The organism is Roseovarius roseus (assembly GCF_043355935.2).
GTDB lineage: Bacteria > Pseudomonadota > Alphaproteobacteria > Rhodobacterales > Rhodobacteraceae > Roseovarius > Roseovarius roseus.
The window spans coordinates 617,611-675,281 of record NZ_JBHFPE020000001.1 but is presented as its reverse complement, the minus strand read 5'-3'; the positions used below and the strand labels follow the sequence as shown (position 1 = coordinate 675,281).

The following is a 57,671-nucleotide window of genomic DNA, read 5'->3' as shown; positions in this document are numbered from 1 at the left end:
CCGCGCCCGCCGATATTGCGGCGACGGAGGCCGCCATCGCCCGCATGGGGCTGGAGCCCTTGCGCCACCGCGCCGCCACGCGCCTTTCGGGCGGCGAAACGGCGCGCGTTCTGATCGCGCGCGCGCTGGCGCAGGATACGCCCCTTCTGATGGCGGACGAGCCGACGGCAGGCCTTGATCCCGCGCACCAGATATCGACGATGGAAACCTTTGCCGCGCTGGCCGCGCAGGGCAAATCCTGCCTCGTATCGCTGCATGATCTGGGCCTTGCCGTGCGCCATTGCACGCGCCTGATCCTCTTGGCGCCCGGCGAGGGTCTGGTCGCCGATGGCGCGCCCGAGGCGGTGCTTACCCCCGAGCGGCTGGACGATGTCTTCGGCATCGAGGCGGCGTTTCGCCGGGGCGAGGGTGGCCCGCTTTTTCAGCCATTGCGCGTGACGCGATGACCGTGCTGACGCTGGAGGCCCCGTGGCTCGAGCTTGATCTGGGCGCCGAGACGCGTGTGCTGAGCTGGGCGGTCCATCGCCCCGGTTTCGTGCTGGCGCGGCGTATCCTCTGGCGCGAGGTGCGCAACGCCGACCTGCCTGCCGATCTGGATGTCGAGGATTGGCTGCAGAGCGCGCTGGCCGCGCGGAGTGCCCTGGACGCGGTCACCTTTCTGACCTCGCGCGACATCACTTGCAATCACGTTACCACGGCCGAGGTCGAAGGCGCCAAGGCCACCGCCGTCGCAACCGTGGGCCTGTCGAACGCCGAGCGGATTGGCCAGCGCGTCGACCGCAGGGGCCATGACTGGGGCACCATCAACATCGCGCTGCGCCTTGACACAGGGCAGGGCGCTGGCCTGACCGATGCGGCGCTGGTGGAGGCGCTCAGTATCGCCGCCTCGGCCCGCACGGCCGCCGTCATGGAGGTGGGGTTGGAGCTGCCCAGCGGACTTGCCACGGGCACCGGCACGGACTGTATTGCCGTGGCCGCCGCACCGGGGACCACGGCCTATGCCGGGATGCATACCGATGTCGGCGTCGCGGCGGGCAGGGCGGTTTTCGACGCGGTCCACCGGGGCGCGGTCGAATGGATGGAAACCGTGCGCCGCCGCCCCTGACCTCAGATACGCGGCAAAGCGAAATTAGCTGAAACTGCCGCTTGACGCATCCGACCGCGCCGACTAAAGACGTCCCATCGCGAACGGGGCATCAGCCCGGTGCGCGCTTGCAGTGGGCGGTTGTAGCTCAGTTGGTTAGAGTACCGGCCTGTCACGCCGGGGGTCGCGGGTTCGAGCCCCGTCAACCGCGCCACCGCTGCATTTTCCGATATTCCAAAGAGTTATGTGGTCGCCGCCAGCCTTCTGGCACGCGTGATCCGGGCCTTGCGCCATCGGATTCCGGGCGGTGCAGAAAAACCGCTTCTTGCGGTAAAAAGGCATCTTTTCAGCATTGACGGGTCGGGCTGGCTGAATTACTCCAAGCCTCACGCGCGGTTGTAGCTCAGTTGGTTAGAGTACCGGCCTGTCACGCCGGGGGTCGCGGGTTCGAGCCCCGTCAACCGCGCCACTTTCCCCCTTTGATCTTTGCTCGATCCCCATCCGGGGGTTGATCACGGCCGATAGCCGCGCTGCATCGTCTTTTCCGGCGTCAGCGCCTCGGGCCAGCCATAGACCCGCTCGACAGCGTAGAGAGCGACGCAAACCGCGATGATCGCCAGGACGAATTTCACATGTCCCGCGCTGGGTGGATTTTGTGCCCACCGCGTCATCCGTAGAAGCCACCTGCTGTTCATGCGCCTGCGTCTCTGCCTTCGTCTTCGGCGCCGTGGCGCCGCCACCTCTCGGACCGCTATATTCGCCATGCCGCGCCGATGGGCCGACCGCCGGCCCTTGTCATTTGCGCCCCAGTCTATGACATAAGGGCCCACTGTCACGCGAAAACCCCGGAGGCGGCCTTGCCCACCCATTCCGAAACCCGACATCTTCCTTACACCGCCCAGCAGATGTACGATCTGGTGGCCGATGTGGGGAATTACCCTGAATTCCTGCCGTGGACCGCAGCCGCCCGCGTGCGCAGCCGGACCGAGCAGCCGGACGGGTCCGAGGTGATGGAGGCCGATCTGGTCATCAGCTTCAAGGTTTTTCGCGAGAAATTCGCAAGCCGCGTCGTGCTTTATCCTGAGGCAAAGAAGATCGACACGGAATATCTGGATGGTCCGTTCAAACACATGATTTCGAACTGGAAATTCACCGATGCCGAGGACGGCTGCACGGTGGATTTCCACGTCGATTTCGAGTTTCGCAACCGCATTCTGCAATCAGCGGCCGGGCTCTTCTTCTACGAGGCGATGCAGCGCATCGTGCGCGCATTCGAGCGGCGTGCGCGCGAGCTTTACGGCTGATCCAGCGCGTCAGCCAGCAGCGTCAGCGCATGGTCGCGCGCGGCGCGGCGCACGGTATCCCGACCAAGCGCGCCGAAGTCCTGCAGTTCGGTCTTCACGTCGCGCCCCTTTCGGGCGATCCCGAACCAGACGCGCCCCTCGGGCTTGTAATCTGATCCGCCCGGGCCGGCGATGCCGGTGATCGATACGGCCAGATGCGCGCGGGACGCGGCCAGCGCGCCCGCAGCCATCTCGGCGGCGACCTCGGCACTCACGGCCCCATGTGCGGCGAGTGATCTGGACGAGACGCCCAGCATCTCGATTTTCGCTTCATTCGAATAGGTTACGAAGCCACGTTCAACCACGTCCGAACTGCCCGGTACGTCCGTCAGCGCGGCCATGACCATGCCCCCGGTGCAGCTTTCGGCGGCCGCGATCATCACGCCCTGCGCGCGCGCCTTCGCCAGCAGATCCGCAGGTGTCACGTCATCACCCCATGCGCCACTGCCGCCAGCACGATGACGCAGAGTGCCGCCAGGAGGCCCGCGATCAGATCGTCCAGCATGACCCCCAGCGGGGTGTGCCGGCGATCCGCCCAGCCGACCGGACCGGGCTTGAGAATGTCGAAGAGGCGAAAGAGCACGAAGGCGGCAATCCAGCCCGGCCAGAGCGCGAAGATGGACGCGCCTACATGCCACGCGCCAAAGGAGATCGGCAGCAGCGCGACCCACTGGCCGACCACCTCGTCAATCACCACATGCGACGGATCGTGATCATCCTCCCAGCGCGTCACCTGCGTCGTGGCCCATAGCCCTTCGAAGAATGCCGCAATCGATGCGATGACCAACAACCACGGCCCACCGATCAGGTGCAAGAGCGCCGCCATGGGCAGCGCGGCAAGCGATCCCCAAGTGCCTGGGGCAGGGCGCAGGTGGCCGACACCGCCCACCGTCGCAACAAGGCGCGCCACCTTCACGGCGCCACCAGAAGGACGCTGGCCAGCGCGGCGATCCCTTCCTCGCGGCCGGTAAAGCCAAGGCGCTCGGAGGTCGTTGCCTTGACCGAGATCCGGTCCGGCGCGAGGCCCGTGAGCGTGCTCAGCGCGGCCTGCATCGCCGCTGCATGCGGCCCGATCTTGGGCTGCTCGCAGACAAGAGTGACGTCCATATTGCTGATATCATAGCCTTTCTGCGCAGTGAGGCCGACGGCATGGCGCAGGAAGATATGGCTTTCGGCACCCTTCCATTCCGCCTCGCTGGGCGGGAAATGGCGTCCGATATCGCCCTCGGCCAGCGCGCCGTAGATCGCATCGCAAATCGCGTGTAGCCCCACATCCGCATCCGAATGCCCCTGAAGGCCGCGCCCATGCGGCACGGGAACGCCGCAGAGCATGACGTGATCGCCGAGGCCGAACCGATGCACATCATAGCCGTTGCCAATGCGAATATCCATTCTGCCTCTCAAAAGGGCCTCGGCCCGCGCGAAATCAGGGGGGTAGGTGATCTTGAGGTTTTCCTCATCGCCCGGCACGATCACGACGTCAAGCCCGGCGGCACGCGCCACGGCCACGTCATCGGCGGCCTCGCCCTCATGGTGGCGATGGGCGGCGAGGATGGCATCATAGTCAAACCCCTGCGGCGTTTGCGCGCGGAACAGGCCCGCGCGGTCCCGCGTGCCCGTCACGCGCCCCTCCGCCCCCGTCCAAAGCGCGTCGGTCACCGGCAGGGCAGGCGCGGCGGCCACGGCGCCGCCCTCAAGAGCGGCCAGAACCCGCCGGATCAGGGCAGGCGCGGCGCAAGGCCGTGCCACGTCATGGATCAGAACATGGGCACATCCCGTGCCGCTCAGCGCCTCCAGCCCCGCGCGCACGGATGCGGCGCGGGTGCTGCCGCCCGGCGTGACGCGCACGCCTTCGGGGGCGGAATAGGACGCGATATCATCGGGATGGAGGGCGATCATGATCTCATCCACCTCCGCCACCGCCTGAAATGCGCGCAAGGTCCAGTCGATCACGCGCGCGCCGGCCAGCGGCTGCCATTGCTTGGGCAGATCGCCTCCCGCGCGGGTTCCGCGCCCGGCAGCGACTATTAAAACAGCACATGTCATGAAAAGCAGCGTATCGTGCTGCAGTGCGGCGCGCAATTCATTGCAAAAGGCCCCCCGCGCCGGATAGACATAAGCGCGCGATACCGGGACCCTTGCACATGCCGCTCGACCACAATCTGACCCTTGGCGATATCGAGCTGGCCTCGCCCGTTCTGCTGGCGCCGCTGGCGGGGATCACGGACCTGCCATTTCGCACCTTGGTGGCGCGGTTCGGCGCGGGGCTGGTGGTCAGCGAGATGATCGCAAGCCAGGAAATGGTGCAATCCAAACCCTCCGCCCGCGACAAGGCCGAGTTGGGGCTGGGCGATGTGGCAACAGCGGTTCAGCTGGCCGGCTGCGAGGCGGTCTGGATGGCCGAGGCCGCGCGGATGGCCGAGGCCGAGGGCGCCCGCATCATAGATATCAACATGGGCTGCCCCGCAAAGAAAGTGACGCGCGCGCAAGGGTCCGGCGCCGCCGGATCGGCGCTGATGCGCGACCCGGATCATGCGCGCAGCCTGATCGAGGCAGTGGTCCGCGCCGTCCGCGTGCCGGTGACGTTGAAAATGCGGCTTGGCTGGGACGACGATCAGCGAAACGCCCCGCTTCTGGCCCGCATGGCCGAAGAGGCGGGCGCCGCGATGGTCACGGTGCATGGCCGCACGCGCTGCGAGTTCTACAAGGGTCGCGCCGATTGGGCCGCGATCCGCGCGGTGCGCGACGCGGTGCGCATTCCCGTGATTGCCAATGGCGACATCGTCGATGCGGCCTCGGCGCGGCAGGCGCTGGCCGCATCGGGGGCGGATGGCGTGATGGTCGGGCGCGGCGCGCAGGGCCGTCCCTGGGCGTTGGCCGAGGTCGCGCACCGCCTTGCGGGCGCGCCTGCGCCGCGTATCCCTCAGGGTGCGGCACTGGCCGACATGATCTGCGCGCATTACGAGGCGATGCTGGATTTCTACGGTACCGCTCTTGGCGGGCGCGTCGCGCGCAAGCATCTGGGCTGGTATCTGGAGAAAGCCGATCCGGCGCTGCGCCGACAGATCCTGACCTCGGACACACCCGCGGATGTGCTGCGCAGGATCCCCGAGGCCGTCTCGGGCCGCCTGCAGGCGGCGGCATGAGCGGGCAAGGCGATACGCTATGGGCGGCGCTTCCTCTGCCTGCGCTGCTACTGGACCATGAGGACCGCGCGCTGCGCGCCAACCCCTCGGCCGAGGCCTTTCTGAACGCCTCGGCACGGGTTATAGAGGGCCAGCCGATCTGGTCGCTGATGCAGCTCGACACGCCGATCGAGGCGGCGCTTACACGCGCACGCGACGATGGCGCGCCGCTATTCGTATCGGACGTGGGGATCGCAGCGGGCGCGCATGCCCCGATCCAGTGCAGCCTGCAGGTTGCGCCCTATACGGGCCTCAGTGACGATGGTAAGCCTCTGGGCGAGGGAACGATGCTGGTGCTCATCACCCCGCGCGAGCTCTCGGGCCACATGGTGCTGGACCCTGCCACGCGTCCGGCGGCCCGTTCGGCCATCGGTATGGCCGAAATGCTGGCCCATGAGATCAAGAACCCGCTGGCCGGAATCACCGGCGCCGCACAGCTTCTGTCGATGAACCTCGGCCCCGAGGACCAAGAGCTGACGGACCTCATCGTCAGCGAGAGCCGCCGGATCGTCGCGCTGCTGGGGCAGGTCGAAAGCTATGGCAATATCGCGCCGCCGCGTCTGAGGCGGGTCAATGTGCATGACGTGTTACGTCGCGCGCGGCGCAGCGCGCTGCTTGGCTTTGCGTCGGAGATGCGCATCGACGAGGTTTATGATCCCTCACTGCCCGATGCTTGGGCAGATCCTGACATGCTGCTACAGGTGCTGCAGAACCTGCTAAAGAACGCGGCCGAGGCTGCCGGACCCGAGGGCGGCACGATCACGCTGCGCAGCTATTTCGAGCAGGGCGCGCGCCGCCGCGGCCAGGACGGCGCGGGCGAGCCGTTGCCCCTGCAGATCGAGGTCATCGATGACGGCCCCGGCGTGCCGCCCGAGCTGACGGCCAGCCTGTTCGAGCCCTTCGTATCAAGCCGCGAGAATGGCACCGGACTGGGCCTGGCCCTCGCCGCGCGGATCATCGAGGGTCATGGCGGCTGGATCGCCGCCACATCGCGGCCCGGCCGCACGGTATTTCGTTTATCCTTGCCGCTTGCGGCGCGCAGCATGGAGGCAACCTGATGGATGGCACGGTCCTGATCGCAGATGATGACCGTACAATACGCACGGTCCTGTCGCAGGCCCTGACGCGGGCGGGCTGCAAGGTGCATGCGACCTCCAGCCTGACCACGCTGATGCGCTGGATCGGCGAGGGGATGGGCGATGCGGTAATCTCGGACGTGATCATGCCCGATGGTAACGGCCTAGAAATGCTGCCCAAGATCGCGGCCGAGCGTCCGGGCCTGCCCGTGATCATCATCTCGGCGCAGAACACCGTGATGACCGCCATCCGCGCCGCCGAGGCCGAGGCATGGGATTACCTGCCCAAGCCCTTCGATCTGCCAGACCTCATGACGCGCACAGCCCGCGCGCTGGACAGCCGCCGCGCGGCACGCGCCCCCGCGCCCGACCGTCCGCCCGAAGAGCTGCCGATCGTCGGGCAAAGCGCGCCGATGCAGGCGCTCTTCCGCGTCCTGGCGCGGGTGATCAATACCGATCTTCCGGTCTGGATCTCGGGCGAATCGGGCACCGGAAAATCCCTGATCGCACGGGTGATCCATGACGTCTCGGACCGGCGTGCGCAGCCTTTCGTGACGGTCGGCCCGGCGGATCTGGGCGACGATGCCGCGCCCGCGCGCCTGTTGTCGCGGGCCGGGGGCGGGACCATCGTGCTGGATGGCCTCCACGATTTCGGCGAGGCGGCGCAGCTGCGCGCGCTTTTGCTGATCGACGCGGCCGGGCGGGCGCCCTCCGGCGCGCAGCCGCGCCTGATCGGGACCGCGCAGAGCACCACGGGCCTGCGCGAGGACCTTTATTACCGCCTTGCGGGCGCTGAGATCGACGTGCCGCCCCTGCGCGCGCGCCGAGACGATATCGCGCTGCTGGCGACGCATTTTCTCTATCTGGCCGAGACACAGGGCGCCGAGACACGCCGCCTTGCGCCCGACGCGCTCGAGGCGCTGCGCGCCCATGACTGGCCCGGAAACCTGCGCGAGCTGGAGCATGCCGCGCATCGCCTTGCGCTCTCGGGGCGCGCGCCGGAGATTCCGCGCGCCGAGGTGGATGCGCTGCTGGCCGCGCGCGCCTCATCCCCCGCCGCACCAAGCGCCGCCGCGCTGGCCGAGACGCTGCCCGAGGCGGTCGCCGCCCATGTGCAGCGCTATTTCGACCTCCACGGAGAAGAGCTTCCGCCCGCTGGCCTTTATTCGCGCGTTCTGCGCGAGATAGAGGCGCCGCTCTTGCGGATTGCGCTGGATGCGGTGGGCGGAAATCAGGCCAAATGCGCCGACCTGCTGGGCATCAACCGCAATACGCTACGCAAAAAAATGACCGAGCTAGATATTGAGGTGACACGCCGCCGCAAGTTGATGTAAAAGCGCAACATGACTGTGGCGCAAATGGGGTTTCCCCCGGGCGCGCCACCACATGTTGTAGGAGCGCCATAGGGCGCGACGATGCGCTGGGGGGTGCGAGTGGCCGCAAGGACACGCAGAATAGGCTGGGAGCGGATTTCGCGTCTGCGCCGTGCCAAGCGTTTCCAGACGGCGGCGACTTTCGGACTGGTGGTGTTGGGGCCAATCCTGGCCCTTGTCACCTTCCTTGTCATGGGGCCGCTGGACCAGGGCGCGCAGTCCAACGTGTTGCGCATCGTGCTGCTGGCCGATCTGATCTATGTCATCGCCGTTGCCGCCCTGGTGCTGCAGCGTGTGGTCCAGATGGTCTCGGCCCGGCGCTCACAATCTGCGGGCTCGCGGCTGCACCTGCGGCTGACCGGCGTCTTTGCAATCATGGCGCTTTTGCCGACGATCACTGTGGCGGTCTTTGCCACCCTGTCGGTCAACATGGGCCTTGAGGCGTGGTTTTCGGACCGGGTCGGGCGGGTGGTCAGCAATTCCGTCGCCGCCGCAGAGGCCTATGAGGACGAGCACCGCCGCGATCTGATCATCGACGCGCAGGCACTTGCCCAATACCTCGAAGAAATCAAGCAGCGCAGCGTGTTCATGGATGATGGCGACATTCGGCAGATCCTGTCCGAGGGCCAGCGCGAGATCCAGCGCGGCCTGCGCGAGGCCTTCGTCATCGACGGCACCGGCGAGATCCGCGCGCGGGGCGAAAGCTCGTATCTCTTCGACTATGAAGAGCCGAGCGCCGAGCGGCTGGCCGAGGCGCGCCGCGACGGGCTGCTGATCATTCAGGATTGGGACAATAACGAGTTTCGCGCGCTGATCCCGCTGGACGGGTTCGCCGACCGCTTCCTTTATGTCAGCCGCAATGTCGATGGCGATATTCTGAACCTCTTGGACGAGACCAAGGAGACCGCGAATTTTTACCAGCAGCGCGAAAGCGAGCGGGGCAGGGTGCTCTTCGAGTTCGGCCTGCTCTACCTCGGCTTTGCAGTGATCCTCATCCTTGCCGCGGTCTGGCTGGGCCTGTGGTTCGCCGAGCGTCTGGCCCGCCCCGTGGGCCGCCTGACCAGCGCGGCGCAGCGCATCGGGGCAGGCGACCTAGACGTGCAGGTGCGCGAGGAGGAGGGCGATGACGAGATCGCGCAGCTGAGCACCTTCTTCAACCAGATGACCCGCCAGCTGAAGGGCCAGCGCGCCGCGCTTTTGTCCAATACCGAGCAGATCGAGCGGCGCCGGCGCCTCTTTGATTCGGTGCTGGGGTCTGTCTCGTCGGGCGTGGTTGGCCTCGATGCCAAGGGGCGCATCACCTTCGTAAACCGCGCGGCGGAAAAGCTGCTGGACTGGCAGGAGGACCGGCAGTCGGTCGATCTGTCGGTCGCGGTGCCCGAATTCGCCGAGCTTTTCAAACGCCTGCGCAAAAGTGCCAGCGGCTTTGTCCAGGACGAGATCCGCGTCACCCGCGGCGGCGAGCAGGAGAGCCTGCTGGTGCGCATGTCCACCCGCCGCACCGATAGCGGCAAGCGAGAGGGCTATGTCGTCGCCTTTGATGACGTGACCGATCTGGTCAGCGCACAGCGCATGGCCGCTTGGGGCGATGTCGCCCGCCGCATCGCGCATGAGATCAAGAACCCGCTGACGCCCATCAAGCTGAGCGCGGAGCGCACGCAGCGCAAGTTCTCCAAGCTGCTGGGCGAAGAGGATGCCGAGTCGCTGGCGCAGCTGACGGGCGTGATCGTCCGCCAGACCGATGATCTGCGCCGCATCGTCGACGAGTTCAGCAAATTCGCCCGCATGCCCGAGCCGCAGCGCAAGCCCGAGAGCCTGACGCGCCTCCTGCGCGAGGCGGTTCTCTTGCAGGAGGCCGGCCAGCCCGATGTACGGATAGAGACGGATCTGGACGACGCGCCCCTTTGGGCTGACGTGGACGCCACGATGATTAGCCAGGCGCTAACGAACCTGATCAAGAACGCCGGTGAAGCCACGGAAACCTATATCGAAAAAGGCCTTGCGCCCGAGGGATACCAGCCCACCATCCGGGTGCGCAGCACTCATTCCGGGGGCCGCGCCGAGCTGAGCATTTCGGACAACGGCACCGGCTTGCCTGAGGACCGCTCGCGCCTGTTCGAGCCGTATGTGACGACGCGTGACAAGGGCACCGGGCTGGGCCTGCCGATCGTCAAGAAGATCATCGAGGAGCATGGCGGCACGCTGACCTTGATGGATGCCGATCCCTTTTCCGAGGGGGCGCATCCGGGGGCAATGGCCGTGATCAAGCTGGATTTGACCGTAATGGACATTGACCGGACGAGTAACGACGAGGCCGTGGGAGCATAGAGCATGAGCGATATTCTGATTGTGGACGACGAGCGGGACATCCGCGAACTGATTTCCGACATTCTCGAGGACGAGGGATACACCACCCGGCTGGCGGGCAACTCGGACGCAGCGATGGCCGCCATCGCCGCCGAACAGCCCGGCCTTCTGGTGCTGGATATCTGGCTGAAGGACAGCAACATGGATGGCATCGACATCCTGAAGGCCGTCAAGCGCGACTATCCCGAGGTGCCCGTCGTCATCATCTCGGGGCATGGCAATATCGAGATCGCGGTCGCTGCGATCAAGCAGGGCGCTTATGACTTCATCGAAAAGCCGTTCAATATCGACCAGTTGATGGTGGTCATCCGCCGCGGCATGGAAACCAGCCGCCTCCGCCGCGAGAATTCCACCCTCAAGCGGCGCGAGACGACGCCCGCCGATATGCTGGGCGACAGCGCGACGTTCCGTGCGCTGGTGGGTCAGCTCGACAAGGTCACGCGGTCGAACGGGCGGGTGATGCTCTCGGGGCCGGCCGGGTCGGGCAAGGAGCTGGCCGCGCGCTATATCCACGTCAATTCCAATCGCGCCGGCGCGCCCTTTGTCAGCGTCGGCTGCGCCTCGATCGAGGCGGAGCGCATGGAAGAGGTGCTGTTCGGCCGCGAAAGTGAGGAGAAGGGGATCGAGCCGGGCCTGCTGGAAGAGGCAAATGGCGGCGTCATTTATTTCGACGAGGTCGCCGACATGCCGCAGGGCACTCAGTCGAAGATCCTGCGGGTGCTGGTCGATCAGCAATTCCTGCGCGTCGGAGGCTCGGACAAGGTGCAGGTGGATCTGCGCGTCATTTCCTCGACCTCCCGCGATCTGGAGGAAGAAATTGCCGAGGGCCGTTTCCGCCGCGAGCTGTTCCACCGGCTGAACGTGGTGCCAATCGCAGTGCCGTCCCTGGAGGAGCGCCGCGACGATATTCCCCTTCTGGCCGAATATTTCATCGAGATGCTGAACAAGACCCAAGGTCTGCCCCTGCGCAAACTTGGCGGCGAGGCGCGCGCGCAGCTTCAGACGATGGGCTGGCCGGGCAATGTGCGCCAGCTGCGCAACGTGATCGAGAGAGTTCTGATCCTCGGCGACGGCTCGGGCGAGGTCGAGGCGCATGAGCTGCCCGGTGAGACCGAGGCCGCCCCCAGCGACGGGCGCGTGGTGCTGTCCGGATCGCTCTCGACCATGCCGCTGCGCGAGGCCCGTGAGGCGTTCGAGCGTGAGTACCTGCTGACCCAGATCAACCGCTATGGCGGCAATATCAGCCGCACCGCCGAATTCGTCGGGATGGAGCGCAGTGCGCTGCACCGCAAGCTGAAATCGCTGGGCGTCGTGACCTCGTCCAAACCGGGCGCGCGGGCGGGGTGAAACGCTTCGCCAGGCCTAGAACATTTGACCGCCCCGCGTTTGTCTGACACATCGGGCAATGCGGCTTTGAAAGGCATGACATGAAGGTCATCATTTGCGGCGCGGGACAGGTCGGCTGGCAGATCGCGCGCCATCTCTCGGGCGAAAAGAACGACGTGACGGTCGTGGACAGCAATCCCGACCTTGTGCGCCGGGCCACCGATACGCTGGACGTGCAGGGCCTGGCCGGTTTCGCCAGCTACCCCGATATCCTCGAGAGGGCAGGCGCGCGGGATGCGGATATGATCATCGCCGCCACCCATTCGGACGAGGTCAACATGGTGACCTGCCAGGTCGCCCACTCTGTCTTTGCCATCAGCCGCAAGATCGCGCGCCTGCGCAGTCAGTCCTATCTCGATGCGATCTATTCCGATCTCTACCGGCGCGATCACATGCCCATCGACGTCGTGATCAGCCCCGAAAAGGAGGTGGCCGAGGCCGCGCTGCAACGTCTTGCCGCGCCCGCCGCCTTCGACACCGAGAAATTCATGGGCGGCAAGGCGCAGCTCATGGGCTTGCGGCTGGATGACGATTGCCCGGTCGTCAACACGCCTCTGCGCCAGCTGTCGGATCTTTTCTCGACGCTGCGTGTCGTGGTTCTGGCCGTGCGGCGTGACGGGCGGCTCTTCGCGCCCGAGGCGGCGGATCAGCTGTTTGTCGGGGACGAATGCTATGTCTTTGCTCCGAACGAGGATATTCCGCGCACGCTCGAAGTTTTTGGCAAGAAGGCGCACAAGCAGGAGCGGGTGGTGATCCTGGGCGGCGGCAATGTGGGCCTCGCGGTCGCCAAGGCGCTGGAGGCGCGCGGGCGCGGTATCCGCGCCAAGGTGGTCGAGCGTGACCGCCGCATCGCCGAGCGTGCCGCCGACGCGCTGGAGCGGACCATCGTGCTGAACGGCGATGCGCTCGACCGTGCGATCCTGACCGAGGCAGGGATCGGCAAGGCTGACGCGGTGCTGGCGGTGACGGACGATGACAAGACAAACCTCCTGGCGGCCGTGCGCGCCAAGTCCGAGGGCTGCCCCTTTGCCATCGCTCTCATCAACGATCCCACGCTGATCCCGCTGCTGGAGCCGATCGGCGTCGACGCCTATATCAATCCGCGCGCCACCACGGTCAGCAGCATCCTGCGCCACATCCGCCACGGGCGCGTGCGCGGCGTCTATTCCATCGGCGATGCCGAGGCCGAGGTGATCGAGGCGCAGGTCATGTCGACCTCATCGATCGCGGGCACGATGATCCGCGATATCGATTTTCCCGAAGGCGTGCTGGTCGGCGCGGTGCAGAAGGGTGACAAGATCCTCAAGCCGACCGGCACCATGAGGATCGACGAGGGCGACGTGATTGTCATCTTCGCGATGGCTTCGGATGTCGAGCGGGTGGAGCAGTTGCTTCAGGTCTCGATCGACTTTTTCTAGGCCATGCGCGCGCCTCCCCGCCCTCTGCACCAATCCTCGCTGGCCCGCCTGCCGCTGATCCTGATTCTGGCGGCCATCGCCTCGGCGGCGATGTTCGTGCCGGCGCTCCATGCGCTGGTGCAGGGCGATCACACGGTATCTCGCTCCTTCGGGTATTCCGGCGCTCTGGGGCTGGTCCTGATCGGGCTGATCGCGCTGGCGATGGGTGGCAACAAGCGGCGCGAGGCCAGCGATCTCGACAATCTGATGTCCCTTTCGCTCGCCTTCATCGCGCTGCCCGTCTTTCTCGCCATCCCGTTCTACGAGGCGCTGCGCACGACCACCTTCCTCAATGCCTATTTCGAGATGGTCTCCTCGGTCACCACCACCGGGGCGACTATGTTCGACAAGCCGGGGCGCCTCACCGGCAGTCTGCATCTGTGGCGCGGGATGGTTGGCTGGATGGGCGGCCTTCTGATGTGGATCGCTGCCTCGGCGATCCTTGCGCCCCTCAACCTCGGCGGGTTCGAGGTGACGGCCACGGCCGAGCCGGGGCAGGGCGACGACCAGCAGGGCCGCTTTCAGCGCGCGGGCTCGGGTCGGCGCGTCTGGCAGGTCACATCGGCCTTGGCGCCTCTCTATATCGGCCTGACCGGGGCGCTGTGGCTTTTCCTTGCCATCGGGGGCGACCGGCCGCTGGTGGCGCTGATCCACGCGATGTCCACCATGGCCACCAGCGGTATTTCGCCCATCGGCGGGGTCGAACATGCAGGCTCCGGTATCGGCGGCGAGGTCGTCATTTTCTTTTTCCTGATGTTCGGATTGTCCCGGCTGACCTTTTCATCCGACACAGTTACGTCCGTGCGGCCCGGCCTGCACAACGATCCCGAATTCCGCCTCGGCATGCTGATCGTGCTGGCCGTTCCGATTTTACTCTTTTCGCGCCACTGGATCGCGGCGGCGGGCGCTGATCAGGTCGAGGATATCCCCTCGGCGCTCAGCGCGCTCTGGGGCGGGCTTTTCAGTATCGCGTCGTTCCTGTCGACCACCGGGTTCGAGAGCGCGCATTGGGACGTGGCGCGCGACTGGTCAGGTCTTGGCACGCCCGGCCTGCTGCTCATGGGTGCCGCGATGGTGGGCGGCGGCGTGGCCACCACGGCGGGCGGTGTCAAGCTTTTGCGCGTCTATGCTCTCTACCTCAACGGCCAGCGCGAGATGGAGCGGCTGGTCCATCCCAATTCGGTGGGCCGCGCCGGGGCGCGCAGCCGCCGTATGCGGCGGCAAGGTGCCTTCGTGGCCTGGATCTTCTTTATGCTTTTCGCGATGACGCTGGCGCTGATCACGGTGGTTCTGGCCGCTTTTGGCGTCGAATTCGAGCAAGCGATCATCCTTGCCATTGCGTCCCTGTCAACCACCGGCCCGCTGACCCAGATCGCCGGCGAGGTGCCCATCGCACTCAACCTGATGGCCCCCGCGGCCAAGCTGGTGGTCTGCGCCGCGATGGTGCTGGGGCGGTTGGAAATGCTGGCGGTCATCGCGCTGATCAGCCCCAGCCTCTGGCGCGACTGACGCGCGGCCCTGCCGCACCCCGCGGGCGGGGATTCGCCGCATCGGGCAACCTGCGGCAGTCATTTGATTTTAGGGCTGGAAACTCGATTGCTGGCGCTCCATATTGGGGGTTACCTATGACAAACACCCGAATGCCGATCCGCGGCATATTGCAAGAAAAATGGATTTGGGGACCAATATGGCATCTGACCGTCAAAACCTGCAGGACGCATTTCTCAATCAGGTGCGCAAGACCAAGACACCCGTGACGGTCTTCCTGATCAACGGGGTGAAATTGCAGGGCGTCATCACGTGGTTTGACAATTTCTGCATCCTTCTGCGCCGCGATGGCCAGTCGCAACTGGTCTACAAGCATGCGGTTTCGACCATCATGCCCTCGCAGCCGATCAGCCTCTATGACGGTGACGATGCGGCCTGATCGGCCCATCCGGAAAGTTCTTCCATGATCGACGACGACGAGTTCGAGCTGCGCCCAGATGCGGATGGCAGCTATGATACCCGCACGCGTGACACGCGCGCCTGGGTGGTGCATCCCGATATCTGGAAATCCGGCGGTCACGCGCGCAAGCCCGAACTGGCGCTGGAAGAGGCGGTGGCCCTCGGCCATGCCCTGCCGGGCCTTGAGGTGCTGGGTGGCACCGTTGTGCGGCTGCCCAAGGTGCATCCGGGCAAGCTTTTTGGCAAAGGCAAGATCGCCGAGCTGAAGGCGGAATTCGCCGCCAATGATATTGAACTGGTGCTGATCGACGGGCCGGTCAGCCCCGTCCAGCAGCGCAATCTGGAAAAGGAATGGGGCGTCAAGATCCTTGATCGCACCGGCCTGATCCTCGAGATTTTCAGCGACCGCGCGGCGACGCGCGAGGGCGTGTTGCAGGTGGAAATGGCGGCACTCAGCTACCAGCGCACGCGCCTTGTCCGCGCCTGGACCCACCTTGAGCGGCAGCGCGGCGGGCTCGGGTTCGTCGGCGGCCCCGGCGAGACGCAGATCGAGGCGGACCGCCGCGCAATTGACACGCAGCTGGTGCGCCTGCGCCGGCAGCTCGACAAGGTGGCCAAGACTCGCACGCTGCACCGCGCGGCGCGCGCCAAGGTGCCGTTTCCGATCGTCGCGCTGGTCGGCTATACGAACGCCGGGAAATCCACGCTTTTCAATCGCCTGACAGGTGCCGAGGTGATGGCCAAGGACATGCTCTTTGCCACGCTGGACCCGACGATGCGGCGTATCGCGCTGCCCGGCGGCGGGCCTGAGGTCATCCTGAGCGACACGGTGGGCTTCATCTCGGACCTGCCGACCGAGCTGGTCGCCGCCTTCCGCGCCACGCTGGAGGAAGTGCTGAGCGCCGATCTGATCTGCCATGTGCGCGACATCTCGCATCCTGAGACCGAGGCGCAGAAGGCCGATGTCGAGGTGATCCTGGAGAGCCTCAAGGTCAGCGCCGATGTGCCCCGGATCGAGATCTGGAACAAGATCGACCTGATGCCCGAAGAGGAGCGCACCGCCCTCGTCACCCGCGCCGAACGGACCGACGATGTGCAGGCTGTCTCGGCGGTCACGGGCGAGGGGATGGAGGCGCTTGTCACGCGGATCGGCACCATGCTGACCGGCGATACGCGGGTCGAGCAGATCGATCTGCCCTATGCCGAGGGGCGCAAGCGCGCCTGGCTGCATGAGCAAGGCGTGATCGAGGACGAGGCGCAGGGCGACGACGGTTACCGCCTCACGGTCCGCTGGACCGCCCGTCAGCGCGCCGAGTTCGACGCGCTGAAATAAATCACTCTGCCTCGGGCGTCAGCACCGTGACGCCCACCGCGCCCGCGCGCGCCAGTTCGGGGTCCAGCGACATCGGGATATACTCGCCGCGCCGCCAGAGCTGTGCCAGATCATCGTAATGGCGGCTGAGGAAATGGCCCGACTGCCCGGTCGCGATGACAAAGACGCTGCTGCCGGGATCGGCGAAATCATAGACCCCGCGATACCCCGCCGCATGCACATTGGTATAGGGCGCGTCTCCGGTGCCAGAGGTGCGCCCGCGTTGCAGCGTGTTGTCGCCGCCGCCAGTGGATTGGCGGATGTTCACGAAATAGCGCAGGACCGGAACGGTGCCCAGAACCGGGTGGTCATGCGCCGCCTGATGCGCGTCGCCCCAGCGCAGCGATTCCAGCGCGGTGCCGTAACGGTCCGAAATCCAGATCAGCGCATCATCGAGCGCGAGGCGCGCGATATCGGTGCAGGTCTCGACCGGGCTCGACTGCTTGACATCGCACCAGGCCGAGGCGCCGTCGACGTCACGGAACACGCGCTCAACAAAGACGGGGTCGGTGTGGGTGAACTCATCGGCCAGCGGCCCCAGCTCGTCCTGCGCGAGGCGCTGGCCAAGCGCGCGCAGCCATGCGGCATAGATCAGCGGCTCGGGGCGGTGCTCGTTCATCTCGCCATTCCACTCGGCCAAGAGCTCCAGCGCGCGCTGGCGCAGGCGCAGGGGCGTGCCCTCGGGCGCGCTCTCGCCGGTGAACCACAGATCGGCGCCGATCAGCGGCAGAAGCGAGCGGGCGGTGAAGCTGACCGTGTCGAGCTGCGCCTCGACAAAGCTGTCGCGCGTGTGCACCTCGCGGCCCTGCATCAGGCGCTGCCAGCGATGGATGCGTTGCGTGTCGCCCCAGAGATAGCTCACATGCGACGGAAACGGGCGGTCCACGATTTTGTTGTTGGTATTGCCCAGAATGCCGCCGGGCGGGTCGATGAATTCGGGATTGGCCGAATAGGGGTAGCGCCCTTGCCAGCGGTTCTGGGGAAGCCAGCCGCGGCTGGGCAGGCGCCCCTCGGTATCATGCCCGGCGCTGCGGCGGGGCATCGCGCCGACCAGTTTCATCGCGATGCCCCGCTCATCCGCGACAGTCAGGATCTGTGCGGGTGCGACGAACTCCTCACCCGCCGCCAGCGCTTCGTCGATGGTTGCGGCGCGCATCAGGGCGATGCCCGCGCTCATCGTGGTGTCGCGCGGGCTGAGAGCGGTCCAGGAGACGCTGGCGACATGGCCGGGCGGCGTGATCGCGCCCAGCCCATATTGCGAGCCGGGCAGCACGGGGCCGTTCTCGGTATGGCGCAGGGTTAGTGTGACGGGCTCTTCGCCGTTGATCCTGATGATCGAGCGGCGCGTGACGAACTCGGCAAAGCCGTCCGGCGTGCGGTACTGATCGGGGTTGTCGGGGTTGATCTCCTCGATATGCACGTCGAGATCATCGAGATAGGCCGAGGTGATGCCCCATCCCAGACGGTCGCTGCGCCCCGAAAGGACCAGTGGCACGCCGGGGATGGTGGCACCGATGACCCCGCCCGAGGCCAGCTCGAGCCGGGCGAGATACCAGATGGACGGTGCGGTGAGGCCCAGATGCGGATCATTGGCCAGCAGAGTGCCGCCCGAGGCCGAGCGCGCGGGCGCGGCGGCAAAGGCGTTGGAGGCGCCGGCCAGTTCCATAGGCGCAAAAGGCGAGAGCGGCCCTTGCGGTGCGGGCGTCACCTCGGCGAAGCGCGGCAGCGCGCCGGGCGCGAAATACGAGGCGTATTTCGGCAGCGCCGCGATGCCGCTGCCGGGCGCGTCGGGCATGATATCCTCAAGCCGCGCGGGATCGTCCAGCGCCAGAGATGTGCGGGCGCGCAAAACTTCGTTTTGCAGATGCGGCGACATCTGGACGGCCATCAGCTTGATGATGGCGATGGAATCGGCGGGCACCCAAGGCGCGATGGGCGCGTTGAAGAGAAACATTTCGGGCGCGCCTCGCCCGAGGGCGCTTTCGTTGATCTCGGTCAGGCGGGCGTTGACGCCGCGCGCATAGGCGCTGAGTGCCGCGCGGGTCGCCGGATCCTGCCACTCGAGCGATTTGCGCGCCGCACCGTAGATATCGAAGCGGCGCAAGAGCTGGTCGATGGCCAGGCTCCGCTTGCCGAACACCTCCGACAGGCGGCCCTGCGCGCTGCGGCGCAGGATGGTCATCTGCCACAGGCGGTCTTGCGCGTGGGCATATCCCAGCGCCTCGAACACATCTTCTTCGGACTGGCCGAAGATATGCGGCACATTGGCATTGTCGCGCACGATCTCGACGGGCGCAGACAGGCTCGAGACGGTCAAAGTCTTGTCATAATCGGGCAGGGAGCGCGACAGCAGGAAATAAAGCCCGACAGCCGCCAGCACCGCCAGCGCGATGAGCGCGCCCGCGATCCGCATCAGCCATTTGAACACCTGTGCCATGACGCCCCGCCTTGTCATCTGCGCAGGGGATAGTCACAAAGGAGGTCAAGGACAATGGCCGTGCGCGGCAATGTGAACGGGAGAGAGACAAATGGCAAAGCTGGCATTTCTGGGCCTGGGCGTGATGGGATACCCGATGGCGGGACATCTGGCCAAGGCGGGTCACGAGGTACGCGTCTACAATCGCACCACCTCCAAGGCCGAGGCATGGGCCGCCGAGCATGGCGGGAGTTTTGCGGCGACGCCGCGCGAGGCAGTGGAGGGGGCGGATTTCGTGATGGCCTGCGTTGGCAATGACGATGACCTGCGCAGCGTCTGCCTGGGCGATGACGGTGCCTTTTCCGGCATGAAAAGCGGCGCGGTCTTTGTCGATCACACCACAGTCTCGGCTGCCGTCACCTCCGAGCTTTATGATGCGGCGGGCGAAGCGCGGTTCAAATTCGTCGATGCGCCCGTCTCGGGCGGGCAGGCGGGGGCCGAGAACGGCCAGCTGTCGATCATGTGCGGCGGTGACGAGGATGCCTATGCCGCCGCCGAGCCGATCATGGAGGTCTATGCCAAGCTTTGCCGCCGCATCGGTGGGTCGGGTGCGGGCCAGATGACCAAGATGTGCAACCAGATCGCGATTGCAGGGCTTGTTCAGGGCCTCAGCGAGGCGCTGCATTTCGCCGAGAAGGCCGGGCTGGACGGCGCCTCGGTGGTCGAGGTGATCAGCCAGGGCGCGGCCGGCAGTTGGCAGATGGCCAACCGCTGGGAGACGATGTTGGACGGCAAGTTCGAACATGGCTTTGCAGTGGACTGGATGCGCAAGGATCTGGGGATCTGCCTCAAGACCGCGGATGAGAATGGCGCCGCCCTGCCGGTGACGGCGCTGGTCGATCAGTTCTACAAGGATGTGCAGAATATGGGCGGCGGACGCTGGGACACCTCCAGCCTTTTCAAGCGCTTGCGCAAGATCGGCTGAGGCAAGCGCCCCGTGGCGGGCGCTGTAATGGAGTGTTTTTGGAACGATGAAAGAGGGGCGCGCTGCGTAAGGCGGCGCGCCCTTTCTTTTTGGCCTATTCCGTGAGGTACGGAATCGGATCGAGGCTGTCGAAGCCGTTGCGAACCTCGAAATGGACCGCTGCGGGGCCGGAGGACGGGATCTTGGCCAGCGTTTGCCCGCGGCTGACGCTGTCGCCGGTCTTGACCGCGACGCTGTCGACGTTGGAATAGACCGTCAGCAGGTTGCTGGCGTGTTTCACGACGATGATCGGCGTGCCCTTGGTATCCTTGGTGATGGCAGCGACCGTGCCACCATCAGCGGCCTTGACGGCGGTGCCGGGGCTGGCGGCGATGTCGATGCCGTCATTCTTGCCCTTGGAATAGGGGCGCACGATGTCGCCGCGCACCGGATAGCTCATCCGCGCCTTGGGGGCGGAGGCCGTAGTCTGCTCCTTGCCCAGATCGGGCGCGTCCTTGGGGGCGGCCTGCGCCTCTGCGGCGGTCACGGTATCCTCGGCGGGCAGCGGCTTGGCCGCGCTCGGGGGTTCGGGTGTGGGCGATCCGGCGCCCGGAGGCTCGGTCGCGGCGGGGACGTCATTGGCGTCGAAGGTAGCCGTCTTCTGGCCCGGCAGAGCGACGGGGATGATCAGATATTGCCCCTCGCGCACGGCAAAGTCCGAACCGAGGCCGTTCCATTCCGCAAGGCTGCGGATCGACACGTTATAGAGGCGCGCGATGGTGTAGGCCGTCTCGCCGCGGGTCACCTTGTGGCGCACTGGCTCGACCCCGGTCTGGCTGGGGGCGGCGGGCGAGAGGCTGCTCGTCTCGATCTGGCTGGGGGCGGCGTTGTCGATAGCCGCGCCCGCGATCTGGGTGATGTCCGCGCCGCCGGGGCGGATCGGGCCGCCCGCGGGTTCGGCCACGCGGCCGGGCAGGGCGATGACCTCGCCCGCGCGCAGCGGATCACTGGTCTGGATGCCGTTATAGCGGGCCAGCGCATTCGCATCGGTGCCGACGCGTTGCGCAAGACTGGCTAGCGTGTCGCCGCGCTGAGCCACCGCGACCTGATAACCGGGATAGGAGATGATGCCGCGCGCGTCAGGCTCGGGCCTGTCAGCCGTGGCGGCGCGCGCCGCCTGCTCGGTATCGAGCCCGCCGATGGGGCCGCGCAGGTCGAAATCCACCGTATCGCCGCAGGCCGCCACTGCCAGCAGGCAGGTGCCGGCCAGAAGGGCATTCAGGCGGGACTGCCGCAAGAGAGGCGTCTGGGGGCGCGAATGGCTGCTCATGTCGTTCTCGTCCTCATGTTTGGCCCCGTTTGCGTCGGGACATATCCTGTTTTTCATCTGGCGTCAGGCCGTATCGCGCCCCAGCCCCTCGATCAGCGGCACGAAGCGCACGGGCCGCAATTCATCATAGTCAAATCCGCCCTCGTGGCGGGTCACGCGGATCAGGCGCTGCACCGTGTCGGACTGGCCGACCGGAACAACCATGATACCGCCGATCTTGAGCTGGGCCAAGAGAGGTCCGGGCGGATCCTCGGCGGCGGCGGTCACAAGGATGCGGTCGAACGGCGCCTGATCGGGCAGGCCGAAACTGCCATCGGCAGTGAGCGCGGTGATATTGGTCAGATCGAGCGCGCGAAAGATCTCGCTGGCCTCCTGCACAAGGCGGCGATGCCGGTCGACGGTATAGACGCGCCGCGCCAGAAGGCTGAGAATGGCCGCCTGATAGCCCGAGCCGGTGCCGACCTCGAGCACCTTGTCGCGCCCGCTGAGCTTGAGCGCCTGTGTCATCAGCCCCACGACCGACGGCTGGCTGATTGTCTGGCCGCAGGCGATGGGCAGGGGCATGTCCTCATACGCGCGGTCGGCGAAATAGCCACGGATGAACGGGCCGCGGTCGATCCGCTCCATCGCCGTCAGCACGCGCGTATCCGTGATCCCCTTCGAGCGGAGCGCGAAGAGGAACTGCATCTTGCGTTCGGCGGGATCGTCTTGCGCGTCTGTCATTCGATGGCTTTCAGCGGCTCCAGCATGTCATGCGCCGTCAGGTCCGCGCGCATGGGGGTGGCCGAGATATAGCCGTCCAGATTGACCGCCGCATCCGAGCCGGGCGAGGTGGGCTGCTGCTGCGGCGCGCCCGTGACCCAGAGGAACCGGCGGCCCGAGGGCGACAGGTGCGGCTGCACGCCGAAGCCCATGTCGCGCCGAAACCCCTGCCGCGCGGCGCGCAGGCCCTTGACGTCGCTGGCGGGGATGGGCGGGAAGTTGACGTTGTAGAAGATGCCGTAATCGTCGCGCGTCCAGACGCCCTTGTCCAGAAGGCGCCGGACGGTGTCCAGCCCATGCACGCGCGAAGCCTCGAACGTGTCGTCAAGATCCTTGTTCGCAGGCCCGTAGAACTGGCTGAGCGCGATGGCGCGGATGCCGTTCAGCGCGGCCTCCATCGCGGCGCCCAGCGTACCGGAATAGACCGCGTTCTCGGCCGCGTTGTTGCCCCGGTTGACGCCCGACAGGACGAGGTCGGGGGGCGAGCCCTTGAGGATGTCATGCAGGCCCGCCAGCACGCAATCGGCCGGGCTGCCCTGCACGGCATAGCGGCGCGGAGACATCTCGCTGACCATCATCGGCTGCGTGTAGGAAATGGCGTGCCCGACGCCCGATTGCTCGAACGCGGGCGCCACGCACCACACCTCGCCCTCGGGGCCGGCCAGTGCCTCCGCGATTTCGGTCAGCACTTGGAGCCCCGGCGCGTTGATGCCGTCGTCATTGGTGATGAGTATGCGCAAAAATCCGCCCTCCGGCCCGCGTTTCGTCCCTTCTCTATCGGGCGCGGCGCGGACGGGCAAGCCTGCCCGAGGCCTTCAGCCCATCAGTGAGAGCAGGCGGCGGGCCTCGCTCCCGGCATCGGCCAGCGCCTCGCGGTCCTCGCCGGGGTAGAAACGCGCGCGCGTCGCCGTGGCCATCGGGCCGGGGCTGACGATATGCACCTTGGGACCGTGCTTGGCGCTTTCGGCCTGCCACGAGCGGGCTAGGGCGATCTGGGCGGCCTTGGTCGACCCATAGGCGCCGGCGAACTTCTCGCCCGCCTTGAAATCCTCAAAGAACATCGCCTGCCCATCCTCGCCCAGGAGGGGCGCGATGAAGGGGATGAGATAGCCGGTTGCAGTGACGTTCGTTGCAACGGATTTGTCCCAGTCGCGGGCGTCCAGATGCGCGGCAGGCGTCAGCGGCGCGGCATGCACGGCGCTATGCGCCCAGAAATGGATGCGGCCCCAGCGGTCATGGATGCTGCGGCACAGCTGCCGCATTGCATCGCCATTTGTGATGTCCATTGGCGCCAGCGTGGCCGAATGGCCCGCTGCCTGAATGCGGTCGTCCAGCTCTTCGAGCGCGCCGGTGGTGCGGGCCACGGCGACGACATGATGCGAGGCGGACAGCTCGAGAGCGAGGGCCGCGCCAAGGCCGCGCGAGGCGCCGGTGATGAGGGCTACTTGTGTCATGTGCGCGGTTTGCACCCCATGCGCGGCGGCGTCAAGCGCCGCGCATGCGTCATTATGCGGCGCGCGCCACGCGCGGCGGTGCACAGCTTGTGGATCTGACGAGGCGGGCTATAGTTTCTCGGGACTCATCAGATCCTGGAGGAGGCACAAATGCCGGACGGAGCGAATGTAGGCAAAGCGCAACGCAGCGTTGTCGTCAACGATTTCACCAATAGCGTTCTCGACCCGAACCAGCCCATGCTTGGGCCGGTCGAGAATGGCGGCACGATCATCGCGAATACTGCGCCGGGATGCTGGGGTCCGATGATCACGCCCAGCCTGCGGGGCGGGCACGAGGTCACGCAGCCCATTTACGTCGAGGGTGCCGAGGTGGGCGACGGCGTCGCCATCCGGATCCGGGACATCACGGTGACATCCATCGCCACCGCGTCGGGGCATGACAGCTCGCCCGAGGGGTTCTGCCTGGGTGATCCTTACGTGGCTGCGCGGTGCCCGGTCTGCGATAAAGTCTGGCCCGAAACCCATATCGAGGGCGTGGGGCAGGATTCGGTCAAATGCGACAGCTGCGGCAACGCGGTAAAACCCTTCGAGATCGTGCATGGCTACACCGTCACCTTTGACGATACGCGCGCCGTGGGTTTGACTGTGCCCAAGGAGGCGGCGGAAAAGATGGCGGGCGAGGCCGATCACTACTCGGCGCTGCCCGACCACAGCCGCCAGCATTCGATCCTGCACTATGCACCCTCCGACATGCCCGGCACCCTTGTGCGCATGCGCCCCTTCATGGGCCAGCTTGGCACATGCCCGTCCATGCCCATGCCCGACAGCCACAATGCCGGCGATTTCGGTGCGTTCCTGGTAGGAGCGCCGCATGAATATGGCATCACGCCCGAGCAGCTGGCCGAGCACAAGACAGACGGCCATCTGGACATCGATGCGGTGCGTACCGGCGCGATCTTGGTTGCGCCGGTCAAGGTGCCGGGCGCAGGCGTCTATATGGGTGACATGCATGCCGGGCAGGGCGATGGCGAGATCGCGGGGCATACGATGGATGTCTCGGGCAGCGTCACGCTGCAGGTTGAGGTGGTGAAAGGCTATCCGCTGGACGGGCCGGTGCTGTTCCCGCTGGAAGAAGACCTGCCGCCCATGGCCAAGCCCTTTACCGAGAGCGAAAAGGCCAAGGGGCAGCGTTTGGCGGCCAAATGGGGCGTCTCCGAGATCGAGGCGCTGGCTCCGATTTCGGTCATCGGCACGGCGGCCAACCTGAACGATGCGATCGAGAACGGGCTGGCCCGCGCGGCCAAGCTGCTGGACGTCAGCGTTGCCGAGATCCGCAATCGCGCGACGATCAACGGCGCGATCGAGATCGGCCGCGCGCCGGGCGTCATTCAGGTGACCTTCCTTGCGCCGCTGGCCAAGCTCGACGCGGTCGGACTGGGAGATTACGCGCGCGAGCAATACGGCCTCTGAGGCACCGAACAACAAAAACCCGCGCGCCATACCCTCTGGCGCGCGGGTTCATGTCAGGCAGCTTCGAGAAGCTACGGGCAGATTATTCTGCCGCCTTCAGCTCGAAACCCTGTTCAATCTGATCCGATGGCCGCACCGGGTATTCGCCCGAGAAACAGGCATCGCAATATTGCGGGCTGGATTGATCGCGACCGCTCGCTTCGCCGACCGCGCGGTAAAGCCCATTGAGCGAGATGAACTTGAGGCTGTCCACCGCCAGATGCTGGCGCATTTCCTCCTCAGACATCGTCGCGGCCAGCAGCTTGTCGCGCTGGGGCGTGTCGACACCGTAAAAGCAGGGCCATGCGGTGGGGGGCGACGCGATGCGGAAATGCACCTCGGCGGCGCCGGCATCCAGGATCATCTCGCGGATCTTGCGGCTGGTGGTGCCGCGCACGACGCTGTCATCGACGAGGATCACGCGCTTGCCCTCAATCAGGGCGCGGTTGACGTTGAGCTTGAGACGGACACCCATGTTGCGGATCTGCTCGGTCGGCTCGATGAAGGTGCGGCCCATATACTGGTTGCGGATGATGCCCATCGCATAGGGAATGCCCGATTCCTGGCTGAAGCCGATAGCGGCGGGCACGCCCGAATCCGGCACCGGGCAGACGAGGTCCGCCTCGACCGGGCTTTCCTTGGCCAGCTCGACACCGATCTGGCGGCGCGTCTCATAGACGCTGCGATCGCCGATGATGCTGTCGGGGCGGCTGAAATAGACATGCTCAAAGATGCAGAAGCGGGGCTTTTGCTTGCGGAAGGGAAAATGGCTCTCCACGCCGCTCTTGGTGATGACCACCAGCTCGCCGGGGGCGACCTCGCGGATATACTTGGCGCCGATGATGTCGAGCGCGCAGGTCTCGCTGCTCAGCACCCAGCCATCGGCCACCTGTCCCAGAACCAGCGGGCGCACTCCCAAGGGATCGCGCACGCCGATCAGCTTTGTCCGGGTCATGGCGACGACGGAGAACGCGCCCTCAACCCGGCGCAGCGCATCTTCCATCCGCTCGGGGATGGTGCGTTGCAGGCTGCGGGCCATAAGGTGGATGATGCATTCTGAGTCTGAATTGGACTGAAAGATACTGCCGCGCTCGATCAGTTCCTTGCGCAGCGCCATGGCATTGGTGATGTTGCCGTTATGCGCGATGGCCGCACCGCCCATGGCAAACTCGCCAAAAAATGGCTGCACGTCGCGGATCACCGGCATCTTGCCGCCCGAGGTCGAGTAGCGCACATGGCCGATGGCCAGCTCGCCGGGCAGCGTCTCCATCAGGCTCTGCTTGGTGAAATTGTCGCGCACATAGCCAAAGCGGCGGGCGCTGTTGAACCCTTCACTGGCGCAGTAGCTGACGATGCCGCCAGCCTCTTGCCCGCGATGCTGCAAGGCGTGCAGGCCAAGCGCGGTGAAGTTCGCCGCATCGGGAACACCAATGACGCCAAAGACGCCGCATTCCTCCTTCAGCTTGTCGCCGTCGCCCGCATCGCGCAGGTAGGACGTGTCAAAGGGATGGGCGGGAGGCATGAGTTTGGCCAAGGGGCACTCCGAATCTGGATTTCACAGATGTGTCACACATAAGGACTGATGGCGCCCGTGTCACGGCATGATCTCGGCGAAGTGATCCCGGGTGCTGCGTCACCAGCGTGACAGGATCATCCCGCCCGCCACCAGCGCGGCCGAGAGGACGCGCGTCGAGCTGATCGTATGCTGAGCGACGCCGAACGCGCCGAAATGATCCAAGAGGAGCGCCGCGCCCATCTGTCCGAAGATCATCAGTGAGGCTGTGGTGACGACGCCCAGCAGGGGCACGCTCCAGAGCGCGGCAAAGACAAAGACGGCCCCCATCGCGCCGCCCAGCAGCATCCAGGGGCGCACCGCGCCCACGCGTAGCAGGCTCTCCCCGTCGCCGACGGTGAAGGTGGCAATCAGAAGAACCGCAAAACCGACCGCGAAGGAGACGGTGGCGGCCCCGATTGGGCTGCCGATGCTACGCCCGAGGGCGGCGTTGATGGGCGCCTGGCTTGCGATCATCGCCCCAGCGACCGCCATGAGAACGGTCGCGATGAGGATCTGATTGGTCACCTGGGCCTCACTCCGCCGGTTCAGCCGGGGTGATGGTGCCCTCTGCCGGTGCGTCGATTGCAGGCGCTTCGGGCGCGTCGCAGGCCCCGACAAGCGCCTCATACTGCGCGGTGATCCATCCCAGCGCCTGCTCGGGATTACCGTCCTCGATCTTGCCCGTCATCTGGCTGAACACGCGGGCCGACCGGCTGTCGTCGATCATCTGGATATCCTGCCCGGTGACGACGGTGTCATAGACGAAATAGGCAATCGCCACGAGCAAGACGCCCCGCGCGACGCCAAAGACAAAGCCGATCCCCTGATCGAGGCCGCCAAGCGCCGAGCGCTGCACCAGCGAGGAAAATAGCGGCGTGATGAAGGACGCGACGATCAGCGCGACGGCAAAGACCAGCGCAAAGGCGCCGATCATGCTCAGCTCGCAGCTATCGGCGATGAAATCGCCGACCATCGGGATTTCCTTGACCAGCGGCTCGACCTGCGGCGCAAAGATGAAGGCGAGGATGCCCGCCACGATCCATCCCGCAATGGCCAGCGCCTCGCGCACAAAACCGCGGCTATAGGCCAGCAATGCTGACAGAACGATAACCAGCGCCACCACGCCGTCGATAATGGTAAATCCGTCCATGTCGCCCCGATCCTGATGCGCGTCTATCCCGCGCCGAAAATGTCACCTACGAAACCGGTCAAGTCCGCCGCACGCGTCAGTCTCAGACCACTCTTCCCGCCGGACTTGCCACCCTTGGGAAGGATTGCCGCCGTGAAACCAAGTTTTTCCGCTTCTTTCAACCTGTTTTCGGTCTGACCCACCGGACGAAGCGCGCCTGAGAGGCTGATTTCCCCGAAAACCACCGTATCTGCGGGCAAGGCGGCGTCTTCCCGCGCAGACATCAGTGCGGCGGCGACGGCCAGATCGGCGGCAGGCTCGGTGATCTTCATGCCGCCCGCGACGTTCAGATAAACATCCAGCCCCGCGAAAGGGATGCCGACACGCGATTCGAGCACGGCCAAAATCATCGACAGGCGCGCGCCATCCCAGCCGACGACGGCGCGGCGCGGCTGGCTATGCGGCGAGGGCGCGACCAGCGCCTGGAGCTCGCACAGAACGGGGCGCGTGCCTTCGATTCCGGCAAAGACGACTGATCCGGGCGAGGGCGTGCCGCGCTCACTGAGAAAGAGCGCGGAAGGGTTGGTAACCTGTGCCAGCCCTGCACCGGTCATCTCGAACACGCCGATCTCGTCGGCGGGCCCAAAGCGATTTTTGACCGCGCGCAGGATGCGGAACTGATGGCCACGCTCGCCTTCGAAATAGAGAACCGTGTCGACCATATGCTCGACGACGCGGGGCCCGGCGATCTGGCCGTCCTTGGTGACATGGCCGACGAGGACCACGCTGACACCCTTGCGCTTGGCAAAACTTGTCAGCTCATGCGCGGCGGCGCGCACCTGAGAAACGCTGCCCGGCGCGCTGCCGATGGTATCGAGCCACATCGTCTGGATCGAATCGATGATGACCAGTTGCGGCTTTTCCGCCTCGATGGTCGTCAGGATGTCGCGCAAATTCGTTTCGGCGGCCAGCTGCACGTTCGCGCCCGAGAGGCCCAGACGCTCGGCCCGCATGCGCACCTGCGCGCTGGCTTCCTCGCCCGAGACGTAGATCGTCTTGAGGCCCTGTCCCGCGAAGCTGGCGGCCGCCTGAAGCAGAAGCGTCGATTTTCCGATGCCCGGATCGCCCCCCACAAGAATCGCCGAGGCAGGCACAAGGCCGCCGCCCAGCACGCGGTCCAACTCATTCAGGCCCGAGCCGGTGCGCGGCGGCGGCGCTTCCTTGGCCGACAGGTCGGTCAGGGTCATGCCCTTGCCGCGGCTCGTGCCGAGCGAATTCGCGGCGGGACCGGCGCTGAGGCCCTCATCCTCCTGGATGGTGTTCCACGCGCCACACGCGTCGCAGCGGCCGGACCATTTGCTATGGACCGCACCGCAAGCCGTGCAGGTGAATGTCGGTTGGTTCTTCGCCATGCGCCGCTCATGCCCCAAGCGGGCTGGCCCGTCAACGCCGCTTAGCGGACCGCCTCGATCGGGCCCGTCGCGCGGCCATGGATGAACTGGTCGAGATAGGGATCGCCGGACTCGTCCATCTCGGCCACGGGGCCCGTCCACTGGATTACCCCGTCGTGCAGCATGGCGATATTGTCGGCGATGGCGCGCACCGAGGTCATGTCATGGGTGATGGTCATCGCGGTCGCGCCCATCTCGGTCACGATCTCGCGGATGAGGTCATTGATGACCCCGGCCATGATCGGATCAAGGCCGGTCGTCGGCTCGTCGAAGAAGATGATCTCGGGCTCGGCGGCGATGGCGCGGGCAAGGCCGACGCGCTTTTGCATGCCGCCCGACAGCTCGGCCGGGAATTTGTCGGCCTGCTCGGGGGTCAGGCCAACGCGGCGCAATTTCTCGATGGCGATCTCGCGCGCCTCATGCGGGGGCCGCTTGAGCGAGCCGCGCAAGAGGCGGAAGGCGACATTCTGCCAGACGGGGAGCGAATCGAAGAGGGCACCGCCCTGAAACAGCATCCCGAAGCGCGCAAGGAACGCATCGCGGTCGCCACGGGCGACGTCCTTGCCATCCAGCAGGATTGTGCCGCTATCGGGCGGCACGAGGCCGAGAATGGATTTCAGCAGGACCGACTTGCCGGTGCCGGACCCGCCGATGATGACCATCGACGTGCCGCTGTCTATCGTCAGGTCCACGCCGCGCAGGACGTGGTTGGTGCCAAAGGCCTTGCGGACGTTTTCGAGGGTGATCATGCCGAGAAAAACACCTCTGTCAGGACGTAGTTGCTGGCCAGGATCAGGACCGAGGCGGTAACGACGGCGGATTTGGTCGCGCGGCCCACACCCTGCGCCCCCCGGCCCGAATTCATCCCGTAATAGCAGCCCATCAGCGCCACGATAAAGCCGAAGACCGCGCCCTTGATCATGCCGCTGATGACGTCCCAGGATTCCAGAAAATCCAGCGTGTTATGCATGTAGGTGGCCGCGTTGAAATCCAGCCGTGCGACTCCCACCAGGAAGCCGCCCATGATGCCGATCACATCGCCCACGCCCACCAGCAGGGGCACGGCCAGCGTCGCGGCCAGAACGCGCGGCAGGGTGAGATATTTCATCGGATTGGTCGACAGCGTGGTCAGCGCGTCGATCTGCTCGGTCACCTTCATCGTGCCGATCTCGGCAGCGATGGAGGACGCCACGCGCGCGGCCACCATGAGGCCGCCCAGAACGGGCCCAAGCTCGCGCGTCAGCCCGATGGCCACGATGGAGGGCACGACCGTTTCGGCATTGAAACGCGCGCCGCCCGCATAGATTTGCAGCGCCAGCGCGCCGCCGGTGAAAAGCGCCGTGAGGCCAACGACCGGCAGCGAGAGCCAACCGATCTGGATCAGCGCATGATAGAATTCGCGCCCATAAAACGGCGGGCGCGCCAGATGCGATACCGTTCCGCTGGCGAAAAGCGACACGCGCCCAACGCCTGCAAGGGCGGCAAGGACATGACGCCCCAGCGCCGCCAAGAACCGAAAGATCACGCTCATGCGCCCAGATACCGCCGTGTATAGCGCGCGCCAAGCGCGGTGAGGATTTCGTAGCCGATGGTGCCGGCCGCATCGGCAATGTCGTCGATACCCTGATCCGGCCCCATTAACGAAACCGATTTGGGATCGCCCGGTGCATCGGTGATATCGACGCCGATCAGGTCCATCGAAACGCGTCCGACCAGCGGGCAGGGCAGGTCGTCCACCCAGACCGATGCGCGCCCCGCAAGCGTGCGAAACAGCCCGTCGGCATAGCCCGCGCCGATGGTCGCGATGCGGCTGGGCCGCTCTGCGCGCCAAGTGCCGTTGTAGCCGACGGTCTCGCCCGCGGCGACATCGCGGCACTGGATCACCGGGATATCCAGCGACACAACCGGGCGCGCATCCGCAAAGGGCCGCCCGCCGTAAATGCCGATGCCGGGCCGCGTGACGTCGAAATGATAGGCCTTGTTCAGCAAAACACCGCCCGTATTGGCCAGGCTCAGCGGGCAGTCGAGGCCCGCCGTCATCTCGCGAAAAGTCTGGAGTTGATGGCGGTTCATATCGTCGCCCGGATCCTCGGAGGCAGCCAGATGGCTGAGGATCAGCTGCGGGCCTTGTGCGATAGCGATATCGCGCACGGCAGACCATTCGCTGGCCTCCATGCCAAGACGGTTCATGCCGGTATCGAGTTGCAGCGCAAAGGGATGGCCCGGCAGCGCCTCAAGATGGCGGATCATCTGGTCGAGCGAATTGAGCACGGGCGTGAGATCCATGTCGCCCAGCATGTCCGCATCCCCGGCCATATGGCCCGAGAACACGTAAATCATCGGGCCGGGACCAAGGGACGTGCGCAGGGCCGCGCCTTCCTCGGCCACGGCAACGAAGAAGGTGCGCGCGCCTGCACGCGCCAGCGCGCGGCCCACACGCCCTGCGCCAAGGCCGTAGGCATCGGCCTTGATCACGGCGGCGGTTTCGGCGCGGCTCATCGCGGCCAGGACCTGCCAGTTGGCGGTCAGCGCATTCAGATCGACGGTAAGGGTGGCTGTGCTCATGGGCGGTCTTGTGACACGGGCGCGCGCAGGGTCAAGACCAAAGCGCAGGGCAGGGGCGACGCATCAGAATTCCTGCTCGCCGCCACCGCCGCCATTCTGCCAGGGCTGCACGAGGTTGCCAAAGCGGGTAAAGCGGCCCTCGAAGCTGAGCTCGACCGTGCCGATGGGGCCGTGGCGCTGCTTGCCGATGATGACCTCGGCCTTGCCATGCAGGCGCTCCATGCGCTCCTGCCAAGCGGCCATTTCCTCCAGCTTGTCATCCGAGGGCTTCTCGCGCTCGGCGTAATATTCCTCGCGGAAGACGAACATCACGACATCGGCGTCCTGCTCGATCGAGCCCGATTCGCGCAGGTCCGACAGCTGCGGGCGCTTGTCTTCGCGGGATTCCACCTGGCGCGAGAGCTGCGAGAGCGCGATGACCGGAATGTCCAGCTCCTTGGCGATGGCCTTGAGACCCATGGTGATCTCGGAAATCTCGTTGACGCGGTTCTCGCTGCGCCCGGTGCCGCGCACCAGCTGCAGATAGTCGACGATCAGCACATCCAGACCGTGGGTCCGTTTCAGCCGCCGGGCGCGTGCCGCCAGCTGGCTGATCGGCAGGGCGGGCGTGTCATCGATATAAAGCGGGCAGGACTCCAGCTGCTTGGCGGCATCGACGAAGCGGCGGAACTCGCCCTCGGTCATGTCCCCGCGGCGGATCTGCTCGGACGGCACTTCGGACGCTTCGGACAGCACGCGCGCGGCCAACTGCTCGGCGCTCATCTCCAGTGAATAAAAGCCGACGACGCCGCCCTCAATCGACCCTTCGGTGCCGTCGGGCCGCGTGCCACGCCGATAGGCCTTGGCGATGTTGAAGGCGAGGTTCGTCGCCAGCGAGGTCTTGCCCATCGAGGGGCGCCCGGCGAGGATCAGAAGGTCGGACTTGTGCAGGCCGCCCAGCTTCTTGTCCATGTCGACAAGGCCGGTCGAAACGCCGGCAAGGCCGCCCTCGCGCTGATAGGCGGCGTTGGCAACATTAACCGCGTCCGATACAGCCTTGAGAAAACTTTGAAATCCGCTCTCGGTCTGGCCCTGCTCGCTCAGCTTGTAGAGCATCTGCTCGGCTTCTACGATCTGGTCCTTCGGCTCGCTGTCGACATCCATGCGCGCGGCCTTGCCGGCGATGTCATGGCCAAGGGCAATAAGCTCGCGGCGGATCGCCAGGTCATAGATCATCTGGGCATAGTCACGCACCGCATAGGTGCTGATGGCCGCGCCGGCGAGGTTCACCAGATAGGCTGGCCCGCCCAGTTCCTTCAGGCCCTCATCCTCTTCCATGAAGGCTTTGAGCGTGACGGGCGAGGCGAGGTTGTTCTTGGCAATGCGCGCCGAGGCGGTCTCGAAGATGCGAGCATGGACCGGATCATAGAAATGCTGCGGGCCGATGATGCTGGCAATGCGATCGAATACATCGTTATTGGTGAGGATCGCGCCCAGAAGCTGCTGCTCGGCCTCGATCGAATGAGGCATCGTGTCGGCGGCTTGCACTTCGGCACCGGCTGCGCTTCCGGTGGCGTTGAATGTGGTGATTTCGTTCATTTCGGGTTCCCGGCTGCTCGGCCCAAGCTCTTACAGGCAGGTCGGGCGCCGGGGCAAATTGTATATCTCTGTGGATAGAACGCGCCGCGCCTTGACTGCGCCTATCTTGCGGCGCAGGCCACCCACCTGTCAATATATGGTGTCCGAGCGCGCGGACTGTTGCGCAAATGCGCCAGAGACTAGCTTCGCGCGTCCTGCCATGCACGCGGCGCCTTGAGGAACGCCTCGACCTCGCGCAGCGTCGACTCGTCGAAGGTGCCCTGCGCGCGCGCCTCGGCCAGCACGTCCCACCAGGTGCAAAGGTGGTGCAGCGTTACGCCATGATCGCCCAGCGTTTTGACTGTGTCCGGGAAAATGCCATAGTAAAAGATCACGGCGGTATGCGCGCAGGTCGCCCCCGTCTCGCGGATCGCATCGACAAAGCCGATCTTGGAGCCGCCATCGGTGGTCAGATCCTCGACCAACAGCACGCGCTGGCCCTCATCCATCGTGCCCTCGATGCGCGCGCCGCGCCCGTGGCCCTTGGGTTTCTTGCGCACATAGGTCATCGGCAGTGCCAAACGCTCGGCCATGAGCGCGGCAAACGGGATGCCTGCCGTCTCGCCGCCTGCGATGTTGTCGAATGCTTCGAAGCCGGCGTTGCGCATCACGGTGACGGCTAGAAAATCCATCAGCGTCGAGCGGATGCGCGGATAGGAGATCAGCTTGCGGCAGTCGATATAGGTCGGGCCGGGCAGGCCGGAGGAGTAGATGTAGGGCGTTTCCGCGTTGAAGTGGACGGCGCCGATCTCCAGCAGCATGCGCGCGGTGAGGCGCGCGATCTCGTCGGCGGGGGGGTAGGTGCTGGGGATCATGGGGGTGGTCCTGGAGTTGAAGTGGCGGATTTCGCCTTCGGCGAGGATAGTCAGAGGTAAGTGAATTTTAGCACACTGATCGAAAACAGTTGTTTAGATATTCGTCAGATATGTCGCACATTGGTGTCACACATACCAGAGGGAGCCCGTGACGCGTTCGCCCTATTCGCGGGTTATACCGGAGTGCGGTGGGAAGAACTTACGGCCCTCTCGTTGAGAGACTTTCGCGAGGAGTATGGAATTGCCTTCTTCGATTTCGCGGAGAACGATGGTCGCGGAGTGAAGACGCTCGCAGTTGAGCGCGGTGTGCCGGTGCATGACAGGCTGATCGCGCTCGGCCTTCTAGACTATGTCGCCGCAGTTCGGCCACAGAATACTTCCGACCTTTTCCCAGAATTGGAGGCGAATGGGCACGTGAAAGGATCGTCGGATCGTTCTATCCAAAAATACCGGCAAGCCCTGGCGACGCGACTGATCTCTTTGGCGTGTCGCAGAATCCGCAACTTGCGCAGAATCTCACGTTGATTCTTGGTCATGTGCATCCCCTTCTTCAAACCTGTGAGATTGAAAAAATGGCCCGCGAGAAACGGCATAGCCAGGCGCGGTTCAGCCAGTAAAATGTCACATACGCCCACGTTTATTACAAACAGGGCAAACCTATTCTGAACAAAAGTGAAAAATAAACGAAAGGATGTAAAAATACGCGGCGCTTGCGCCACCACAAATATGCCGCATAATTAGACCAGTACGATCATAATTAAACTATCCAGATGAGTTAAGCTCTCTCTTCTTGTGTGTTGTCTATAGTTTCAGCAACCCATGACAATGGCTATGTCATACGAGGTTCATTTTGGTGTTGAGAAAACTCATCCTACCCGAGTGCATCGGCTCGGCATTCAGGTTAGCAGTAGAAAATTTCGCTACGAACACTGCTCTTGTCCATGACGGTCGTGACTTCAGCTATGCCGAGCTCGATCGCCTGTCGGATCTTCTGGCCGCGCGCCTGAAAGACGGAGGCGTGAAACAAGGATCTCTGATCGGCATCGCTGCTCAGAGCGACCCGCTGACAATTATCGCGCTTGTGGCGACCCAGAAGATCGGGGCGGGCTATGTGCCCTTGCCGAATTACTATCCGGACGAACGGTTGCGCGTTATCGCGCGCGACGCCGGGTTGCACGTAATCGTCGGGGCGATTGCGGCACTGGAAGAGTCCGGTTTGACCCGCATCGATTTCGACTGGACGAGCGAGGCCGCTGCCGCGACCCCGATCAGACAGCCGGCCTGTGAGCCATCAGCCGTGGCTTATGTCATGTATACTTCCGGTTCCACGGGTGCGCCGAAGGGCGTGATCGTACCGCAGCGGGCAGTCCTGCGATTGGTTTGCGGGCAGGACTTCATGGATCTTGGGCCGGACGAGCGGATACTCCAGGCCTCTCCCATAGGTTTCGACGCAGCGACGCTGGAGATCTGGGGCGCGCTTTTGAATGGGGGTGCTCTGGTGCTGCCCGACTCGTCGACGAAATCGTTGCGTGCGCTTGGCAGCATGATTGCCCGCCACGAAATTACAAGCCTATGGCTGACCGCAGGGCTGTTCCACGCGATGGCCGACGAACGCCCCGGCGATTTGGCGCGGCTCCGTCAATTGCTGACCGGAGGCGACATAGTCTCGCCGGCCAAGGTTGCGCAGGTGATGGCCAAATGCCCGGATCTTACCATTATCAACGGCTATGGCCCGACGGAGAACACCACCTTCACCTGCTGTCACCAGATTTTGCGAACCGATGTCGAGGCAGGTGTGCCGCTGCCTATCGGCCGGCCCATCTCGGGGACAGAGGTTTTCGTGCTTGATGCCGAGTTGCAGGCCGTATCCCCCGGCGAAGCAGGAGAGCTTTGCGCCGCCGGGGCGGGTCTGGCGACAGGCTATCTGGGGGATCCGGACCTGACGGCCGAAAAATTCGTGTCCGCGCCTTGGGATCCTGGGCTGACGCTGTACCGAACCGGCGATCTGGTGCGGCGGGACGATGACGGCCTGCTCCATTACCTCGGACGCATCGACACGCAGGTCAAGCTGCGCGGCTTTCGTATCGAACTGGGGGAAATCGAGGCGGCGACCGAGGATTTCGCGGGCATCCGTCAGGCTGTGGCAATGGCGCGGTCGTCGCGCGAGGATGTTGCAGACAAGATGCTTGTGGTTTGGCTGGTTGCCGATGCCGAGCCGGATGAGGCGGCGCTCAAGGCGCATCTGGCGGCACGACTACCTGACTATGCGATGCCCTCCCGGTTCTTGCGGCTGGATCGGTTGCCGCTCAACGACAACGGCAAGGTAGACCGCCGAGCGCTCGAAAAGCGTGCGCTACCGCAGGCACAACCAAAGCCATGCCCAGACGTGACGCCTGCCGAAAGTGCTGGTGTGATCGAGGACATGATTGTCGCGGCGCTCGCCGATGTCCTTGGTACGAATTCCGCCGATCTGGACCGTACCGCGAATTTTTTCGACCTCGGCGCCTCCTCCCTGCATATTGCACGGGTGCATGAACGGCTTCAGAGCGCGCTGGAGCGAAACTTTGTAATTACTGATTTCTTCCTTCATTCGACCACCGCCACGTTGGCGCAGCATCTGTCGCAGGCACCCTCGCAGCCACAGAAGACTCGGCCGGCATCGCGAACCGGAACAGCAGGGACGGGCGGCGACACGGATGCCGGGCATATCGCCATCATTGGGCTTGCCGGGCGCTTTCCCGGTGCGCCGGATGTGGCGACATTCTGGGAGGGCTTGGTGAGCGGGCGCGAGATGATCTCGCATTTCTCGCCCGAGGAACTGGACGTAGACCTGTCGAAAGCCGATCCGGAGGGGCATTTCGTCAATGCGCGCGGCGTGATGCCCGATGCCGATATGTTTGACGCCCGGCATTTCAACATCCCCCCGCGGGAAGCGGAACGAATGGACCCGCAACACCGCATCCTGTTGGAAGTGGCGCAGACGGCGCTTGACAATGCGGGCCACGATCCGGCGCGCTTTCCCGGCAAGGTCGGCATCTTCGCCGGATCGAGCCAGAATTCCTATCTGCTCAACAATCTGATGAGCGCACCCGGAGCATCGCGGAAGTTCGCGGCGAGCTATCCGCTCGACGATTTTTCGACGCTTTTCGGCAATGACAAGGATTTCATCGCCACCCGCATCGCCTACAAGCTGAACCTGCGGGGGCCGGCCGCTACGGTGCTTTGCGCCTGTTCCACCTCACTTGTCGCCGTCGCTCAAGCCTGTGATGCGCTGCGCGGCGGCACGGCTGATATGATGCTCGCGGGGGGCGTGTCCGTCACGTTTCCGGCGCACCGAAATTACAAGTATCTTCCCGATGGCATGGCCTCGGCCGATGGCCACTGTCGCACCTTTGATGCTGACGCGACAGGGACGGTCTTTGGTGATGGTGCGGGCATCGTGGTGCTGCGTCGCCTGAAGGACGCGCTAGAGGACGGAGACGAGGTGATCGCGGTGATCCGCGGGTCGTCGATCAATAATGACGGAGCGGAAAAGGCGGGTTATGCGGCGCCGTCGATCCGTGCGCAGGCCGAGGTGATCCGGGCTGCACAGAGCGCTGCGGGCGTGACACCGCGCGAAATCGGCTATGTCGAGACGCATGGCACCGCGACGCCGCTTGGCGATCCAATCGAGTTTGCCGCGCTGCGCGATGCGTTTACGGCCGATACCGAAGATCGCGGCTTCTGTGCGCTTGGTTCCGCCAAGACCAACGTTGGGCACCTAGACATCGCCGCCGGGGTAACTGGTCTAATCAAGGCTGCGCTGACACTGAAGCACGGCGTGATCCCTCCTCTCCTGCATTACAAAACCCCCAATCCGCGCATAGATTTTGCGGCGTCGCCCTTCTATCCGGCCACCGCGGTGACCCGCTGGCCGCGCACGGAAGTGCCCCGCTTTGCGGGAGTGTCGGCCTTCGGCGTAGGGGGCACCAATATCCACATGGTCCTCGAAGAAGCGCCCGTCCCGACGGCCAGTGTGCGGCCATCCTGCACCCGGTCGCGGGTATTTCCTGTCTCTGCTTCCACGCCCGAGGCCCTGGCGGCCGCCTGTGCCGATCTTGGTAACTGGGCCGCAGCCAATCCGGACGCTGATCCGGACGGCGTGGCGGCGACGCTGCGAAATGGCCGTGGCTCCTATGGCTATCGCGCGGTTCTTGTGGCGAAAGACATGATAGGCCTTTCCAGCAAAATCTCGGCCGGCGCGCCCCGGCCCGTCGCCGCCGGGCGACGCGACGAGGTCGCCTTCCTTTTTCCCGGTCAAGGCGCGCAGCATGTCGGCATGGCGCGCGAGTTGTTCGCGTCCGAGCCGGTTTTCCGTGAAGCGCTTGGCCTTTGCGCGGACCTGTTGAAACCTGAATTGGGTCTTGATCTTCTGTCAGTGATCCACGCACCCGACGCCGATTCAAAGGCAAATGAAGCACTGAAGAATACCGCGCTGGCCCAGCCTGCGATCTTTTCCATAAGCTATGCACTGGCTAAGCAATGGGATCATTGGAGCGTCCGCCCGGATGTGATGATAGGCCATTCGATCGGTGAATTCGCCGCTGCCACCATCGCAGGGGTAATCGGGCTCGAGGATGCACTAAAGCTGATCGCGCTGCGCGGACGGCTAATGGCGGATCTTCCGGGCGGGGTTATGGTTTCGGTCCGCGCAGCCGAGGACGCGCTTAAACCTTGGATTGGCGCAGGGCTTGATCTCGCTGCGGTGAACGGGTCCAAGGCCTGCGTTCTGGCTGGGCCAGCGGACGCGGCGGCGGAAATTCTGCCGCAGATAGAGGCGGCAGGTATCGTTACGTCCCGGCTACACACCAGCCACGCGTTTCATACGCATATGATGGAACCGGCGCTGGCGACTTTTCGTGAAGCTCTGGCGAAACTGACGTTCAACGCCCCCGCGATCCCGATCGTATCGACCGTCACCGGCGAATGGCTGACCGAGAGCGAGGCTGTCGATCCCTGTTACTGGGCCGACCACATGCGCCGTCCGGTGCGTTTTTATGACGCGGTGTAGGTATTGTGGGCCGAGGGTCGACATATCTTTCTCGAGAGCGGGCCAGGACGCAGCATGTCTGTTCTGGCCGGACAGAACCCCGACCGCAAGAAAGCGCAGCCGGTGCTTGCATCGCTGCCCCATGCGCAGGCTGAGGATGCGGATTCGCACTGCGCCATGCTTGAAGCTTTCGGCGGGCTGTGGGCGAACGGCTATCCGGTGGACTGGACCCGGCTTGACGAGGATCGCATTCCCTCCCGGCGCGTCACGGGCATGCCCACATATCCCTTCCAGCGCAAGCGCTTCTGGGTCGAACCCTTCGACACGGCATCTCTGCCCACGCTCGAATCCCAACCGCAGGCAATGTGCGCGCAGGATGAGCCGGCCACAGCATCTGCCTTGCTCGAAGGTCCGCGCATCACCGCCGCCGCTGCGCTGCGCGACATGCTGTCGGACCTTTCCGGGATCGATCCGTCCGAGATGGCCGGCGAAGCGCGCTTTCTCGAGCTTGGTTTCGATTCGCTGCTGCTGACCCAGGCGACACGCGAATTGTCCGAGCGCTTTGGCGTCACGGTGACGCTGCGCCAGCTGATCGACACCCTGGCCACCATCGACGCACTGGCTGCTCATGTCGAGGAACATGGCAACATGGACGGGAAAGCCCCGTCGGACCGCACACCGCTGGCCGAGATGACGAGGATCGACGAACCCCCGGCCCGAAGCGACGCGGATAGGGAGGCGGCCCCATCCTCCGCCCCGATGACCCGCATCGCACGCGACGCCGACAAGATTACCCCAGCGCAGCGCGCCCATATCGACCAGCTGACCGCGCGCTATACCGCCAAGACCGCAAAATCGAAGGAGCTTACCGCCCACTACCGTCCGTTCCACGCCGATCCGCGCACAGCCTCGGGTTTTAATCAGTTGTGGAAGGACATCGTCTATCAGATCGTAACAGTGAAATCGAAGGGCTCGCGTCTGATTGATGTCGATGGCAACGAATATATAGATATCCTCAACGGCTTCGGCCCCGGTTTCTTGGGTCATTCGCCGGACCTGGTGGTGAAAGCGGTTGAGGAGCAGCTACATGCGGGTTTTGAAGTTGGCCCGCAGAGCCTTGCCGCAATGGAGGCGTCGCAGCTCTTCTGCGAGGTTACCGGCAACGATCGGGCAAGCTTCGTGTGCACCGGCTCCGAGGCTGTCTATGCAGCGATGCGCCTTGCCCGCACGGTGACCAGTCGCGACCGGATCGTAATGTTCGCGCGCGATTATCACGGCAACTTCGACGAAGTGCTCGTTCGCGGCATCGACAGCACGGATGGTCCGCGCACACTGCCGCTTGCCCCCGGCATTCCGCGCGATTCTGTGAAGAACGTCATCGTGCTGCCCTATGGCACGCCGCAGGCCCTGGATTACATCCGCAGGAACGCCGACAGTCTGGCTGCGGTCATCGTCGAGCCCGTGCAGAGCCGTCGCCCCGAACTCCGTCCGACGGAATTCATCCGGGAGGTGCGTTGCATTACCGAAAAGTCTGGTAGCCTTTTCATTTTCGACGAGGTCGTGACCGGTTTCCGCTTTGGCCCGCGCGGCGCGCAGGGTTTTTACGGGGTCAAGGCCGACCTTGTCACGTACGGTAAGGTCGTGGGCGGGGGGATGCCGATCGGCGTCGTCTCGGGGCAGGCGCGCTACATGGACACGTTCGACGGCGGCATCTGGAACTATGGCGATGACAGCTTTCCCGATGCGCCGGTCACGTTCTTTGCCGGCACCTTTGTGCGACACCCGCTGGCGATGGCCAGCCTCAAGGCGATGCTGACCTACTTCAAATCGCAGCCCGATTTTTTCTGGAAGACGGTCGCCGCCAAAGGTGATCGGGTGGCTGGAACGCTCGACAAATGGTTTGCCGACAATGATTTTCCGTTCCAGATGCCCAATTGCGGATCCTTGATGTATCTGCGCATCGGCGAGGATCAGAAGTTCGGTGCGCTTCTGGGCGCGCATCTGCGCGACCGGGGAGTGTTCATGCTAGAGGGCTTCCCCAGCTACATGACGGCGTCCCATGATGACGAGGACATGGACCACATCATCGCGGCCATGCAGGATTCTGCACTTGAATTGCGCAGCGCCGGGATGCTCACCGGCCGCGAGGCCGTGATGTACGACGGGCCGGTCATCGACCACGCGCCGCCTCGCCTGTCCTTGCCGGGGGGCGAGGCGGCGATCGCCGCCGCGATGCGCGCGCCATTGGGAATTCTCTCAGTTCCGACGACTGAGGCACAGCGCGAGATCTGGGCCGCGATGATCGTGACGCCGGAAGTGGTGCCTGCCTACAATGAAAGCGTCACGTTGAAACTTGTCGGGCCCATCGACCGGGCCGCGCTGATCAAAGCAGTCACGACTGGCTTGCACCGTCACGATGCGCTGCGATCCACTTTCTCGGCCGACGGGATGACGATGCACATTCACCCCGACCTTGACGTTGATGTACCGTTGGTGGACCTGACTGGAAAACAAAAGAAGAGTCAGGAAAATGCGCTCAAGACGCTGTTGGACGAGCATGTCGAGACACCCTTCAACATGGTATCGGGGCAATTCGTGCGCGCCCATCTGGTGGCATTTTCGCCCGACGACCACCATCTGATCATCACCGCCCACCACATCGTCTGTGACGGCTGGTCGATCGATGTCATCATGAGTGATATCAGCAAGCTCTACACCGCTCTGACCGAGAAATGCGCGGCGGACCTGCCGCCAGTACAAAGCATCATCGACTATGCCCGAGCCGAGGCTGACTGGGAGCGCTCTGACGCTTTCGAAGAGGATCGCGCATACTGGCTCGAGAAGTTCCAGGCGCCGGATCCTGCACTGGACTTACCTACAGACCGACCGCGCGCCGCGGCTCGCACCGTCGCAGCGCGGCGTCTTGATCGCGCTTTGGACAGCGATCTGACGGTCCGGCTGCGCAAAACTGCCTCAAGGCAGGGTGTCACGCTGGTCAATCTGTTACTGGCGGTTTTCAATCTCCACCTTGCCCGTGTGACCGGTGCCGATGCGGTGACGGTGGGCGTGCCCGCTGCAGGCCAGGCGAGTCGCGGCATGGCGGGAGTGGTGGGGCATTGCGTCAATCTGATGCCGCTACGCAGTCGCATAGACCGCGCGGCGCGCTTCTCCGACTATGTTGCGGACATTCGCTCGATTATGCTCGAGGGTAGCGAACATCAGCATTTCTCCTTCGGCATGATCGTACGCCAACTTTGCATTCACCGCGATCCCGCGCGGGTTCCGCTGACCCCGGTGATGTTCAACATCGACAACGGGATCGATCTTTCCAACATGCGCTTTGGCACGGCCGAGGCCGAGTTCATATCGAATCCGCGCGCCTTCGAGAACTTCGAGATTTTCCTGAACATGACCATTGGAAGGGAAATCATTCAGGCGGAGTGGACCTACAATACCCACCTTTTCGACGAAGCAACGATGATCCAGCACATGGCTGGTCTGACGAATCTGCTGGGCCGAATAGCAGGGGATCCCGACGCGACACTCGCCGAACTTCTGGCCCTGAGTACGGAAGAAGCGACAGCGCTCAAGGAGGCGGCGAGCGGGCCCGCGCACGATTATCCCGCCAAACCGCTGCACCAACTGGTCGCGGATCAGGCGGCGGTATCGCCGGGCAGTATCGCGGTCGAATGTGCAGGCAAAAGCACCACTTATGCCGAATTGGATGCGAGCGCGAACCGGATCGCAGCCACATTGATCGCGCGTGGCGTCAAGCCCGGCGATCGCGTGGGCGTAGCCCTGAACCGCGACGCGCGTCTGATTGAGGGATTGTTGGGCGTGTTAAAGACCGGTGCGGCCTACCTGCCGTTGGATCCTGCGTTCCCGGCAGACAGGCTTGGGTACATGATAAGGGATTGCGACGCGTCCTACGTCCTGGTCGATGCAACGACGAAAGAAGTTTTCACCGACATCGCATCGGGGGCGTCGCTTCTTGATCTTGACGAAGATTCTGGTCTGATCCTGGCACAGGATAAAGTCGCTCCGAACGTCGCGACGGATCCCGAAGCGCTTGCTTACGTCCTCTACACCTCCGGTTCGACAGGGATGCCCAAAGGCGTCGCAATTCAACATTGCGCTTTTGTAAACTTCATCAGCTCGATGGCGCGGGAGCCGGGGTTGAAACCAGGCGCGCGGATGCTTGCCCTGACCACGGTATCATTCGACATCGCGGGGCTGGAGCTTTGGGGGCCTTTGATCACTGGCGGCACCGTCGTCATGGCGCGTCGCGATGATGCGGCGGATGGCACACGGCTGAAGATACTCCTGGAAGCCGATATCTCGATCATGCAGGCCACACCCTCGACCTGGCGGATGCTCATCGACTCCGGATGGACCGGAACGCCTGCGCTGACCGCACTCGTCGGGGGCGAAGCCGTGCCCGCCGATCTCGTCGGTGAGCTGCTGACGCGTTGCGGATCTGTCTGGAACATGTATGGACCTACTGAAACGACGGTCTGGTCGACCTTAAAAAAGATCAGTGGCGCGCGGGTGACGATCGGCCGCCCCATCGCCAATACTGAAATCAGGATCCTCGATGCCGATATGAATCCCGTGCCGCCGGGTGTTCCGGGCGAACTTATGATTGGCGGCGACAGTCTGGCCCTTGGCTATTTCGGGCAGAAGTCACTAACGGCGGAGAAGTTCATCGCCCATCCCGCTCGGCCAAATGCACGGCTCTACCGGACCGGTGATCTTGCGCGTTGGGTTCGGATTGATGACGGGTACGAGATCGAATGTCTCGGCCGGACGGACAATCAGATCAAGCTACGCGGATACCGGATTGAACTGGGTGAAATCGAGGCGGCGCTGTCTGATCATCCTGACGTGAAGCAGGCCGCTGTGTTGTTGAAAGAGACGGGTCCCGGCGACACGCGCCTGATCGCTTATTTCGTCGCCGAGGCCGGATGCGCCCCATCGTCGAGGAGTTTGCGCGCGCATCTGGCAGCGCGGCTACCCGATTATATGGTTCCTTCGCGGTTCGAGACGGTAGCCACAGTTCCTCTGACCCCGAACGGCAAGATTGACCGAAAAACGCTCTCTATGCGTGAGCTCACTGTCGGCACCGATGCCCTGCCGAGCAGCGGTGGCACACAAGAGCGGCTTCTCGCAATTTTCCGCGAGGTTCTGGTTCAGAACGAGGTCGCCCCGGATGATGACTTCTTCGAAATGGGAGGGCATTCACTTTTGACGGTGAAGCTTTTTGCGGAAATTCGGCGCAGCTTTGGTGTCGACATGCCCATCGCGGCGCTGTTCGGGTCGCCAACTGCGCGCAGCCTCGCGGCTCGGATCGAGGATACGATGGACGAGGCCGATGCAGGTAGCTGTGCGTCTGCGGGCACGGTCAACGATGCTCCATGGGACATGACGGCGGTGATCAATTCGGGACCGGACGATGGAAACGAGGCAGCGCTGTTCATCATCGGGGGCGTAGGCGGCAACGTGAACAATCTCTACGAATTGGGCAAGATGATCGGTGAAACGCGCCAGGTGATCGGCTTCCAGACCCGCGGGGTTCACGGCCACTCTGTCCATGCCACGATTGAGGCAATGGCCGCTGACAATATCCACTATCTACGCCAGCATCAGCCACTAGGACCCTACCATCTCGCGGGATATTCCGGCGGTGCTTTCACCGCGCTGGAAATGGCGCGGCAACTTGAGGCCATGGGCGAGACTGTCGCGCATTTCTTGATCCTTGACGCCCCGGCACCGGGCTTTGCTGTTGATTTCGATCCGGATGTCCAAGTCAGCATAGATATGCGGCTGCGCTACGAATGGACCAAGCTGTGCGAAAGGGGGGTCGGTCATTTTCTCAAGCGAGCGTCGAGCAAGTTCAGGAAGGTGACGGAACGCGGACCGCTCATGCCTGTCCTTCGTCACATTAACCCATCGACTTACCGCTACTGCATTATGGAGAAAGACTGGAGGACTGCGGCAAGTGGCTACAGGGGAGGGCCTTTCGGCGGTAACGTTACGTTGCTGAAATCGCGCCCGGAACGACTCATTGACATCATCGCTGATGAGCGAGACCCCAGCTATGGCTGGGCGGACATCTGCACGGCCGACGGACAGCCTGAAGTCATCTTGGTGCGGGGGGGGCACCTTGCGATGCTGAAGGGTTAAAATGCACGTCATCTGGCCAATCTCATAGAGGAAAGTCTAGTGCGTGGCGTGCAAAATGCTCCCTGATCCGACGCCGGGCTACGTCAATGGCGTGCCAGATGGCGTCGTCGTTTCTGTCTGCCAACTCGACGACGACCGCGATATGCCACTGGATGAGGGCCGCGCCCTTCTGTCGCCGGCCGAGTCCGCGCGTGCCGAGCGTTTCCATTTCGAACGCGACCGACACCGCCAAATCCGCGGCCGCGCTTTTCTGCGCCGGGAGGTGGGCCGCACGCTTGGGGCAGACCCTCGCACGCTGATCCTGACAGACGGACCGGACGGCAAGCCGCGCGTGAAGGGCCCGGCACTGGAATTCAACCTTTCGCACAGCGGCGACCTCGCCGTTCTGGCCATTTCGGAACGGGGGCCCGTAGGCATCGACGTCGAACTTATCGACCGGCGCGTCGACGTGGCAAGCTTGGCGCGCAGCGTCTTTGCCGGAGCGGAGACCGATACACTTTTGGCACTGTCCGAAAACCTGTGCCTTTTGCGCTTTCTCGCCTTTTGGACGGCGAAGGAGGCCCGGATGAAGTTGACCGGCGAAGGTATGGGGCTTCAACCTCTGCATATCGCTCTTGAGCTTAATGACGGCTGGCCAGTTGGATACCTGAGGCCTGCCACACCTGCCGCACGTGCCGCCTTTGTCGATCTAGGTGATCCGCGGGCAATCTGCTGTCTCGCCCTAATGGACAAGGAGTAGTGTATGATACCTTCGCGTTCCCGTGTTAAGATCTGGCTCGGCACCGCGCTGGATCTCGTCTTTCCGGCCCTCGGGCGCGACATCAGCAGTGGGGTGAGTCCCGAACGGTATATTCGTCTGAAGCGCTGTATCATCCATTCCAGAACCGTCCGGGCTCGGCAGAGGGGCGATACGGACGCGCTGCAAAAGGTACTTTCGGATGGCTGGCGCATCAACAATGCCGAAAGCTTCTACGACAAGTTCACTGACCGCTTTGACCACTGGTTCCTAGGGCCGCATTACGAGACTATCGACGAACTTCGGACGCTGGCACAAAAGACGCAATTCAACAGGCTGATTGAGATCGGCTGCGGTGACGGACGGGTTCTGGAACATTGCGCTGTGGTGCTGCCAGATATCACGCAGGCCATCGGCATTGACATCAATCCAATGATTATAGAGCGCAACCGTCAGGTCTTTTCAGACAACCCCCATCTATCCTTCACCTCTGCGGATGCTTCGGATTGGCTGGACGCGAATATGCAGGATGGGACCATCGTCATGACATATGGTGGGGTGATGGAGTATTTTTCGTCCGCAGCACTTTCATCCATGTTCAAGGCGATCGCAATACATGACCGCGTGGCGGTAGCGCTGGTCGAACCCGTCGATCCAGACCATGACCTCGCCAATGACCTCAAATCGCATACTTTCGGTTCGGAAAACTCGCTCTCCCACAACCACGCGGCGCTTCTCAGCGAAACGGGCTTTCGGATCGTCTTTTCCAAAGCGCTGAGTATGGGCGGCGTATCGTGGATGATGATATTAGCCGAAAAACGCAGCCCACCATAATAAGGGCCATTCCCATGCTTGCTTATTTTCGTCGTTATGAGATCTGGGTTTTCCTGGTCCTGATGTTCGTTGCGAATGCGGTCTTCGTCTCGGCGATCGCCCACGGAAGCCTGTCCAAAGGGTTCTACAACTATGGCCGTTTCGCCCTTCTGGGGGCTGTATTTTTCGGTGTGATCTTCTGCTCGCGAGGGATGGAGGGAGTGCGCGACGCGCTTCGCCCGATGCTCGAATGGCGCCGCTCGCCACCTTGGTACCTGTTCGCTTTGGGCTGGAGCTCTCTGATATGTATAGGATTTCTTTCCTTAAAGAGCATGTTGACCGGAGGCGACGCGATTGAGGTCAACTTTTCGGTTGTCAGTCGACCCTCGGTGCTTGCCACCGTTCTGGTCGGCTCGTTCATAGGGGAAATCGTCTGGATCAGCTATGCAGTTCGCCGATTGTCTCACATCTTCACTACTTACATTTCGGCGATGATTGTTGGGCTGGCTTGGACGGCTTGGTGGGCGCCTATGGTTTTTTACAACGTCGGCATTGTCCCCGACTTGCCCCTGGCCGCACTGCTCATCAATCAGACCGGCGTCGCAGCAATGTGCGCCTTCATCTATATGCGTTCCAAAAGCGGCGTCCTGGTCCTGTGTATGCAGGTTATGTTCAACTTGGCGATCCTGGTCTTTCCAGTCACGCCGACGGCCGGGGGGACAGCGACCTACTGGGCCTTCGCCTGCACCTATTTCATATCGGCGCTTCTGCTGTTTCGCCTTTTCGGACCCCGCCCACTGTTGCGCAAGTGATGCATGAGCGGCCGAGAGCCGACCTTCATGCCAAAAGCGCCTGACTTCTGCTTCCAGAGGGCAGGTCTCAAGATCCCTAATGCCGTCGCTTTGCTTGGTTGGCCGCCTTCTAACCGCTACTACAATATGTAATCTTATTCATCATGCTCTTGAGTAGATGGTGTCGCACAATGGTTTATCACTGCGAATAAGATCACGGCCGAAAGAAGCGCTCTCTCAATGCCTTGAGATTTATTCAATTTCGCCTTCGGCGAGGGTATTTTCAGCAAGAAGAACGTGTGGAGACGTGCCAGTTCGGTGTAAAGCCCGGATCGAAGACGGTGACGGGGCCGTCCTCGGTCTCGATCTGGGCGGGCAGGTCGGGCGCGCCGCGGCGGAGTGTCAGCGTGCCCTCGTTCGGCGGCAACCCGTAGAAGGCGGGCCCGTTCAGCGAGGTGAAGGCTTCGAGCCGGTCCAGCGCGCCCTCTTCCTCGAAGACATGCGCAAGGATGGGTAGCGTGTTGGGTGCGGTAAAGCAGCCGGCGCAGCCGCAGGGCTGAAGCTTGGCCGGGTCGGTATGGGGGGCGCTGTCGGTCCCAAGGAAAAAGCGCGCATCGCCCGAGGTGGCGGCGGCGCGGAGGGCCAGGCGATGCTCTTCGCGCTTGGCGACGGGCAGGCAATAGTAATGCGGGCGGATGCCGCCCGCGAGGATATGGTTGCGGTTGATCACGAGGTGATGGGTGGTGATGGTCGCGCCAAGGTTGCTGTTCTCGGATCTGACGTAATCGACCCCCTGGGACGTGGTGATGTGCTCCATCACCACCCTCAGGCCCGGGACGCGGCGGCGCAGCGGGTCTAGCACCCGGTCGATGAAAACCGCCTCGCGGTCGAAGATGTCAACCGCCGGGTCCGTCACCTCGCCATGCACGCAAAGCGGCAGGCCGATCTCGGCCATGCGTTCCAGCACACCCTGCACCCGGTCGAAATCGGCAACGCCGCTGGCAGAGTTGGTGGTGGCGCCTGCGGGGTATAGCTTGACTGCCGTAATCAGTCCTGACGCATGGGCCGAGGCCACGTCATCTGCTTCCGTCTCCTCCGTCAGGTAGAGCGTCATCAGGGGCTGAAAGGACGCGCCTTCTGGCAGGGCCGCGAGAATGCGCGCGCGATAGGCTTCGGCATCGACGCGGGTGACCACGGGCGGCACCAGATTGGGCATGATGATGGCGCGGGCGAAATGCGCGGCTGTCCACGGCAGGACCGCCTGCAGCATCGCGCCATCGCGCAGGTGCAGGTGCCAGTCATCGGGAACGCGCAGGGTCAGCTGATCTGTCATGCCGCGCTCAATACACCGCTGCCGCCAAGCGCACCAGACCCGGGCGGGCAAAAGATGCCGCCTCGCGCTGACCTAGGGGTTTTGGGCTCTGTCTGGAGTGAAAACGTCTGCATCCTCATCCGGCGGCGGAGGCAGGCGGATGCCATCCTCTTCGGCGGTCTTTGTCGCCGCCTCCAGCGCCCGGCGGAAGGGCCGCGCGTTGCGCTGCGCCAGCACCTTGCGCGCAAGCAGCACGATCAGGTAGTGCCGTGCATCCCGCTTGAGGCGCTGCAGCAGATTGAACTGATAGCCGCCATCGCGCCGACGCGCGCGGAACATGTGGGCAAGCGCCGCAGGGTCCAGCTTGTCCGCGCTGACCTGCGCGAGAATACGAAAAAGGATCTGCAGGCGCATCAGCCCGGCTTCCAGCTCGGGACCCATGAAGCGCATGCGAAAGAGCGTGACATTCTTGCGCGTGAAAAGCGAGGCGTGCATCGCGTCCAGGTCATCCTCGGGGTCGTAGAGGACAAAGGCCTGCGCGGCTGCATCCAGCATGTCGGGCGCATAGCCGTAGCGATCGGTAAAGGAGGTGCGGCGCATGTGGCGATAGCGGTCATCCCACTCGGCCACACGAGGGTCCAGTGTTGCCTGCGGGGCGAGGACCACCACCTTGGCGCCGGGGGCGGCCACCGAGAACGCAGCGGCGGCATAGCCGCAAGGGCCGGCGCCATAGAAGATGACCTGATCGAAATCCTCGAAGAAGCCGTCATCGATCAGCCGGTCGAAATACCCATAGACCGCCTTGTCGCGGAACCAGGTGTCGCCCTCTGACACCAGGCACAGATGCGACCATCCCAGCGCCTTTACCATGTCCCAGCCCAAGGGCTGTGCGTCGCGCGACAGCGCCTCGATGCCCTGATGCGTCTCAAAGGTGACCAGCAGCGTCGGCTTGTCCTCGATGAAAATCGCGCTGTGGCGCTCACCCAGGCGCTCGACATAGCCGTCCTCCGAGGCGATGTCGGCGACCTTCTCCAGCCACGCCTCGCGCCCGCCAAGATCGGCGAGGGGCGTATCCAAACTGTCGGGCGCGTCTTGCATCGATATCGTCCTCGCTTCTGTCGGCGGTTGCCAAAGGGCAGGTATCAGCATTCTGTCTATGCCTCAATTCAGGCAAAATTTGGAAAAATCCGTGTGGTTTGCTGGACAGCACGCCGGGGGCGCGACAGGATGCCGGAAAGGGCCGCGCGGGTGGCCCGCAAGACCGGAACATGAAGGCGGGGCAGGATGGGACAGGTGACCAAGATCGAGGACGTGCAGACCATGCTCGCCGCCGAGGGCTATGTCTGCGGGCGTGCGCTTGCCACAGCGCTTTTCCTGGCGTTGCGGTTGGGCCGTCCCCTGTTTCTGGAGGGAGAGCCGGGCACCGGCAAGACCGAGATCGCCAAGGCCATCGCGGCGGCGCTTGGTCGCCGCCTGATCCGCCTGCAATGCTACGAGGGGTTGGATGCGTCGAGCGCCGTGGCCGAGTGGAATTTCGCCGCTCAGATGATCGCCCTGCGCGCCGCCGAGGCGGGGGGCACCGCGGATAGCGGCGCGCTCAAGGATCACCTCTTCACCGATGAGTTCCTGATCGAGCGTCCGCTTCTGCAGGCCATGCGTCCCCAGCCCGGCGGCGCCCCCGTTTTGCTGATCGACGAGATGGACCGCACCGACGCGCCTTTCGAGGCCTTTTTGCTGGAGGCGCTCAGCGACTACCAGGTCACTATCCCCGAGCTGGGCACGATCAAGGCCGAGGTGCCGCCCATCGTCATCCTCACCTCGAACCGGACGCGGGAGGTGCATGACGCGCTCAAGCGACGCTGCCTCTATGCATGGGTCGACTACCCCGATTTCGAGCGCGAGGCGCAGATCCTCGCCGCCCGCGCCCCCGAGCTGCCTGCCGAGCTCAGCCGCGAGGTGGTCGCTTTTGTCCAAGCGCTGCGCACCGAGGATCTCTTCAAGAAACCGGGCGTTGCCGAGACCATCGACTGGGCCAAGTGCCTGCTTGCGCTTGATGCCGTTGCGCTCAGCCCGCAGGTCATCGCCGATACGCTGGGCGCTCTGCTGAAATACCAGGACGATATCGCCAAGCTGAATTCGAGCGAGGCCACGCGCATTCTCGATCAGGCCCGCGCCGCGATCGCGCCCGCATGAGGCTGCTCTTTCATTATTCCGCAAACACTCCGGGGGTCCGGGGGTAGAACCCCCGGCGCTGCGCCATGCCAGAATATCCCCACCTCGACATCCCGGAAAACCCGCGCCTTGCCCAGAATATCGTGCATTTCGCCCGCGCGCTGCGCCGTGCCGGGATGCCCGTGGGCACTGGGCGTATCGTCGATGCCGTGCGCGCGGTGGCCGCAGCGGGCTTTACCTCGCGCACTGATTTTTACTGGACGCTCCACGCCGCCTGCGTGACCAGGCCTGAGCATCGCGCCGTCTTTGCCCAGATCTTCCGCCTCTATTGGCGCGATCCGCGCTTTCTCGAGCATATGATGGCCACGCTCTTGCCGGCCATGCGCGGCCTCAATGAGGACCGCACGGCACAGGCGGCCGAGAAACGCGCTGCCGAGGCGCTGCTGGACGGGGCGGAGGCGCCCGAGCGCGAGATGCCCGAGCCTGAAGGCGAGGAGGCGGTGCTGGAGATCGATTCAAGTGCCACGCATTCGGCGCGCGAGCGGCTCCGCAGCCTCGATTTCGAACAGATGGGCGCCGATGAAATCGCCGCAGCCAAGCGTATGCTGGCGCAACTGACCCTGCCGGTGCCGCCGCTGCCCTCGCGCCGGATGGGTGCGGATGCGCGGGGCCGCGTGCTGGACGCGCGCGCGACCTTGCGGCTGGCCATGCGCCGGGGCGGCGAGATCACCCAGATCGTCCGCCGCGCCCCGCGCGCCAAGCCGCCCGATCTGGTGGTTCTATGCGATATCTCAGGCTCGATGAGCCAATATAGCCGCATGGTGCTGCATTTCGTGCATGCCGTCGCCAATACCCGCGCCGGCAGTCAGGCGGCGGCCAGAGGCGGTTGGGGGCAGGTCCATGCCTTTACCTTCGGCACGCGGCTTTCCAACGTGACCCGGCACCTGGCCACGCGGGATGTCGATGCCGCCCTCGCCGCTGCGGGCCGCGAGGTGCAGGATTGGGAGGGTGGCACGCGGATCGGCGATTGCCTGACCGCCTTCAACCGCGACTGGGGGCGCCGGGTGCTGGGGCAGGGCGCGCTGGTCCTTCTGATCACCGACGGGCTGGACCGGGGCGCGCCGGACGCGCTGGCCGCGCAGGTGCAGCGTTTGCGGCTGATGGCGCGGCGGCTGGTCTGGCTCAACCCGCTGCTGCGCTGGGACGGGTTCGCGCCCAAGGCGCAGGGTATCGCCGCGATGCTGCCGCATGTCGACGCGCTGCTGCCCTGCCACTCGGTCGCCACGCTCGAGGATCTGGCCGCGGCCCTCGCCACGCCGAATTCGGCGGGCGACAAGACTCGCCTGATGCGCCTGCGCTGACAAGGCCGCTGCTCATGTGGGGAACGATCGGGGATATGCGCGCGTTGTAGGTGCAAATTCCCGCCCGGCGCGCCGCGCCGTGCCCGATTGCACCCTAGCCCACAGGAGTATTCACATGATTCGCCATTGGCTGACTTCGACAACCGCCCTAGCCCTCGTCCTGAACGCTGCCGCACCGCTGCCCGGCGCCGCCTATGACAAGGCGCAGCCCCAAGCTGCTGCCAGCAAGTCGGCCGTCGACATGCGGCTGGCCGAGAACGAGAATAATTCCGCCGCTCAAGACCTGATGTCGGATGTTCTCGGCGAAGACCCGGCTACGGGATCGACCGAACAGGAGTCAGGTGCTGCGGCCGCCCAAGCTGCTGCCGAAGTCGCCGCTGCCGATGAGGCCGCACAAGCAGCAGCCGTGGACGCCGCTGCAGAAGAGGCCGCGCGCGTAGAGGAAGAAGCCCAAGCCGCAGCAGAAGCCGCAGCAGAGGCAGAAGCAGCGCAGCAGGCCGAAGCCGAAGCGCAAGCGGCCGAGCAAGCGGAAGCCGAGGCTGAAGCAGCCGCGACGGCCGCAGCAGAGGCAGAAGCAGCGCAGCAGGCCGAAGCCCAAGCGCAAGCGGCCGAGCAAGCGGAAGCCGAGGCTGAAGCAGCCGCGACGGCCGAAGCAGAGACAGAAGCAGCGCAGCAGGCCGAAGCCGAAGCAGGGGCGGCTGAGCAGGCGAAGGCTGACGCTGCCGCTACGGCAGAAGCAGAAGCAGCCCAGCAAGCCGAAGCGGAAGCCGAGGCGGCCCAGCAGGCGGAAACAGAGGAAGAACCAGCCGCAACGGCCGAAGCAGAGGCAGAAGCAGCCCAGCAAACCGAAGTAGAAGCGGAAGCGGCTCAGCAGGCCGAAGCAGAAGCGCAGGCTGCCGAGCAAACTGAGACCGAGGCAGAAGCTGCCGCGACAGCCGAAGGAGAGCCTGAAGCACAGCAGGCCGCCGAGGCAGAGGCCGAAGTTGACGCACAATCCGAAGCCGAGGCTCCGGTCGACGCTGAGAGCGAGGCCGCGGAGGCCGTCGAGGAGGCGGCGCCGGCTCAATCGGGTGAGAATGCTACACCTGAGATCGTCGGCGAGGCCCCACGCACGGAATCTACTGAAAATTCCGCGCCTGATGTCCTTCCTGAGGTCAGCGCCGAAGATCAGGCCAGCGCGGCCGAGCTTGCCGATGAAAGCGCAGCTACTGCTGCCGCTGCATCGGATGAAGGCGAAGTGGTCGAGACTCAAGACGTGACCGTGACCGAAGAGGATGCGCGCGCCTCTAACGAGGAATTCACCACCTCCGCCAGCGGCCAGAATGCTGCTGCGGCGCAGACTGTTGCACCCAATACTGCGGATGATGACAATGATTTGCTGCAGAACCTGGGCATCGCCGCCGCAGCGGGACTTGGCGCCTATGCGATCGGCCGGATGCTGGATGGCGGCGGGCAGGTTGTCTCGAATACCGGCGACCGTGTCGTGGTGCAGGAGCCTTCGGGCGGCTACCGCATCATCAAGGATGACGATACGCTTCTGCGCCGTCCCGGCAGCGATGTGCAGACCCAGACCTATTCTGACGGGTCGACCCGCAGCGCTGTGACCGCCGCCGATGGCAGCCAGACCGTGACCATCCGCGCCGCCGATGGCAGGGTTCTGCGCCGCACACGGATTCTGCCCGACGGGCGCAGTGTCGTGCTGTTTGACGATACCCAGAGCTTTGCCCGCGTCGATGTGAACGAGCTGGAGCGCGCGCAGGCCAACCGCGCAAGTGATTACGACTACAGCACATCTGACGTGGATCAGCTGCGCGCTGCGCTTGATTCGGCCAACGGCACGCTGCCCGACCGGACTTATTCGCTGAACCAGATCCGCCGCATCGACGCGGTGCGCCACCTGGTGCCGGTGATCGCGCTGGATGCGATCAACTTCAAGACCGGCTCGGCCGTGATTGGATCGGAAGAAGCGCAGGATCTTGCAGATCTGGGACGCGCGATGGCCGCCGCGATTGAGGAGGATCCCGGACAGGTCTTCCTGATCGAGGGGCATACCGACACCGTGGGCGACGCAAGCTACAACCTCGCCCTGTCGGACCGCCGCGCCGAATCGGTCGCCCTGGCGCTGACCGAGTATTTCGACGTACCGCCGTCGAACATGATCGTGCAGGGTTATGGTGAGCAGGATCTGCGTATCCGCCAGCAGGGCGATGTTCGCGCCAACCGCCGCGGCGCCGTGCGCAACATCACGCCGCTGCTGGGCGGAGACCGCCAGGCGCAACAGTAACCACCCGCCACGCGAGTTCCGATTGAGTGTTTCGGCCCTCCGCCCCATATTGGGGGCGGAGGGTTTTCTCATGGATGATCTGGATGATATTCCGCGCATCGCGCTGGACTGGCACCGGGATGGGCGCGGGGCAGCGCTGGCCACCGTGGTGCAGACTTGGGGCAGCGCGCCGCGCCGCATCGGCGCGATGCTGGCGATCTCCGGCGCGGGGGACATGGCGGGCTCGGTCTCGGGTGGCTGCGTAGAGGGCGCGGTGGTCGCCGAGGCGATTGAGGCGCTGTCCGAGGGGGCTGCCCGTATGCTGGAATATGGCGTCGCGGATGGCGATGCTTTTGCGGTGGGCCTTGCCTGCGGCGGCACGATCCGCGTTCTGGTGCAGCCCATCGGCACAGCGCTGCCCGAGGCGGTTCTTGCCGAATTGGTGGAGGCTCGCGAGGCGCGCCGCGCCGCCGCGCTGGTCAGCCCGCCGGATGGCCCGCCCCGCGTCGAGACCAAGGGGCATGAGAACCGTTTTCGCATGGATAGGTCGGGCTTTGCCGAGGATGGCGAAACCTTCGTTGCCATTCACAATCCTCCCTTGCGCCTGATCGTCGTGGGCGCCGTCCATATCGCGCAGGCGCTGGTGCCGATGGCGCGTCAGGTGGGCTATGATCCCACCGTGATCGACCCGCGCGCGGCCTTCGCCAGTGCCGCACGTTTTCCGGGTGTGACCCTGATGGACGAATGGCCTGATGATGGCGTGCGCGCGCTTGGGCTGGACGGGCGCACGGCGCTGGTGCTGCTGACGCATGACCCCAAGCTGGACGATCCGGCCCTGACCGAGGCGCTGCGCAGCGACGTGTTCTATATCGGCGCGCTGGGATCCAGTCGGACCCATGCAGCGCGGCTGGACCGGATGCGGGATGCCGGGTTCTCCGATACCGATTTGGCGCGCATTCATGGGCCTGTCGGCCTCGATATCGCCGCGGCAGGCCCGGCCGAGATCGCGCTGAGCATCCTTGCCCAGATGACCCAGGTGCTGAGGCGCGGCGCGTGAAATTCGGGCCCGTTCCGCTGGAGGCGGCGATTGGCGCCATCCTCGCCCACTCCGAGGCCGTGCCGGGCGGACGCCTGCGCAAGGGGCTGCTGCTGGAGTCGGAGCATCTGGATCAACTGCGCGCGGCGGGACTGGAGACGGTCACCGTCGCGCGTCTGGCGCCTGAGGATCTGCACGAGGATACCGCCGCGCAGCATCTGGCCGAAGCGCTGGCCAAAGGGGCCGAAGGCATCCGGCTGAGCGCACCGGGCACGGGGCGCGTCAACCTGATTGCCGACGGGCCGGGCGTTGTCCGGCTGAACGCCGAGGCAATCCATGAGGCCAATAGCGTCGATCCGATGATCACCATCGCCACTGTCCCGGACATGGCCCAGATGGGCCGAGGCGGCATGATCGCCACGGTCAAGATCATCTCCTACGCCGTGCCGGGCGCCGATCTGGGGCGCGCCTGTGACATATCGCGCGGTGCCGTGCGCCTTGCCGCACCGCAGCACCGGACCGCGACCCTGATCGTGACCGAGACATCAGCAGGGGCGGGCGACAAGGGCAGGGACGCTATTGCCGCGCGTGTCGAGGCGCTGGACATGACGCTTTGCGACGTGGTGCACGTGCCCCATGACGCCGCGCCGCTCACCGCTGCCGTGGCACAGGCCGAGGGCGACATCGTCCTGATCCTGACGGCCTCGGCCACGTCCGATGCGCATGATACGGGGCCCGAAGCGCTGCGCGCCGCGGGGGGCGAAGTGACGCGCTTTGGCATGCCGGTCGATCCCGGCAACCTGCTCTTTCTGGGCCATCTGGGCGCGCGGCCCGTCATCGGCCTGCCCGGCTGCGCGCGTGCGCCCAGCCTCAATGGCGCGGATTGGGTGCTGTCGCGCATCGCCTGCGGTATCCCTGTCACCTCGGGCGACATCGCCGCGATGGGGGTGGGCGGGCTGCTCAAGGAGATACCCAGCCGCCCGATGCCGCGCCGCGGCAAGAAATCGGTGTAAAAACAGTCTTCTCAACCGGGTATCTCCGTGCTTAACTCCGGGGCAATAACAAAGATAGCTCATAGGGAGGGCGCCCATGTCACAGGTCACGATGACCGTGAATGGCAAGACCGCGAGCGGCACCATCGAGGGCCGCACGCTGCTTGTCGATTTCCTGCGCGAAACGCTGGGACTGACCGGCACGCATGTCGGCTGCGATACCAGCCAGTGCGGCGCCTGCGTCGTGCATGTCGATGGCAAGGCGGTCAAGGCCTGCACCATGTTCGCCGCCGAGGCGGAGGGCGCCGAGGTTGACACGATCGAGGGGCAGGCGGCGCCCGATGGCACGCTCAACACGATCCAGCAGGCCTTTCAGGACTATCACGGATTGCAATGCGGCTTTTGCACGCCCGGCATGGTGATGAGCGCGGCAGCCCTGCTGAAGGACAACCCCAAGCCGACCGAGGCCGAGGTGCGCAGCTATCTCAGTGGCAATATCTGCCGCTGCACCGGTTATCATAACATCGTCAAGGCGATCCTCGCCGCAAGCGGCCAGGACGTGAGCCAGATCGCCGGCGGCATCGCCGCCGAGTGACGCCCACCCGCCAACCCCAGGGAGAGACATATGCCCAAGGATAATGCACCCGATCATGGCGGCATTGGCGCCAGCCCGAAACGGCGCGAGGATGTTCGATTTTTGTCGGGCACCGGCAACTATACCGACGATATCAACCTGCGCGGTCAGGCCTATGTGCATTTCCTGCGCTCGGACGTCGCCCATGGCAAGCTGAACGGGCTGGACCTGAGCGAGGCGGAAAAGATGCCG

General features: G+C 64.5%; 45 protein-coding genes, 2 tRNA genes and 1 pseudogene (2 of these 48 only partly in view). 28 read left to right on the top strand and 20 right to left on the bottom strand.

The window, feature by feature from the left end; genetic code table 11:
* The 5 genes from ACEWPL_RS03390 to ACEWPL_RS03370 all read left to right on the top strand — a co-directional run.
* Window positions 1-446: the 3' portion of an ABC transporter ATP-binding protein gene (locus tag ACEWPL_RS03390; RefSeq protein ID WP_393930123.1), read on the top strand. Its footprint begins 316 nt before the window's first position; the window shows 446 of its 762 coding nt (coding positions 317-762); its start codon lies beyond the left edge, outside the window; its stop codon occupies window positions 444-446.
* Window positions 443-1,105, top strand: coding sequence for an adenosylcobinamide amidohydrolase (locus ACEWPL_RS03385; protein WP_393930126.1), 663 nt, complete (start codon window positions 443-445; stop codon window positions 1,103-1,105). The genes ACEWPL_RS03390 and ACEWPL_RS03385 overlap by 4 nt, the downstream gene beginning before the upstream one ends.
* A gap of 116 nt (window positions 1,106-1,221) precedes the next feature.
* Window positions 1,222-1,298 (top strand) — tRNA-Asp (locus tag ACEWPL_RS03380).
* A 178-nt stretch (window positions 1,299-1,476) separates the two neighbouring features.
* A tRNA-Asp gene (locus tag ACEWPL_RS03375) sits at window positions 1,477-1,553 on the top strand.
* A gap of 388 nt (window positions 1,554-1,941) precedes the next feature.
* Window positions 1,942-2,388, top strand: a complete 447-nt coding sequence (locus ACEWPL_RS03370) for a type II toxin-antitoxin system RatA family toxin (RefSeq protein ID WP_393930129.1) — start codon at window positions 1,942-1,944, stop codon at window positions 2,386-2,388.
* Here ACEWPL_RS03370 and ACEWPL_RS03365 read toward each other — a convergent pair.
* Genes ACEWPL_RS03365 through ACEWPL_RS03355 form a run of 3 tightly spaced genes read right to left on the bottom strand, consistent with a single transcriptional unit; the run spans window position 2,379 to window position 4,473 of the window.
* Entirely contained in the window at window positions 2,379-2,852 is a 474-nt protein-coding gene (locus tag ACEWPL_RS03365; protein ID WP_393930132.1) for a CinA family protein, read from the bottom strand. The genes ACEWPL_RS03370 and ACEWPL_RS03365 overlap by 10 nt on opposite strands.
* Window positions 2,849-3,343 carry a phosphatidylglycerophosphatase A family protein gene (locus tag ACEWPL_RS03360; RefSeq protein WP_393930135.1) on the bottom strand — a complete coding sequence of 165 codons (495 nt, stop codon included), beginning with the start codon at window positions 3,341-3,343 and terminating at the stop codon, window positions 2,849-2,851. Before ACEWPL_RS03360 ends, ACEWPL_RS03365 begins: the two co-directional genes overlap by 4 nt.
* Window positions 3,340-4,473: a bifunctional 2-C-methyl-D-erythritol 4-phosphate cytidylyltransferase/2-C-methyl-D-erythritol 2,4-cyclodiphosphate synthase gene (locus ACEWPL_RS03355; RefSeq protein ID WP_393930223.1), complete on the bottom strand. Its 1,134-nt coding sequence runs from the start codon at window positions 4,471-4,473 to the stop codon at window positions 3,340-3,342. The genes ACEWPL_RS03360 and ACEWPL_RS03355 overlap by 4 nt, the downstream gene beginning before the upstream one ends.
* A gap of 98 nt (window positions 4,474-4,571) precedes the next feature.
* On the opposite strand from ACEWPL_RS03355, the gene dusB reads away from it, so the two are divergent.
* The 9 genes from dusB (at window position 4,572) to hflX (ending at window position 16,551) form a co-directional block, all read left to right on the top strand.
* Complete coding sequence (gene dusB / locus ACEWPL_RS03350; protein WP_393930137.1) at window positions 4,572-5,573, top strand: tRNA dihydrouridine synthase DusB; 1,002 nt, start codon at window positions 4,572-4,574, stop codon at window positions 5,571-5,573.
* Window positions 5,570-6,670, top strand: coding sequence for a two-component system sensor histidine kinase NtrB (locus ACEWPL_RS03345; RefSeq protein ID WP_393930140.1), 1,101 nt, complete (start codon window positions 5,570-5,572; stop codon window positions 6,668-6,670). The genes dusB and ACEWPL_RS03345 overlap by 4 nt, the downstream gene beginning before the upstream one ends.
* Window positions 6,670-8,022: a response regulator gene (locus ACEWPL_RS03340; RefSeq protein ID WP_393930142.1), complete on the top strand. Its 1,353-nt coding sequence runs from the start codon at window positions 6,670-6,672 to the stop codon at window positions 8,020-8,022. The genes ACEWPL_RS03345 and ACEWPL_RS03340 overlap by 1 nt, the downstream gene beginning before the upstream one ends.
* 81 nt (window positions 8,023-8,103) lie before the next feature.
* A complete protein-coding gene (locus ACEWPL_RS03335) occupies window positions 8,104-10,389 on the top strand; it encodes a sensor histidine kinase NtrY-like (protein WP_393930145.1) in 2,286 nt (761 codons plus the stop codon).
* Window positions 10,390-10,392: 3 nt separating this feature from the next.
* A complete protein-coding gene (ntrX, locus tag ACEWPL_RS03330; protein ID WP_393930148.1) occupies window positions 10,393-11,775 on the top strand; it encodes a nitrogen assimilation response regulator NtrX in 1,383 nt (460 codons plus the stop codon).
* Between the two features lie 80 nt (window positions 11,776-11,855).
* Window positions 11,856-13,232 (top strand): Trk system potassium transporter TrkA, encoded by a 1,377-nt coding sequence (trkA, locus tag ACEWPL_RS03325; RefSeq protein WP_393930151.1) that lies wholly within the window; start codon window positions 11,856-11,858, stop codon window positions 13,230-13,232.
* Window positions 13,233-13,235: 3 nt separating this feature from the next.
* Window positions 13,236-14,780, top strand: coding sequence for a TrkH family potassium uptake protein (locus ACEWPL_RS03320; protein WP_393930154.1), 1,545 nt, complete (start codon window positions 13,236-13,238; stop codon window positions 14,778-14,780).
* A 178-nt stretch (window positions 14,781-14,958) separates the two neighbouring features.
* Entirely contained in the window at window positions 14,959-15,198 is a 240-nt protein-coding gene (gene hfq, locus ACEWPL_RS03315; RefSeq protein ID WP_336424422.1) for an RNA chaperone Hfq, read from the top strand.
* A 24-nt stretch (window positions 15,199-15,222) separates the two neighbouring features.
* Window positions 15,223-16,551: a GTPase HflX gene (gene hflX / locus ACEWPL_RS03310; protein WP_393930157.1), complete on the top strand. Its 1,329-nt coding sequence runs from the start codon at window positions 15,223-15,225 to the stop codon at window positions 16,549-16,551.
* A gap of 1 nt (window position 16,552) precedes the next feature.
* Here hflX and ACEWPL_RS03305 read toward each other — a convergent pair whose 3' ends face one another.
* The gene (locus ACEWPL_RS03305; protein ID WP_393930159.1) at window positions 16,553-19,027 is read right to left on the bottom strand and encodes a penicillin acylase family protein; all 2,475 of its coding nucleotides are present in this window, start codon (window positions 19,025-19,027) and stop codon (window positions 16,553-16,555) included.
* Window positions 19,028-19,118: 91 nt separating this feature from the next.
* Between ACEWPL_RS03305 and ACEWPL_RS03300 the strand changes: the two genes are divergently transcribed.
* Window positions 19,119-19,991 carry an NAD(P)-dependent oxidoreductase gene (locus ACEWPL_RS03300; protein ID WP_393930162.1) on the top strand — a complete coding sequence of 291 codons (873 nt, stop codon included), beginning with the start codon at window positions 19,119-19,121 and terminating at the stop codon, window positions 19,989-19,991.
* A 94-nt stretch (window positions 19,992-20,085) separates the two neighbouring features.
* Here the strand turns inward: ACEWPL_RS03300 and ACEWPL_RS03295 are convergent, their stop codons facing one another.
* The 4 genes from ACEWPL_RS03295 to ACEWPL_RS03280 all read right to left on the bottom strand — a co-directional run bounded on the left by ACEWPL_RS03295 (window position 20,086) and on the right by ACEWPL_RS03280 (window position 23,516).
* Entirely contained in the window at window positions 20,086-21,300 is a 1,215-nt protein-coding gene (locus tag ACEWPL_RS03295; protein ID WP_393930165.1) for a LysM peptidoglycan-binding domain-containing protein, read from the bottom strand.
* Between the two features lie 63 nt (window positions 21,301-21,363).
* Window positions 21,364-22,023: a protein-L-isoaspartate(D-aspartate) O-methyltransferase gene (locus ACEWPL_RS03290; RefSeq protein WP_393930168.1), complete on the bottom strand. Its 660-nt coding sequence runs from the start codon at window positions 22,021-22,023 to the stop codon at window positions 21,364-21,366.
* Window positions 22,020-22,802 (bottom strand): 5'/3'-nucleotidase SurE, encoded by a 783-nt coding sequence (gene surE / locus ACEWPL_RS03285; protein ID WP_393930171.1) that lies wholly within the window; start codon window positions 22,800-22,802, stop codon window positions 22,020-22,022. Before surE ends, ACEWPL_RS03290 begins: the two co-directional genes overlap by 4 nt.
* Window positions 22,803-22,877: 75 nt before the next feature.
* Window positions 22,878-23,516 carry an SDR family NAD(P)-dependent oxidoreductase gene (locus ACEWPL_RS03280; RefSeq protein ID WP_393930174.1) on the bottom strand — a complete coding sequence of 213 codons (639 nt, stop codon included), beginning with the start codon at window positions 23,514-23,516 and terminating at the stop codon, window positions 22,878-22,880.
* A gap of 150 nt (window positions 23,517-23,666) precedes the next feature.
* On the opposite strand from ACEWPL_RS03280, the gene ACEWPL_RS03275 reads away from it, so the two are divergent.
* A complete protein-coding gene (locus tag ACEWPL_RS03275) occupies window positions 23,667-24,986 on the top strand; it encodes an acetamidase/formamidase family protein (protein ID WP_393930176.1) in 1,320 nt (439 codons plus the stop codon).
* An 82-nt stretch (window positions 24,987-25,068) separates the two neighbouring features.
* On the opposite strand, the gene purF is transcribed toward ACEWPL_RS03275, so the two are convergent.
* From purF to ACEWPL_RS03225, 10 genes and pseudogenes are all read right to left on the bottom strand, one after another.
* Window positions 25,069-26,547 (bottom strand): amidophosphoribosyltransferase, encoded by a 1,479-nt coding sequence (gene purF / locus ACEWPL_RS03270; protein WP_393930226.1) that lies wholly within the window; start codon window positions 26,545-26,547, stop codon window positions 25,069-25,071.
* 111 nt (window positions 26,548-26,658) lie between these two features.
* A complete protein-coding gene (locus tag ACEWPL_RS03265; RefSeq protein ID WP_393930178.1) occupies window positions 26,659-27,105 on the bottom strand; it encodes a DMT family transporter in 447 nt (148 codons plus the stop codon).
* 7 nt (window positions 27,106-27,112) lie between these two features.
* Window positions 27,113-27,730 (bottom strand): CvpA family protein, encoded by a 618-nt coding sequence (locus ACEWPL_RS03260; RefSeq protein ID WP_393930180.1) that lies wholly within the window; start codon window positions 27,728-27,730, stop codon window positions 27,113-27,115.
* A gap of 23 nt (window positions 27,731-27,753) precedes the next feature.
* Window positions 27,754-29,121, bottom strand: a complete 1,368-nt coding sequence (gene radA / locus ACEWPL_RS03255; RefSeq protein ID WP_393930182.1) for a DNA repair protein RadA — start codon at window positions 29,119-29,121, stop codon at window positions 27,754-27,756.
* A gap of 41 nt (window positions 29,122-29,162) precedes the next feature.
* Window positions 29,163-29,909: an ABC transporter ATP-binding protein gene (locus ACEWPL_RS03250; RefSeq protein WP_393930184.1), complete on the bottom strand. Its 747-nt coding sequence runs from the start codon at window positions 29,907-29,909 to the stop codon at window positions 29,163-29,165.
* Window positions 29,906-30,691, bottom strand: a complete 786-nt coding sequence (locus ACEWPL_RS03245) for an MlaE family ABC transporter permease (RefSeq protein ID WP_393930186.1) — start codon at window positions 30,689-30,691, stop codon at window positions 29,906-29,908. The genes ACEWPL_RS03250 and ACEWPL_RS03245 overlap by 4 nt, the downstream gene beginning before the upstream one ends.
* Window positions 30,688-31,725 carry an alanine racemase gene (alr, locus tag ACEWPL_RS03240; RefSeq protein WP_393930188.1) on the bottom strand — a complete coding sequence of 346 codons (1,038 nt, stop codon included), beginning with the start codon at window positions 31,723-31,725 and terminating at the stop codon, window positions 30,688-30,690. The genes ACEWPL_RS03245 and alr overlap by 4 nt, the downstream gene beginning before the upstream one ends.
* A gap of 63 nt (window positions 31,726-31,788) precedes the next feature.
* Window positions 31,789-33,303 carry a replicative DNA helicase gene (locus tag ACEWPL_RS03235; RefSeq protein ID WP_393930190.1) on the bottom strand — a complete coding sequence of 505 codons (1,515 nt, stop codon included), beginning with the start codon at window positions 33,301-33,303 and terminating at the stop codon, window positions 31,789-31,791.
* Window positions 33,304-33,482: 179 nt separating this feature from the next.
* On the bottom strand, window positions 33,483-34,157 hold the full coding sequence (locus ACEWPL_RS03230; protein WP_393930192.1) for an orotate phosphoribosyltransferase: 675 nt from the start codon (window positions 34,155-34,157) through the stop codon (window positions 33,483-33,485).
* A 428-nt stretch (window positions 34,158-34,585) separates the two neighbouring features.
* Window positions 34,586-34,693, bottom strand: a pseudogene (locus ACEWPL_RS03225) (IS481 family transposase); the annotation flags it as partial.
* Window positions 34,694-35,010: 317 nt separating this feature from the next.
* Here ACEWPL_RS03225 and ACEWPL_RS03220 point away from each other — a divergent pair.
* Genes ACEWPL_RS03220 through ACEWPL_RS03200 form a run of 5 tightly spaced genes read left to right on the top strand, consistent with a single transcriptional unit; the run spans window position 35,011 to window position 47,730 of the window.
* On the top strand, window positions 35,011-39,207 hold the full coding sequence (locus ACEWPL_RS03220) for an amino acid adenylation domain-containing protein (protein WP_393930195.1): 4,197 nt from the start codon (window positions 35,011-35,013) through the stop codon (window positions 39,205-39,207).
* A 54-nt stretch (window positions 39,208-39,261) separates the two neighbouring features.
* Window positions 39,262-45,369 carry an amino acid adenylation domain-containing protein gene (locus ACEWPL_RS03215; RefSeq protein ID WP_393930197.1) on the top strand — a complete coding sequence of 2,036 codons (6,108 nt, stop codon included), beginning with the start codon at window positions 39,262-39,264 and terminating at the stop codon, window positions 45,367-45,369.
* A gap of 55 nt (window positions 45,370-45,424) precedes the next feature.
* Window positions 45,425-46,108, top strand: coding sequence for a 4'-phosphopantetheinyl transferase family protein (locus ACEWPL_RS03210; RefSeq protein ID WP_393930199.1), 684 nt, complete (start codon window positions 45,425-45,427; stop codon window positions 46,106-46,108).
* Window positions 46,109-46,111: 3 nt separating this feature from the next.
* Window positions 46,112-46,939, top strand: a complete 828-nt coding sequence (locus ACEWPL_RS03205) for a methyltransferase domain-containing protein (protein ID WP_393930201.1) — start codon at window positions 46,112-46,114, stop codon at window positions 46,937-46,939.
* A gap of 14 nt (window positions 46,940-46,953) precedes the next feature.
* Window positions 46,954-47,730, top strand: a complete 777-nt coding sequence (locus ACEWPL_RS03200; RefSeq protein ID WP_393930203.1) for a hypothetical protein — start codon at window positions 46,954-46,956, stop codon at window positions 47,728-47,730.
* 262 nt (window positions 47,731-47,992) lie between these two features.
* On the opposite strand, the gene pyrC is transcribed toward ACEWPL_RS03200, so the two are convergent.
* Together pyrC and ACEWPL_RS03190 are read right to left on the bottom strand one after the other, a co-directional pair.
* Window positions 47,993-49,042 (bottom strand): dihydroorotase, encoded by a 1,050-nt coding sequence (gene pyrC, locus ACEWPL_RS03195; RefSeq protein WP_393930205.1) that lies wholly within the window; start codon window positions 49,040-49,042, stop codon window positions 47,993-47,995.
* A 72-nt stretch (window positions 49,043-49,114) separates the two neighbouring features.
* Window positions 49,115-50,119, bottom strand: a complete 1,005-nt coding sequence (locus ACEWPL_RS03190; RefSeq protein WP_393930207.1) for a phosphoadenosine phosphosulfate reductase — start codon at window positions 50,117-50,119, stop codon at window positions 49,115-49,117.
* 186 nt (window positions 50,120-50,305) lie between these two features.
* On the opposite strand from ACEWPL_RS03190, the gene ACEWPL_RS03185 reads away from it, so the two are divergent.
* The 7 genes from ACEWPL_RS03185 to ACEWPL_RS03155 form a co-directional block, all read left to right on the top strand.
* On the top strand, window positions 50,306-51,214 hold the full coding sequence (locus ACEWPL_RS03185; RefSeq protein ID WP_393930209.1) for an AAA family ATPase: 909 nt from the start codon (window positions 50,306-50,308) through the stop codon (window positions 51,212-51,214).
* A gap of 65 nt (window positions 51,215-51,279) precedes the next feature.
* Window positions 51,280-52,554 carry a vWA domain-containing protein gene (locus ACEWPL_RS03180; RefSeq protein ID WP_393930211.1) on the top strand — a complete coding sequence of 425 codons (1,275 nt, stop codon included), beginning with the start codon at window positions 51,280-51,282 and terminating at the stop codon, window positions 52,552-52,554.
* Window positions 52,555-52,669: 115 nt separating this feature from the next.
* Window positions 52,670-54,838, top strand: coding sequence for an OmpA family protein (locus ACEWPL_RS03175; protein WP_420744324.1), 2,169 nt, complete (start codon window positions 52,670-52,672; stop codon window positions 54,836-54,838).
* 70 nt (window positions 54,839-54,908) lie between these two features.
* Window positions 54,909-55,874: an XdhC family protein gene (locus ACEWPL_RS03170; protein ID WP_393934582.1), complete on the top strand. Its 966-nt coding sequence runs from the start codon at window positions 54,909-54,911 to the stop codon at window positions 55,872-55,874.
* Complete coding sequence (locus ACEWPL_RS03165) at window positions 55,871-56,866, top strand: molybdopterin-binding protein (RefSeq protein WP_393934583.1); 996 nt, start codon at window positions 55,871-55,873, stop codon at window positions 56,864-56,866. The genes ACEWPL_RS03170 and ACEWPL_RS03165 overlap by 4 nt, the downstream gene beginning before the upstream one ends.
* Window positions 56,867-56,942: 76 nt before the next feature.
* Window positions 56,943-57,440, top strand: coding sequence for a (2Fe-2S)-binding protein (locus ACEWPL_RS03160; protein ID WP_393934584.1), 498 nt, complete (start codon window positions 56,943-56,945; stop codon window positions 57,438-57,440).
* A 30-nt stretch (window positions 57,441-57,470) separates the two neighbouring features.
* Window positions 57,471-57,671 carry the start of a xanthine dehydrogenase family protein molybdopterin-binding subunit gene (locus ACEWPL_RS03155; RefSeq protein WP_393934585.1) on the top strand. Its footprint extends 2,181 nt past the window's final position, so only the first 201 of its 2,382 coding nucleotides appear in the window; the start codon lies at window positions 57,471-57,473; its stop codon lies off the right edge, out of view.

Excerpts from the sequence above, each read along its gene's own strand:
- ACEWPL_RS03230 (WP_393930192.1), bottom strand. The coding sequence starts at position 34,157 with ATGATCCCCAGCACCTACCCCCCCGCCGACGAGATCGCGCGCCTCACC.
- ACEWPL_RS03385 (WP_393930126.1), top strand. The coding sequence starts at position 443 with ATGACCGTGCTGACGCTGGAGGCCCCGTGGCTCGAGCTTGATCTGGGC.
- ACEWPL_RS03210 (WP_393930199.1), top strand. The coding sequence starts at position 45,425 with ATGCTCCCTGATCCGACGCCGGGCTACGTCAATGGCGTGCCAGATGGC.
- trkA (WP_393930151.1), top strand. The coding sequence starts at position 11,856 with ATGAAGGTCATCATTTGCGGCGCGGGACAGGTCGGCTGGCAGATCGCG.
- dusB (WP_393930137.1), top strand. The coding sequence starts at position 4,572 with ATGCCGCTCGACCACAATCTGACCCTTGGCGATATCGAGCTGGCCTCG.
- ACEWPL_RS03170 (WP_393934582.1), top strand. The coding sequence starts at position 54,909 with ATGGATGATCTGGATGATATTCCGCGCATCGCGCTGGACTGGCACCGG.
- ACEWPL_RS03305 (WP_393930159.1), bottom strand. The coding sequence starts at position 19,027 with ATGGCACAGGTGTTCAAATGGCTGATGCGGATCGCGGGCGCGCTCATC.
- ACEWPL_RS03345 (WP_393930140.1), top strand. The coding sequence starts at position 5,570 with ATGAGCGGGCAAGGCGATACGCTATGGGCGGCGCTTCCTCTGCCTGCG.
- ACEWPL_RS03185 (WP_393930209.1), top strand. The coding sequence starts at position 50,306 with ATGGGACAGGTGACCAAGATCGAGGACGTGCAGACCATGCTCGCCGCC.
- ACEWPL_RS03250 (WP_393930184.1), bottom strand. The coding sequence starts at position 29,909 with ATGATCACCCTCGAAAACGTCCGCAAGGCCTTTGGCACCAACCACGTC.
- ACEWPL_RS03300 (WP_393930162.1), top strand. The coding sequence starts at position 19,119 with ATGGCAAAGCTGGCATTTCTGGGCCTGGGCGTGATGGGATACCCGATG.
- ACEWPL_RS03235 (WP_393930190.1), bottom strand. The coding sequence starts at position 33,303 with ATGAACGAAATCACCACATTCAACGCCACCGGAAGCGCAGCCGGTGCC.
- ACEWPL_RS03190 (WP_393930207.1), bottom strand. The coding sequence starts at position 50,119 with ATGCAAGACGCGCCCGACAGTTTGGATACGCCCCTCGCCGATCTTGGC.
- ACEWPL_RS03205 (WP_393930201.1), top strand. The coding sequence starts at position 46,112 with ATGATACCTTCGCGTTCCCGTGTTAAGATCTGGCTCGGCACCGCGCTG.
- pyrC (WP_393930205.1), bottom strand. The coding sequence starts at position 49,042 with ATGACAGATCAGCTGACCCTGCGCGTTCCCGATGACTGGCACCTGCAC.
- ACEWPL_RS03245 (WP_393930186.1), bottom strand. The coding sequence starts at position 30,691 with ATGAGCGTGATCTTTCGGTTCTTGGCGGCGCTGGGGCGTCATGTCCTT.
- ACEWPL_RS03340 (WP_393930142.1), top strand. The coding sequence starts at position 6,670 with ATGGATGGCACGGTCCTGATCGCAGATGATGACCGTACAATACGCACG.
- ACEWPL_RS03320 (WP_393930154.1), top strand. The coding sequence starts at position 13,236 with ATGCGCGCGCCTCCCCGCCCTCTGCACCAATCCTCGCTGGCCCGCCTG.
- hfq (WP_336424422.1), top strand. The coding sequence starts at position 14,959 with ATGGCATCTGACCGTCAAAACCTGCAGGACGCATTTCTCAATCAGGTG.
- ACEWPL_RS03290 (WP_393930168.1), bottom strand. The coding sequence starts at position 22,023 with ATGACAGACGCGCAAGACGATCCCGCCGAACGCAAGATGCAGTTCCTC.
- ACEWPL_RS03275 (WP_393930176.1), top strand. The coding sequence starts at position 23,667 with ATGCCGGACGGAGCGAATGTAGGCAAAGCGCAACGCAGCGTTGTCGTC.
- ACEWPL_RS03335 (WP_393930145.1), top strand. The coding sequence starts at position 8,104 with ATGCGCTGGGGGGTGCGAGTGGCCGCAAGGACACGCAGAATAGGCTGG.
- ntrX (WP_393930148.1), top strand. The coding sequence starts at position 10,393 with ATGAGCGATATTCTGATTGTGGACGACGAGCGGGACATCCGCGAACTG.
- ACEWPL_RS03215 (WP_393930197.1), top strand. The coding sequence starts at position 39,262 with ATGTCTGTTCTGGCCGGACAGAACCCCGACCGCAAGAAAGCGCAGCCG.
- ACEWPL_RS03200 (WP_393930203.1), top strand. The coding sequence starts at position 46,954 with ATGCTTGCTTATTTTCGTCGTTATGAGATCTGGGTTTTCCTGGTCCTG.
- ACEWPL_RS03175 (WP_420744324.1), top strand. The coding sequence starts at position 52,670 with ATGATTCGCCATTGGCTGACTTCGACAACCGCCCTAGCCCTCGTCCTG.
- ACEWPL_RS03355 (WP_393930223.1), bottom strand. The coding sequence starts at position 4,473 with ATGACATGTGCTGTTTTAATAGTCGCTGCCGGGCGCGGAACCCGCGCG.
- ACEWPL_RS03295 (WP_393930165.1), bottom strand. The coding sequence starts at position 21,300 with ATGAGCAGCCATTCGCGCCCCCAGACGCCTCTCTTGCGGCAGTCCCGC.
- hflX (WP_393930157.1), top strand. The coding sequence starts at position 15,223 with ATGATCGACGACGACGAGTTCGAGCTGCGCCCAGATGCGGATGGCAGC.
- alr (WP_393930188.1), bottom strand. The coding sequence starts at position 31,725 with ATGAGCACAGCCACCCTTACCGTCGATCTGAATGCGCTGACCGCCAAC.
- ACEWPL_RS03160 (WP_393934584.1), top strand. The coding sequence starts at position 56,943 with ATGTCACAGGTCACGATGACCGTGAATGGCAAGACCGCGAGCGGCACC.
- ACEWPL_RS03180 (WP_393930211.1), top strand. The coding sequence starts at position 51,280 with ATGCCAGAATATCCCCACCTCGACATCCCGGAAAACCCGCGCCTTGCC.
- radA (WP_393930182.1), bottom strand. The coding sequence starts at position 29,121 with ATGGCGAAGAACCAACCGACATTCACCTGCACGGCTTGCGGTGCGGTC.
- ACEWPL_RS03260 (WP_393930180.1), bottom strand. The coding sequence starts at position 27,730 with ATGGACGGATTTACCATTATCGACGGCGTGGTGGCGCTGGTTATCGTT.
- ACEWPL_RS03280 (WP_393930174.1), bottom strand. The coding sequence starts at position 23,516 with ATGACACAAGTAGCCCTCATCACCGGCGCCTCGCGCGGCCTTGGCGCG.
- purF (WP_393930226.1), bottom strand. The coding sequence starts at position 26,547 with ATGCCTCCCGCCCATCCCTTTGACACGTCCTACCTGCGCGATGCGGGC.